54 protein-coding genes, 2 tRNA genes and 1 pseudogene (2 of these 57 only partly in view) are annotated in these 56,866 nt (G+C 51.5%); 36 read left to right on the plus strand and 21 right to left on the minus strand.

What is annotated here, in order from left to right; translation table 11 throughout:
- Positions 1–4,162: the 5' portion of a glutamate synthase large subunit gene (gene gltB / locus ACJHX3_RS02610; protein ID WP_094321975.1), read on the minus strand. It extends 299 nt beyond the left edge of the window; the window shows 4,162 of its 4,461 coding nt (coding positions 1–4,162); its start codon is at positions 4,160–4,162; its stop codon lies beyond the left edge, outside the window.
- A 674-nt stretch (positions 4,163–4,836) separates the two neighbouring features.
- Here gltB and ACJHX3_RS02615 point away from each other — a divergent pair.
- The 4 genes from ACJHX3_RS02615 to mtgA all read left to right on the plus strand — a co-directional run bounded on the left by ACJHX3_RS02615 (position 4,837) and on the right by mtgA (position 9,806).
- On the plus strand, positions 4,837–5,766 hold the full coding sequence (locus ACJHX3_RS02615; protein ID WP_001604885.1) for a TIGR01212 family radical SAM protein: 930 nt from the start codon (positions 4,837–4,839) through the stop codon (positions 5,764–5,766).
- Positions 5,767–5,861: 95 nt separating this feature from the next.
- Entirely contained in the window at positions 5,862–8,198 is a 2,337-nt protein-coding gene (arcB, locus tag ACJHX3_RS02620) for an aerobic respiration two-component sensor histidine kinase ArcB (RefSeq protein ID WP_000809774.1), read from the plus strand.
- Positions 8,199–8,427: 229 nt separating this feature from the next.
- Positions 8,428–9,081: an isoprenoid biosynthesis glyoxalase ElbB gene (gene elbB, locus ACJHX3_RS02625; RefSeq protein ID WP_001469263.1), complete on the plus strand. Its 654-nt coding sequence runs from the start codon at positions 8,428–8,430 to the stop codon at positions 9,079–9,081.
- Entirely contained in the window at positions 9,078–9,806 is a 729-nt protein-coding gene (mtgA, locus tag ACJHX3_RS02630; protein ID WP_000047061.1) for a monofunctional biosynthetic peptidoglycan transglycosylase, read from the plus strand. The genes elbB and mtgA overlap by 4 nt, the downstream gene beginning before the upstream one ends.
- Here mtgA and yrbL read toward each other — a convergent pair.
- The 12 genes from yrbL to ACJHX3_RS02690 form a co-directional block, all read right to left on the minus strand.
- Complete coding sequence (gene yrbL, locus ACJHX3_RS02635; RefSeq protein WP_000620405.1) at positions 9,803–10,435, minus strand: PhoP regulatory network protein YrbL; 633 nt, start codon at positions 10,433–10,435, stop codon at positions 9,803–9,805. The genes mtgA and yrbL overlap by 4 nt on opposite strands.
- Before the next feature lie 212 nt (positions 10,436–10,647).
- Entirely contained in the window at positions 10,648–10,920 is a 273-nt protein-coding gene (gene npr, locus ACJHX3_RS02640; RefSeq protein WP_000216791.1) for a PTS phosphocarrier protein NPr, read from the minus strand.
- On the minus strand, positions 10,917–11,771 hold the full coding sequence (gene rapZ / locus ACJHX3_RS02645; RefSeq protein ID WP_000243741.1) for an RNase adapter RapZ: 855 nt from the start codon (positions 11,769–11,771) through the stop codon (positions 10,917–10,919). Before rapZ ends, npr begins: the two co-directional genes overlap by 4 nt.
- Positions 11,772–11,816: 45 nt before the next feature.
- Positions 11,817–12,308 (minus strand): PTS IIA-like nitrogen regulatory protein PtsN, encoded by a 492-nt coding sequence (gene ptsN, locus ACJHX3_RS02650; RefSeq protein ID WP_000183676.1) that lies wholly within the window; start codon positions 12,306–12,308, stop codon positions 11,817–11,819.
- A gap of 117 nt (positions 12,309–12,425) precedes the next feature.
- Positions 12,426–12,713: a ribosome hibernation promoting factor gene (hpf, locus tag ACJHX3_RS02655; protein WP_001176599.1), complete on the minus strand. Its 288-nt coding sequence runs from the start codon at positions 12,711–12,713 to the stop codon at positions 12,426–12,428.
- A 22-nt stretch (positions 12,714–12,735) separates the two neighbouring features.
- A complete protein-coding gene (gene rpoN, locus ACJHX3_RS02660) occupies positions 12,736–14,169 on the minus strand; it encodes an RNA polymerase factor sigma-54 (RefSeq protein WP_000809051.1) in 1,434 nt (477 codons plus the stop codon).
- A gap of 47 nt (positions 14,170–14,216) precedes the next feature.
- A complete protein-coding gene (gene lptB, locus ACJHX3_RS02665; protein ID WP_000224099.1) occupies positions 14,217–14,942 on the minus strand; it encodes an LPS export ABC transporter ATP-binding protein in 726 nt (241 codons plus the stop codon).
- A gap of 6 nt (positions 14,943–14,948) precedes the next feature.
- Complete coding sequence (lptA, locus tag ACJHX3_RS02670; RefSeq protein ID WP_000669785.1) at positions 14,949–15,506, minus strand: lipopolysaccharide ABC transporter substrate-binding protein LptA; 558 nt, start codon at positions 15,504–15,506, stop codon at positions 14,949–14,951.
- A complete protein-coding gene (gene lptC / locus ACJHX3_RS02675; RefSeq protein WP_000030537.1) occupies positions 15,475–16,050 on the minus strand; it encodes an LPS export ABC transporter periplasmic protein LptC in 576 nt (191 codons plus the stop codon). The genes lptA and lptC overlap by 32 nt, the downstream gene beginning before the upstream one ends.
- On the minus strand, positions 16,047–16,613 hold the full coding sequence (gene kdsC, locus ACJHX3_RS02680; protein WP_000030005.1) for a 3-deoxy-manno-octulosonate-8-phosphatase KdsC: 567 nt from the start codon (positions 16,611–16,613) through the stop codon (positions 16,047–16,049). Before kdsC ends, lptC begins: the two co-directional genes overlap by 4 nt.
- A gap of 20 nt (positions 16,614–16,633) precedes the next feature.
- Positions 16,634–17,620, minus strand: coding sequence for an arabinose-5-phosphate isomerase KdsD (gene kdsD / locus ACJHX3_RS02685; protein WP_001295557.1), 987 nt, complete (start codon positions 17,618–17,620; stop codon positions 16,634–16,636).
- A 13-nt stretch (positions 17,621–17,633) separates the two neighbouring features.
- On the minus strand, positions 17,634–18,611 hold the full coding sequence (locus ACJHX3_RS02690) for a calcium/sodium antiporter (RefSeq protein ID WP_000922865.1): 978 nt from the start codon (positions 18,609–18,611) through the stop codon (positions 17,634–17,636).
- Between the two features lie 209 nt (positions 18,612–18,820).
- On the opposite strand from ACJHX3_RS02690, the gene mlaF reads away from it, so the two are divergent.
- The 7 genes from mlaF (at position 18,821) to murA (ending at position 23,639) form a co-directional block, all read left to right on the plus strand.
- Positions 18,821–19,630 carry a phospholipid ABC transporter ATP-binding protein MlaF gene (gene mlaF, locus ACJHX3_RS02695; protein ID WP_000438245.1) on the plus strand — a complete coding sequence of 270 codons (810 nt, stop codon included), beginning with the start codon at positions 18,821–18,823 and terminating at the stop codon, positions 19,628–19,630.
- A 7-nt stretch (positions 19,631–19,637) separates the two neighbouring features.
- Complete coding sequence (gene mlaE, locus ACJHX3_RS02700) at positions 19,638–20,420, plus strand: lipid asymmetry maintenance ABC transporter permease subunit MlaE (protein WP_000925795.1); 783 nt, start codon at positions 19,638–19,640, stop codon at positions 20,418–20,420.
- Positions 20,421–20,424: 4 nt separating this feature from the next.
- Positions 20,425–20,964, plus strand: coding sequence for an outer membrane lipid asymmetry maintenance protein MlaD (mlaD, locus tag ACJHX3_RS02705; RefSeq protein ID WP_032152520.1), 540 nt, complete (start codon positions 20,425–20,427; stop codon positions 20,962–20,964).
- A gap of 18 nt (positions 20,965–20,982) precedes the next feature.
- Complete coding sequence (gene mlaC, locus ACJHX3_RS02710; RefSeq protein WP_089527187.1) at positions 20,983–21,618, plus strand: phospholipid-binding protein MlaC; 636 nt, start codon at positions 20,983–20,985, stop codon at positions 21,616–21,618.
- Complete coding sequence (mlaB, locus tag ACJHX3_RS02715) at positions 21,618–21,911, plus strand: lipid asymmetry maintenance protein MlaB (RefSeq protein ID WP_000004488.1); 294 nt, start codon at positions 21,618–21,620, stop codon at positions 21,909–21,911. The genes mlaC and mlaB overlap by 1 nt, the downstream gene beginning before the upstream one ends.
- A gap of 159 nt (positions 21,912–22,070) precedes the next feature.
- On the plus strand, positions 22,071–22,325 hold the full coding sequence (gene ibaG / locus ACJHX3_RS02720; protein WP_000429656.1) for a BolA family iron metabolism protein IbaG: 255 nt from the start codon (positions 22,071–22,073) through the stop codon (positions 22,323–22,325).
- A gap of 54 nt (positions 22,326–22,379) precedes the next feature.
- On the plus strand, positions 22,380–23,639 hold the full coding sequence (gene murA / locus ACJHX3_RS02725; RefSeq protein WP_094308704.1) for a UDP-N-acetylglucosamine 1-carboxyvinyltransferase: 1,260 nt from the start codon (positions 22,380–22,382) through the stop codon (positions 23,637–23,639).
- Positions 23,640–23,686: 47 nt separating this feature from the next.
- On the opposite strand, the gene sfsB is transcribed toward murA, so the two are convergent.
- Positions 23,687–23,965, minus strand: a complete 279-nt coding sequence (gene sfsB, locus ACJHX3_RS02730) for a DNA-binding transcriptional regulator SfsB (protein WP_000445413.1) — start codon at positions 23,963–23,965, stop codon at positions 23,687–23,689.
- A gap of 228 nt (positions 23,966–24,193) precedes the next feature.
- Positions 24,194–25,165: an octaprenyl diphosphate synthase gene (gene ispB / locus ACJHX3_RS02735; RefSeq protein ID WP_001047336.1), complete on the minus strand. Its 972-nt coding sequence runs from the start codon at positions 25,163–25,165 to the stop codon at positions 24,194–24,196.
- Between the two features lie 258 nt (positions 25,166–25,423).
- Here ispB and rplU point away from each other — a divergent pair, with 258 nt between their 5' ends.
- The 4 genes from rplU (at position 25,424) to cgtA (ending at position 28,293) form a co-directional block, all read left to right on the plus strand.
- Positions 25,424–25,735, plus strand: coding sequence for a 50S ribosomal protein L21 (gene rplU / locus ACJHX3_RS02740; protein ID WP_000271401.1), 312 nt, complete (start codon positions 25,424–25,426; stop codon positions 25,733–25,735).
- Between the two features lie 20 nt (positions 25,736–25,755).
- Positions 25,756–26,013, plus strand: a complete 258-nt coding sequence (rpmA, locus tag ACJHX3_RS02745; RefSeq protein WP_000940595.1) for a 50S ribosomal protein L27 — start codon at positions 25,756–25,758, stop codon at positions 26,011–26,013.
- 126 nt (positions 26,014–26,139) lie between these two features.
- Complete coding sequence (locus ACJHX3_RS02750) at positions 26,140–27,105, plus strand: DMT family transporter (protein ID WP_000813037.1); 966 nt, start codon at positions 26,140–26,142, stop codon at positions 27,103–27,105.
- A gap of 15 nt (positions 27,106–27,120) precedes the next feature.
- Complete coding sequence (cgtA, locus tag ACJHX3_RS02755; protein ID WP_094321976.1) at positions 27,121–28,293, plus strand: Obg family GTPase CgtA; 1,173 nt, start codon at positions 27,121–27,123, stop codon at positions 28,291–28,293.
- Between the two features lie 39 nt (positions 28,294–28,332).
- Here the strand turns inward: cgtA and dacB are convergent, their stop codons facing one another.
- A complete protein-coding gene (gene dacB / locus ACJHX3_RS02760) occupies positions 28,333–29,766 on the minus strand; it encodes a serine-type D-Ala-D-Ala carboxypeptidase (RefSeq protein WP_001212619.1) in 1,434 nt (477 codons plus the stop codon).
- Between the two features lie 247 nt (positions 29,767–30,013).
- Here dacB and greA point away from each other — a divergent pair, with 247 nt between their 5' ends.
- On the plus strand, positions 30,014–30,490 hold the full coding sequence (gene greA / locus ACJHX3_RS02765; RefSeq protein ID WP_001148001.1) for a transcription elongation factor GreA: 477 nt from the start codon (positions 30,014–30,016) through the stop codon (positions 30,488–30,490).
- 155 nt (positions 30,491–30,645) lie between these two features.
- Here greA and yhbY read toward each other — a convergent pair whose 3' ends face one another.
- The gene (gene yhbY / locus ACJHX3_RS02770; RefSeq protein WP_001054420.1) at positions 30,646–30,939 is read right to left on the minus strand and encodes a ribosome assembly RNA-binding protein YhbY; all 294 of its coding nucleotides are present in this window, start codon (positions 30,937–30,939) and stop codon (positions 30,646–30,648) included.
- Positions 30,940–31,064: 125 nt separating this feature from the next.
- On the opposite strand from yhbY, the gene rlmE reads away from it, so the two are divergent.
- The 7 genes from rlmE (at position 31,065) to ACJHX3_RS02805 (ending at position 38,739) form a co-directional block, all read left to right on the plus strand.
- Positions 31,065–31,694, plus strand: a complete 630-nt coding sequence (gene rlmE / locus ACJHX3_RS02775; protein ID WP_000145975.1) for a 23S rRNA (uridine(2552)-2'-O)-methyltransferase RlmE — start codon at positions 31,065–31,067, stop codon at positions 31,692–31,694.
- A 99-nt stretch (positions 31,695–31,793) separates the two neighbouring features.
- Positions 31,794–33,728: an ATP-dependent zinc metalloprotease FtsH gene (gene ftsH / locus ACJHX3_RS02780; RefSeq protein ID WP_001107467.1), complete on the plus strand. Its 1,935-nt coding sequence runs from the start codon at positions 31,794–31,796 to the stop codon at positions 33,726–33,728.
- A gap of 89 nt (positions 33,729–33,817) precedes the next feature.
- Positions 33,818–34,666 (plus strand): dihydropteroate synthase, encoded by an 849-nt coding sequence (gene folP / locus ACJHX3_RS02785; protein ID WP_000764731.1) that lies wholly within the window; start codon positions 33,818–33,820, stop codon positions 34,664–34,666.
- Positions 34,659–35,996, plus strand: a complete 1,338-nt coding sequence (glmM, locus tag ACJHX3_RS02790) for a phosphoglucosamine mutase (protein ID WP_000071137.1) — start codon at positions 34,659–34,661, stop codon at positions 35,994–35,996. Before folP ends, glmM begins: the two co-directional genes overlap by 8 nt.
- A gap of 227 nt (positions 35,997–36,223) precedes the next feature.
- Positions 36,224–36,556, plus strand: a complete 333-nt coding sequence (secG, locus tag ACJHX3_RS02795) for a preprotein translocase subunit SecG (protein WP_001295556.1) — start codon at positions 36,224–36,226, stop codon at positions 36,554–36,556.
- 14 nt (positions 36,557–36,570) lie between these two features.
- Positions 36,571–36,657 (plus strand) — tRNA-Leu (locus ACJHX3_RS02800).
- A 456-nt stretch (positions 36,658–37,113) separates the two neighbouring features.
- Positions 37,114–38,739, plus strand: a complete 1,626-nt coding sequence (locus ACJHX3_RS02805) for a phosphoethanolamine transferase (protein WP_001469259.1) — start codon at positions 37,114–37,116, stop codon at positions 38,737–38,739.
- A gap of 7 nt (positions 38,740–38,746) precedes the next feature.
- Here ACJHX3_RS02805 and argG read toward each other — a convergent pair whose 3' ends face one another.
- Positions 38,747–40,090 (minus strand): argininosuccinate synthase, encoded by a 1,344-nt coding sequence (argG, locus tag ACJHX3_RS02810; RefSeq protein WP_000207680.1) that lies wholly within the window; start codon positions 40,088–40,090, stop codon positions 38,747–38,749.
- A gap of 347 nt (positions 40,091–40,437) precedes the next feature.
- On the opposite strand from argG, the gene ACJHX3_RS02815 reads away from it, so the two are divergent.
- From ACJHX3_RS02815 to mtr, 12 genes are all read left to right on the plus strand, one after another.
- Positions 40,438–40,514, plus strand: a tRNA-Met gene (locus tag ACJHX3_RS02815).
- Between the two features lie 206 nt (positions 40,515–40,720).
- On the plus strand, positions 40,721–41,173 hold the full coding sequence (rimP, locus tag ACJHX3_RS02820; RefSeq protein ID WP_001300397.1) for a ribosome maturation factor RimP: 453 nt from the start codon (positions 40,721–40,723) through the stop codon (positions 41,171–41,173).
- 27 nt (positions 41,174–41,200) lie between these two features.
- Positions 41,201–42,688 carry a transcription termination factor NusA gene (gene nusA, locus ACJHX3_RS02825; protein WP_001031055.1) on the plus strand — a complete coding sequence of 496 codons (1,488 nt, stop codon included), beginning with the start codon at positions 41,201–41,203 and terminating at the stop codon, positions 42,686–42,688.
- A gap of 24 nt (positions 42,689–42,712) precedes the next feature.
- Positions 42,713–45,385, plus strand: coding sequence for a translation initiation factor IF-2 (gene infB / locus ACJHX3_RS02830; protein ID WP_094308702.1), 2,673 nt, complete (start codon positions 42,713–42,715; stop codon positions 45,383–45,385).
- Between the two features lie 158 nt (positions 45,386–45,543).
- Positions 45,544–45,945 (plus strand): 30S ribosome-binding factor RbfA, encoded by a 402-nt coding sequence (gene rbfA / locus ACJHX3_RS02835; RefSeq protein ID WP_001040205.1) that lies wholly within the window; start codon positions 45,544–45,546, stop codon positions 45,943–45,945.
- The gene (truB, locus tag ACJHX3_RS02840; RefSeq protein WP_000089698.1) at positions 45,945–46,889 is read left to right on the plus strand and encodes a tRNA pseudouridine(55) synthase TruB; all 945 of its coding nucleotides are present in this window, start codon (positions 45,945–45,947) and stop codon (positions 46,887–46,889) included. Before rbfA ends, truB begins: the two co-directional genes overlap by 1 nt.
- A gap of 148 nt (positions 46,890–47,037) precedes the next feature.
- Positions 47,038–47,307 (plus strand): 30S ribosomal protein S15, encoded by a 270-nt coding sequence (gene rpsO, locus ACJHX3_RS02845; RefSeq protein ID WP_000059466.1) that lies wholly within the window; start codon positions 47,038–47,040, stop codon positions 47,305–47,307.
- A gap of 246 nt (positions 47,308–47,553) precedes the next feature.
- Positions 47,554–49,689 carry a polyribonucleotide nucleotidyltransferase gene (pnp, locus tag ACJHX3_RS02850; protein WP_001298330.1) on the plus strand — a complete coding sequence of 712 codons (2,136 nt, stop codon included), beginning with the start codon at positions 47,554–47,556 and terminating at the stop codon, positions 49,687–49,689.
- Between the two features lie 108 nt (positions 49,690–49,797).
- Positions 49,798–50,682: a lipoprotein NlpI gene (nlpI, locus tag ACJHX3_RS02855; RefSeq protein WP_000802080.1), complete on the plus strand. Its 885-nt coding sequence runs from the start codon at positions 49,798–49,800 to the stop codon at positions 50,680–50,682.
- Positions 50,683–50,788: 106 nt separating this feature from the next.
- Positions 50,789–50,869: a protein YrbN gene (yrbN, locus tag ACJHX3_RS02860; RefSeq protein WP_010723222.1), complete on the plus strand. Its 81-nt coding sequence runs from the start codon at positions 50,789–50,791 to the stop codon at positions 50,867–50,869.
- Positions 50,862–52,763, plus strand: a complete 1,902-nt coding sequence (gene deaD / locus ACJHX3_RS02865) for an ATP-dependent RNA helicase DeaD (protein WP_001306022.1) — start codon at positions 50,862–50,864, stop codon at positions 52,761–52,763. The genes yrbN and deaD overlap by 8 nt, the downstream gene beginning before the upstream one ends.
- Before the next feature lie 153 nt (positions 52,764–52,916).
- Positions 52,917–54,161 carry a tryptophan permease gene (mtr, locus tag ACJHX3_RS02870; RefSeq protein WP_000224345.1) on the plus strand — a complete coding sequence of 415 codons (1,245 nt, stop codon included), beginning with the start codon at positions 52,917–52,919 and terminating at the stop codon, positions 54,159–54,161.
- A 60-nt stretch (positions 54,162–54,221) separates the two neighbouring features.
- Here mtr and ACJHX3_RS02875 read toward each other — a convergent pair whose 3' ends face one another.
- Positions 54,222–54,752 (minus strand): hypothetical protein, encoded by a 531-nt coding sequence (locus tag ACJHX3_RS02875; protein ID WP_042064332.1) that lies wholly within the window; start codon positions 54,750–54,752, stop codon positions 54,222–54,224.
- Positions 54,753–54,910: 158 nt separating this feature from the next.
- On the opposite strand from ACJHX3_RS02875, the gene ACJHX3_RS02880 reads away from it, so the two are divergent.
- A complete protein-coding gene (locus ACJHX3_RS02880; RefSeq protein WP_042064331.1) occupies positions 54,911–55,630 on the plus strand; it encodes a murein L,D-transpeptidase family protein in 720 nt (239 codons plus the stop codon).
- Here ACJHX3_RS02880 and ACJHX3_RS02885 read toward each other — a convergent pair.
- Together ACJHX3_RS02885 and ACJHX3_RS02890 are read right to left on the minus strand one after the other, a co-directional pair.
- Positions 55,608–56,615, minus strand: a pseudogene (locus tag ACJHX3_RS02885) (luciferase-like monooxygenase). The gene ACJHX3_RS02880 and the pseudogene ACJHX3_RS02885 overlap by 23 nt on opposite strands.
- 80 nt (positions 56,616–56,695) lie before the next feature.
- Positions 56,696–56,866, minus strand: partial view of a U32 family peptidase gene (locus ACJHX3_RS02890; protein WP_001318059.1) — the 3' end only. 708 nt of this gene lie beyond the right edge of the window; 171 of the gene's 879 nt are visible here — the last part of the coding sequence; its start codon lies off the right edge, out of view — the gene reads right to left on this strand; it ends in the stop codon at positions 56,696–56,698.

Raw genomic sequence — 56,866 nt, forward strand, 5'->3', positions numbered from 1 at the left:
CCGCGCCGAAATTCACGCCGGTTTTACCCAGAATACAGACAATACCGCCCGTCATATATTCACAGCCATTGTCGCCAATGCCTTCTACCACGGTGATAGCACCGGAGTTCCGCACGCCGAAACGTTCACCCGCGCGGCCTGCGGCATACAGACGACCACCGGTCGCGCCATACAGGCAGGTGTTGCCGATAATACTTGCTTCATGGCTGCGGAAGGCTGAGCCAACCGGAGGGCGAATGGCGATTAAGCCGCCCGCCATGCCTTTACCGACATAGTCGTTGGCATCACCGGTCAGGTACAGTTCCACGCCGCCCGCGTTCCACACACCGAAGCTCTGGCCTGCGGTGCCGTTGAAGTACGCTTTGATCGGATCGGCTGCCAGACCCTGATCGCCGTGCGTCTGGGCGATATAGCCTGAAAGCGACGCGCCGACAGAACGGTCGGTGTTGCGAATATCGAACCAGAAGGTTTTGCTCTGACGCTCATCGACAAACGGTTTTGCCTGTTGCAGCAACTGTGCGTTCAGCAGGCCGTTATCAAACGGCGGGTTGTTTTCGGTACAGTAGAGCGCCTTACCTGGATGCGGCTCAGCGGTCTCCAGCAGTTTCGACAGCGCCAGTTTCTGCTGTTTGGCGGTGAAACCGTCCAGCTCTTTCAGCAGGTCGGTGCGACCAATCAGATCCACCAGACGCGTTACCCCCAGCTGTGCCATCAGCTCGCGGGTTTCACGGGCGATAAACTCAAAGTAATTGGTCACCTTGAACGGCAGGCCGTGATAGTGATTCTTACGCAGTTTGTCATCCTGAGTTGCTACACCCGTGGCGCAGTTGTTCAGATGGCAAATTCGCAGATATTTACAACCGAGCGCGACCATTGGGCCAGTGCCGAAGCCGAAGCTTTCTGCGCCGAGAATCGCCGCTTTGATGATATCAACGCCCGTTTTCAGGCCGCCATCAACCTGCAAACGAATTTTATGACGTAAACCGTTGGCAACCAGCGCCTGTTGGGTTTCAACAAGCCCCAGCTCCCACGGACAGCCTGCGTATTTCACCGATGAAAGCGGACTTGCGCCGGTGCCGCCGTCATAGCCTGCGATGGTGATTAAATCGGCATAAGCTTTCGCCACGCCAGTCGCGATGGTGCCTACTCCCGGTTCGGAAACCAGCTTCACGGAGATCATCGCTTTCGAGTTAACCTGCTTGAGGTCGAAAATAAGCTGCGCTAAGTCCTCGATAGAGTAGATATCATGGTGCGGCGGCGGGGAGATCAGCGTCACTCCGGGCACCGAATAGCGCAGTTTGGCGATGTAAGGCGTGACTTTATCGCCCGGTAACTGACCGCCTTCGCCCGGCTTCGCGCCCTGGGCGACTTTAATCTGAATGACGTCGGCATTGACCAGGTACGCCGGAGTAACGCCGAAGCGACCGGACGCCACCTGCTTGATGCGCGACACTTTGTTAGTGCCATAGCGCGCCGGGTCTTCGCCGCCTTCACCGGAGTTCGAGTTACCGCCGATGCTGTTCATCGCTTCAGCCAGCGCCTCGTGGGCTTCCGGGCTTAACGCGCCGATAGACATCGCAGCGGTATCGAAGCGTTTAAACAGTTCGCTTGCCGGTTCAACATCGGCAATGTTGACTGCGTTTTCACCCGGCGTAATTGCCAGCAGATCGCGTAGCGTGGTTGCCGGACGCTCATTAACCAGCTTCGCGTATTCCTGATAGTCGCTATACTCGCCGCTTTGTACCGCCTGCTGCAGTGTGCGCACCACGTCCGGGTTGTAGGCGTGGTATTCGCCGCCGTGCACATATTTCAGCAGGCCGCCCTGGCTGATGGGCTTGCGCGCCAGCCAGGCACGTTTCGACAGATTCAGCAGATCCTGCTGGAAGTCTTCAAAGCTCGCCCCGCCAATGCGGCTAACCGCGCCCTGGAAGCACAGGCCTACGACATCATCGTGCAGACCGACCGCTTCAAACAGTTTCGAGCAGCGGTAAGAGGCGATGGTGGAGATGCCCATTTTGGACATGATTTTGTACAAGCCTTTGTTGATGCCGTTACGGTAGTTGAGCATCACGGTACGATAATCTTTGGCAATCGCGTGGGTGTCTACCAGGCGGCCCAGCGTTTCATAGGCAAGGTACGGATAAATAGCCGTCGCACCGAAGCCCAGCAACACGGCGAAATGGTGCGGATCGCGGGCGCTGGCGGTTTCGACGATGATGTTGGCATCGCAACGCAGGCTTTGCTCGACCAGACGGGTCTGGATCGCGCCAACCGCCATCGGGGCTGGAACCGGCAGGCGATCTTTAGCGATATTCCTGTCGGAGAGCACCAGCAACACGGTGCCGCTACGTACCATTTTTTCAGCTTTGTCGCACAGCTCTTTGACCGTCGCTTCGAGCGTGGTTTTGGTGACGTCAAAGGTGATATCCAGTGTATCTGCGCGGTAGTGCTCCTCTTTCATCGTCGTGAGCTGTTTGAAATCGGAGTAGAGCAGAATCGGCGATTTAAAACTTAAACGGTGCGCCTGGCCCTCTGCTTCACAGAAGACGTTCATTTCACGCCCGATGCTGGTGGCGAGCGACATAACATGCGCTTCACGCAGCGGGTCGATTGGCGGGTTAGTCACTTGGGCAAATTGCTGGCGGAAGTAATCGTAAATAATGCGCGGCTGACTGGAGAGCACGGCGAATGGGGTGTCGTCGCCCATCGAACCGACCGCTTCCTGACCGTTTTCGCCCAGTACGCGAATTACGGAGTCCAGTTCTTCCGCGCTGTAGTTAAACTGTTTCTGGTAGCTGGCAAGTGTGTCGTCGTCCAGTTCGCGGCTACCCACTTCTTCATCGGGCAGATCTTCAAACGGTACCAGTCGGCGGACGTTTTTCTCCATCCACTCTTTATATGGATGGCGGCTTTTCAGATCGTCATCGGTTTCTGCCGAGTGCAGAATACGCCCACTGCGGGTGTCGATAACCATCAGTTCGCCTGGCCCGACGCGGCCTTTTTCGACCACTTCGTCAGGCTGATAATCCCAGATACCGACTTCAGAGGCGCAAGTAATGAGCTTATCTTTGGTGATGACGTAGCGCGCCGGACGCAGACCGTTACGGTCGAGGTTACAGGCGGCAAAACGACCGTCAGACATCACGATGCCTGCCGGGCCATCCCACGGCTCCATATGCATGGAGTTAAAGTCAAAGAAGGCGCGCAGTTCCGGGTCCATATCCGGGTTGTTCTGCCAGGCAGGTGGCACTAATAGACGCATGGCACGGATGATATCCATCCCGCCTGCCAGCAGGAGTTCCAGCATGTTATCCATCGAACTGGAGTCAGAACCGGTTTCGTTGACGAACGGCGCGGCGTCGTGCATGTCAGGGATCAGCGGCGTCTGGAATTTATAGGTACGTGCGCGCGCCCATTGGCGGTTACCGGTGATGGTGTTGATTTCACCGTTATGCGCCAGGTAGCGGAACGGCTGCGCCAGCGGCCAGCGCGGTACGGTGTTAGTGGAGAAGCGCTGGTGGAACAGGCAAATGGCCGATTCCAGACGCAGGTCCGCAAGATCCAGATAAAAGCGCGGCAGATCCGCCGGCATACACAGACCTTTATAAATATTGACCAGATTCGACAGGCTACAGACGTAGAAGTCTTTGTCGGCTTCGAGACGCTTTTCAATGCGGCGGCGGGCGATAAACAGACGGCGCTCCATATCGCGCGGACGCCAGCCTGCCGGGGCGTTCACAAAAATTTGCTCAATGCGTGGCAGAGAGGAGAGGGCGATTTCACCCAGCACGCCTTCGTTAGTGGGGACATCACGCCAGCCCACAATCGACAACGTTTCGCGTTGCAGCTCTTCTTCAACGATGCGGCGTGCGGCAGCGGCGAGCTCAGGATCTTTATTCAGGAAGAGCATCCCGACGGCGTAGTTTTTCGCTAAACGCCAGCCGCGCTCCTGCGCAACGATGCGAAAAAAGCGATCCGGTTTTTGTAACAGCAAGCCGCAACCGTCACCGGTTTTACCATCGGCGAGAATCGCGCCACGGTGCTGCATGCGGGCCAGTGCGTGTATTGCAGTACGCACTACCTTGTGGCTAGGTTCGCCTTCTATGTGGGCGATCAGGCCGAAACCACAGTTATCCCTCTCAAGGGATTTATCGTACAACATATCGTGAACCTCCCCCAGGCTCTGCGGGAACCCCACTTCCGAACCGCTGCGCACGGGCACAGAAAGAGCGTGGCGACGGGGGTTGCGTGTCATACGCGCGCCTCGCATTCGCCCCCTTGTTGTCCTTTTCGCATCGGTTAATACGGTGAAGAGGGGATCTCAATTACTGCATAAATATGATGAGCAGGCTGCTCATCCAGAAAGCTTCCAGCGGATTTCCAACTTATCGGGAAAGCTGATACAGGTCAAATGGCAAGCTTATTGGTACAGAAATGTGCTTTAGCGCAAAATTCTTTATTAATTAGCTGAAATTAAAATAGATTTTCTCTTTAAGGCTAAAAGGGGAGTCGTTAGAGAAACTGCCAATTCCTGACTGTCATAAAGGCGTGTTAACCCTTATCCTGCCTTGAACTGACGAGAAAACCAGCATTTTATACTGCCTTAATTGGTAATGGCATTTTATGCTACTGTTTTTGCCTAAAATCTATAAGGAGATAAAAAAATCTGACACAAGATAAGCAAAAATGATTTATGTGATCATGCATGAAATTTCGGTAATTTTGATTGATTATGCAGTTGATAAAAGCAGGCCGGGGCGATTGATCCAGGTCATCGCCGAATTGAGCTAAAAATGGCAGGCTTTGGCCTCTTTTCAAGGCGCGGTCTATCAGATTATGCAGTTACAGAAATTAGTCAATATGTTTGGTGGTGATCTCACCCGTCGTTATGGGCAAAAGGTGCATAAGCTGACGCTGCACGGCGGTTTTAGCTGCCCTAACCGTGACGGTACCATCGGGCGTGGTGGCTGCACATTCTGTAATGTTGCCTCGTTTGCCGATGAAGCGCAGCAACATCGTTCCATTGCCGAACAACTGGCGCACCAGGCGAATTTAGTTAACCGCGCTAAACGCTATCTGGCCTACTTTCAGGCGTATACCAGCACCTTTGCGGAAGTTCAGGTGCTGCGTTCTATGTATCAGCAGGCGGTGAGCCAGGCCAATATTGTCGGTTTGTGTGTTGGTACCCGCCCGGACTGCGTGCCAGATGCGGTGTTGGATCTGCTTTGCGAATATAAGGACCAGGGCTACGAAGTGTGGCTGGAGCTGGGGCTACAAACCGCGCACGACAAAACGCTGCATCGCATCAACCGCGGCCATGATTTTGCCTGTTATCAGCGTACAACCCAGCTGGCACGTCAGCGCGGGCTGAAGGTGTGTTCTCACTTAATTGTCGGCCTGCCAGGTGAAGGACACGCTGAATGTCTGCAAACCCTGGAGCGAGTGGTTGAGACCGGCGTGGACGGCATAAAGCTGCATCCGCTGCATATTGTGAAAGGCAGCATTATGGCGAAAGCCTGGGAAGCGGGGCGTTTGAACGGTATTGAACTGGAAGATTACACGCTCACTGCCGGAGAAATGATTCGCCATACGCCACCGGAAGTGATCTACCACCGCATTTCCGCCAGCGCCCGTCGCCCGACGCTGCTTGCTCCTCTGTGGTGTGAAAATCGCTGGACGGGAATGGTCGAGCTGGATCGTTATCTGAATGAACATGGCGTACAGGGATCGGCGCTGGGACGTCCGTGGCTACCTCCAACGGAGTAGTCCATTGAGGGGAATTCCGCATTTCTCACACAATTTATAACGTAACTGTCAGAATTGGGTATTATTGGGGCAGGTTGTCGTGAAGGAATTCCCTAATGAAGCAAATTCGTCTGCTGGCGCAGTATTATGTTGACCTGATGATGAAGTTAGGTCTGGTGCGCTTCTCAATGCTGCTGGCGCTGGCCCTCGTCGTTCTTGCCATTGTGGTACAAATGGCAGTGACCATGGTGCTGCATGGTCAGGTCGAAAGCATTGATGTTATTCGTTCTATCTTCTTTGGTTTGCTGATTACGCCGTGGGCGGTCTACTTTCTATCGGTGGTCGTCGAGCAACTGGAGGAGTCACGGCAACGTCTGTCACGGCTGGTGCAAAAACTGGAGGAGATGCGCGAGCGCGATTTGAGCCTCAACGTTCAGTTAAAAGATAATATTGCCCAGCTAAATCAGGAAATCGCCGTTCGTGAAAAAGCGGAAGCAGAACTGCAGGAAACCTTCGGCCAACTGAAAATTGAAATCAAAGAGCGCGAAGAGACACAAATTCAGCTCGAACAGCAATCCTCATTCTTACGTTCCTTCCTTGATGCTTCACCCGACCTGGTTTTTTATCGTAACGAAGATAAAGAGTTTTCCGGCTGTAACCGCGCGATGGAGCTGCTGACCGGAAAAAGCGAAAAACAACTGGTTCACCTGAAACCTGCTGATGTTTACTCACCGGAAGCCGCCGCAAAAGTCATTGAAACCGATGAAAAAGTGTTCCGTCATAATGTGTCACTGACCTATGAACAGTGGCTGGATTACCCGGACGGGCGCAAAGCCTGCTTTGAAATCCGTAAAGTGCCGTACTACGACCGCGTGGGTAAACGTCACGGTTTGATGGGCTTTGGTCGCGACATTACCGAGCGTAAGCGGTATCAGGATGCGCTTGAACGCGCCAGCCGCGACAAAACGACGTTTATCTCCACCATCAGTCACGAATTGCGTACACCGCTGAATGGTATCGTCGGCCTGAGCCGCATTCTGCTGGATACCGAACTCACCGCCGAGCAGGAAAAATATCTCAAAACCATCCATGTTTCGGCCGTCACGCTGGGGAATATCTTCAACGATATTATCGACATGGATAAGATGGAACGGCGTAAGGTCCAGCTTGATAATCAGCCGGTTGATTTCACCAGCTTCCTTGCCGATCTGGAAAATCTCTCCGCATTGCAGGCGCAACAAAAAGGATTGCGCTTTAATCTGGAGCCTACGCTGCCATTACCGCATCAGGTCATTACCGACGGGACGCGTTTACGGCAGATCCTGTGGAACCTCATCAGTAACGCCGTCAAATTCACCCAGCAAGGCCAGGTTACTGTGCGCGTGCGCTACGATGAAGGCGATATGCTGCATTTTGAAGTGGAAGACTCTGGTATCGGCATTCCGCAGGATGAGCTGGATAAAATCTTTGCCATGTATTACCAGGTGAAAGACAGTCATGGCGGTAAACCTGCCACCGGCACCGGTATTGGTCTGGCCGTTTCTCGTCGTCTGGCGAAAAATATGGGCGGCGATATTACGGTTACCAGCGAACAGGGCAAAGGTTCAACCTTTACGTTGACGATCCACGCACCGTCGGTGGCTGAAGAGGTCGATGATGCGTTTGATGAAGACGATATGCCTTTACCGGCGCTGAATGTGCTGCTGGTGGAAGACATTGAACTGAACGTGATTGTCGCGCGTTCTGTGCTGGAAAAATTAGGTAACAGCGTTGATGTCGCCATGACCGGCAAGGCGGCGCTGGAGATGTTTAAACCGGGCGAATACGACCTGGTATTGCTGGATATTCAGTTGCCAGATATGACCGGGCTGGATATCTCTCGTGAACTGACGAAGCGTTATCCGCGCGAGGATTTACCGCCGCTGGTGGCCTTAACCGCTAACGTGCTGAAAGACAAGCAAGAGTACCTCAATGCTGGAATGGATGATGTGCTGAGTAAGCCGCTTTCTGTTCCGGCGCTAACCGCGATGATCAAGAAATTCTGGGATACCCAGGATGATGAGGAGAGTACGGTGACGACAGAAGAGAACAGTAAATCAGAAGCATTGCTCGATATTCCCATGCTGGAACAGTATCTCGAACTTGTAGGACCGAAGCTGATCACCGACGGGTTAGCGGTGTTTGAGAAGATGATGCCGGGCTATGTCAGCGTGCTGGAGTCGAATCTGACGGCGCAGGATAAAAAAGGCATTGTTGAGGAAGGACATAAAATTAAAGGTGCGGCGGGGTCAGTGGGGTTACGCCATCTGCAACAGCTGGGTCAGCAAATTCAGTCTCCTGACCTTCCCGCCTGGGAAGATAACGTCGGTGAATGGATTGAAGAGATGAAAGAAGAGTGGCGTCACGACGTAGAAGTACTGAAAGCGTGGGTGGCAAAAGCCACTAAAAAATGACCCCGGCTAGACCGGGGTGCGCGAATACTGCGCCAACACCAGGGAAATCTTGGCTGCGCCGTAAATTATTATGATGAGTTACAAGGGCACAGCACTGTTTTTCAGGCCGCACGCAGTTAAGATAGCAAAACTTAAATGATTTGTTACATGAATCAGTTAAATGTGTGATGCGTAGCATTTTTATTAAAAAAATTAATGTGTTTCAGTCAATTGCGAAAGGATGATCACAATGAAGAAAATTGGCGTAATTCTGAGCGGATGCGGCGTCTATGACGGTTCTGAAATTCATGAAGCGGTGTTGACGTTGTTAGCTATTTCACGCAGCGGTGCGCAGGCGGTCTGCTTTGCACCGGATAAGCAGCAGGTTGATGTTATCAATCATTTAACTGGCCAAGCGATGACGGAAACGCGCAATGTGCTGATTGAAGCGGCACGAATAACGCGCGGTGAAGTCCGTCCTCTGGCTCAGGCCGATGCCGCTGAACTGGATGCGTTGATTGTGCCGGGGGGTTTTGGCGCGGCAAAGAATTTAAGCAATTTTGCCAGTCTTGGTAGCGAATGCACCGTTGACCGTGAATTAAAGGCGCTGGCACAAGCGATGCATCAGGCCGGAAAACCGCTTGGTTTTATGTGTATTGCCCCGGCGATGCTGCCGAAAATTTTCGATTTCCCGCTGCGTTTGACCATCGGTACTGATATCGATACCGCAGAAGTGCTGGAAGAGATGGGCGCGGAGCATGTGCCGTGTCCTGTCGATGATATCGTGGTTGATGAAGACAATAAGATTGTCACCACCCCGGCATATATGCTGGCGCAGAACATTGCAGAAGCGGCGAGCGGCATTGATAAGCTGGTTTCCCGCGTGCTGGTACTGGCTGAATGAGTAAAAGCCGCTTAACGGTGTTTAGTTTCATTCGCCGTTTTCTTCTGCGGTTAATGGTTGTCCTCGCCGTTTTCTGGGGCGGGGGCATCGCGTTGTTTAGCGTTGCGCCTGTTCCTTTCTCAGCGGTAATGGCCGAGCGACAAGTCAGCGCCTGGCTGCATGGCAATTTTCGTTACGTGGCACATTCTGACTGGGTCAGTATGGATCAAATTTCGCCGTGGATGGGACTGGCGGTGATTGCCGCAGAAGATCAGAAGTTTCCTGAGCACTGGGGCTTTGATGTCGCCTCCATTGAGCAAGCCCTGGCCCACAACGAGCGCAATGAAAACCGTATTCGCGGTGCGTCAACGATTTCTCAGCAGACAGCCAAAAATCTCTTTTTATGGGATGGGCGTAGCTGGGTTCGAAAAGGGCTGGAAGCTGGATTAACGCTGGGGATAGAAACTGTCTGGAGCAAAAAGCGTATCCTGACGGTTTACCTGAATATCGCCGAATTTGGCGACGGTGTGTTTGGCGTCGAAGCTGCGGCACAACGTTATTTCCACAAACCCGCGAGCAAACTTACCCGCTCGGAAGCTGCATTACTGGCAGCTGTATTACCTAATCCACTTCGTTTCAAAGTCTCCGCGCCATCGGGCTACGTGCGTGGCCGTCAGGCGTGGATTTTACGGCAGATGTATCAGTTAGGCGGTGAGTCGTTTATGCAACAGCACCAGCTGGATTAAGCTTCGCGCGAAGTGAGGGCCAGCGTTTTGCTTTCACGAGGTTGCAGATCTTTCTGCAGGGCAATAGCCAGCGCCGGTTGGGCGATAAATCGTTTCCATAACCGCTCTTGCTTACGCAGACAACACCACTTCGACCAGGTCGCCAGTGGAATCAATGTGCTTTCACCAATGTTGTCGCAGACGACGGGGATAACCTCTGACTCACTGATGCGGTGACAGAGGATATTCTGCGGCTTCAGCGACATCGTCACGATACGGTTATCCTGCAAATAACGCTTCAGCTGTTTCAGTAACTGGCGTAGTTGTGCAATGTCTTCTTCGTAACGGCATTGTTCTGCAAATTCGGTCAGCGTAATGGAAGGCTTGCCGTCGAAATCGGCAATCACATCGTAGACATAACCGGTTCCGCAATCCGTCTCAACGGTACCGTGATAGCGCGGTATTCCACTCCAGTCTTTTAACCGGCGACCAAGATGCGCGTAGTACTTTAACTCACGGCGGATCTCTTTATCGCCACCATCGCCACGATGGTAGACAATCTTGATACAGCGTTGGGCATCTTCCGGATGCGCATAACATTTCCGATGTCTTCCGGTGCCCAGGGGACTTTGTTCAGATAAGCGAATCATGCCATCTCCTGGAAATATTTTCTGACGATCTCCAGTATGGTCGATTAACTTAAACGAAACCTAAACAATGCTTCTTAAGGTTTTCTTAAGGTTCTTCTGAAAGTAAAAAGCGCACGAAATGTACAATTGACGTTGATTGAGAACGATTTCAGTACGCGCTTTTCTTATTGCCGGGGGAGCTTGAAGGGATTTGAATGTCAAAGTGATGAAGATTAATCTTCATCAAAACCAGAGTTAAAGAGGGCGATAACGGCGGCCAGTGCTTCCTCTTCCTGTGGACCGGTCGCTTCAACTTCAATCTGCCGTCCTTTGGCAGAATCCAACATCAGCAGCGCAATAACGCTGTTGGCTTCAGCCTCGGTGCCTTCGTCATTACGTAACAGCACTTCAGCGTCAAAACCTTGCATTAATTCAAACAGCTTCATTGCAGGCCGGGCATGCATGCCCAGCTTGTTTGTGATTTCAACAGTTTGCTTGACGGTCATGGTTTACGTTTTTCCAGCGTACGATGGCGTGACTGGACATTTTTACCGCGCGAGCGGAAGTAGTCTGCCAGTTGCTCTGCAATATACACCGAACGGTGCTTCCCGCCGGTACAACCAATGGCGACCGTCAAGTAGCTACGGTTGTTGGTTTCCAGCATAGGTAACCATAGCTCAAGATAGCTTCGCGTCTGGTAGATAAAATTGTGTACTTCTGTGTGGCGGTCGAGGAACGCGGCGACAGGTTTATCAAGACCTGTCATTGGACGCAGTTTCGGATCCCAGTGCGGGTTCGGCAAGAAGCGCACGTCAAAGACGTAATCTGCATCGATAGGGATACCGTGTTTGAAGCCGAAAGACTCAAAGACCATGGTCAGTTCGCGTTCACGTTTACCCAGCAGACGGGTACGCAGCATTTCAGCCAGCTCGTGAACGGACATTTCTGAGGTATCGACAATCAGATCCGCTCGCGAACGCAGAGGCTCCAGCAAATCGCTTTCTTTGTCGATAGCACTTTCCAGCGACAGGTTTTTGCTGGAAAGCGGATGCAGTCGGCGCGTGTCACTGTAACGACGAATTAAGGTATTACGGTCGGCATCCAGGAACAGTAGTTGCGGTGAGAAAGCGTCAGGCAGGTTACTCATCGCCTGTTCGAATATTTCTGGTGACTCCGGCATATTACGAACATCAATGCTGACGGCGGCAGAAATCTCGCGATCGGCCAGGGTTCGAGCCAGATCGGGTAACAACACTACGGGAAGGTTATCCACGCAGTAAAAACCCATATCTTCCAGCGCACGCAGGGCGACAGATTTACCTGAACCTGAACGTCCGCTGACGATCATCAGTACCATGTACTGTTTCTCCTCACAACGTCTAAAAGAGACATTACCGAATAACTACGCTTCATCCGGAGTACCTTCGGTATCCGTAATGATTTGATACAGCTCTTCATCGCTCTGGGCTGCGCGTAAACGGCGGCAGATGGTTTTGTCCGCCAGACGTTTCGCCACCAGCGACAGAGTATGCAGGTGCGTTTTGGTTTGGTCAGCCGGAACCAGCAACGCAAATAGTAAATCTACCGGTTGGTTGTCAATGGCATCGAAAGCTATAGGCGTTTCGAGCTGAACGAAAACGCCAACGGCGCGCAGAGTATCTTCTTCCAGTTTACCATGCGGAATGGCAATACCATTGCCGATACCGGTACTGCCCATTTTTTCCCGCGTCAGGATAGCTTCAAAAACCACCTGAGGCGGCAGGCTAAGTTGTTTCGCCGCCAGCTCGCTGATGATTTCCAGGGCGCGTTTTTTGCTCTGACAGTGGACGCGGCTTCGCGTACATTCCCTGTTAAGAACACTGCTAAGCTGTAGAGTTGTATCATTATTTGTCATAATTTCACCTAAGAACCTGCCCACTCAAACAGTGGAACAGGCTCGGAGCATTAACCGTACAAATGGCCCGTTGTGCCGCACAACAGGCCGCCATGCACATGCTAATTGCCCGGACAATTAGTGTTGTTTCAGTTTATCTTTATGTTTGGTCAACTGGCGTGCCAGCTTATCAATTAAGCCATCAATGGCAGCGTACATGTCCTGACCTTCCGCGCTGGCATGAATTTCACCACCGTTTACATGCAGTGTTGCATCTGAGGTGTGGGTGACTTTCTCCACTTTCAGAACAACATAGACCTGGTTGATTCGGTCAAAATATTGCTCAAGTTTGGCAAATTTGGCTGTAACAAATTCGCGCAGTGCCTCGGTGATCTCGACGTTATTTCCGGTAATGTTGAGCTGCATAGTGTCTTCCTTATCGGTTGGGTCAAACGAGCTGTTTACGCTGGTTTGACGGCGGAATGGATAAAGACTCTCGGTACTTCGCAACAGTGCGGCGTGCCACCATGATACCTTGTTCCGACAGCAAAGAGGTTAACTTGCTGTCGCTCAACGGTTTCGCTGGGTTTTCCGCCGCGATTAATTTCTTCACCAGCGCACGAATCGCCGTGGAGGAAGCTTCGCCGCCGCCCTCGGTATTGACGTGACTGGAAAAGAAATACTTCAGTTCAAAAATGCCTCGTGGACTATGCAGGTATTTTTGCGTGGTCACGCGAGATATCGTCGATTCATGCATTTCGACAGCCTGGGCGATATCGGCCAGTACCATCGGTTTCATATATTCTTCACCTTGCTCAAAGAAGGCTTGCTGCTGTTCAACGATACAGCGACTCACGCGCAGTAGCGTATCGTTACGGCTTTCCAGACTCTTGATCAACCATTTGGCATCCTGCAGATTGCTGCGGATAAACTGGCTATCACCATCGTTGCGCGCGTTATTGCACATCGAGGCGTAGTGCTGGTTGATTTGCAGACGCGGAATGCTGTCACTGTTGAGTTCTACCGTCCAGTGACCGTTATGCTTACGCACCAGCACATCTGGAATGACATACTCAGGTTCGCCCGTCTGGATCGACTGCCCGGGGCGCGGATCGAGCGACTGGATCAGATTGACGGCTTCTTTCAGCACATCTTCTTTCAGCCGCGTGACGCGCATTAAAGTGCGGAAGTCGTGATTGGCTAACAGATCGAGATGATCGCTAATGATCAGTCTGGCCTCTTCCAGCCATGGCGTGGTTTTATCGAATTGGGAGAGTTGGATCAGCAGACAGTCACGCAGATCTTTTGCTGCCACACCGACCGGATCAAACCGTTGGATCCGCTTAAGGACGGCTTCAACTTCGTCGATGTCAATCTCTTCATCGCCCATACTTTCGAGAATATCTTCCAGCGGGACAGTCAGATAACCGGTGTCATCAACGGCATCGACGATAGAGGTAGCAATGGCGCGGTCAGTGTCAGAAAACGGTGTCAGCTCGACCTGCCACATCAGGTAATCCTGCAAGGTCTGCGTCGTTTCGCCCTGATAGACCGGCAGCTCGTCGTCAATGTAGTCACCGCTGGTGCCGGATGGTGTACCAGCGGTGTAAATGGTGTCCCAACTGGCATCGAGCGGCAGCTCTTCCGGCATCTCTTTTTGTTCGAGCGCGTCGGCGGTGTCCAGTGTTTCACTGTCTTGCGTTTCGCGGGTGTCGATTTCTTCATGAGTGTCGATTTGCTCAAGCAGCGGATTACTCTCCAGCGCCTGCTGTAGCTCCTGCTGAAGTTCCAGCGTCGACAACTGCAACAGACGAATTGCCTGTTGGAGCTGTGGCGTCATCGCCAGTTGTTGGCTAAGCCTGAGTTGCAAACCTTGCTTCATGTTCAGAATCGTACTCTCCTGCTAAAACGTCGCAAACTTCTACCCTATCAGAGTCTGAAGTCTTCCCCAAGGTATACACGCTTAACGTGTTCGTCTTGTAAGATTTCTGTAGGCGTGCCGTGGGCGATCAAATGCCCCTGACTGACGATATAAGCGCGTTCACAAACCGCCAGTGTTTCACGCACGTTGTGGTCAGTGATCAGTACGCCCAGGCCGCTGTCGCGCAGGTGTTCAATGATGCGTTTAATGTCGATAACCGAGATCGGGTCAACCCCGGCAAACGGTTCGTCGAGCAGAATAAATTTCGGATTCGCAGCCAGTGCGCGGGCAATTTCTACACGGCGACGTTCACCCCCGGAGAGTGACTGCCCCATGCTGTCACGCAGGTGCTCAATGTGAAACTCTTCCATCAGCTCGTTCGCGCGGTCTTCACGTTGTTCAGCAGACAAGTCGTCACGAATTTGCAGTACCGCCATCAGGTTATCGTAAACGCTGAGGCGACGGAAAATGGAGGCTTCCTGTGGCAGATAGCCGATACCGCGGCGCGCGCGTGCATGCAGTGGCAGCAGACTGATATCGTCATCATCAATAATGATGTTGCCCGCATCGCGCGGCACAATGCCTACAACCATGTAGAAAGTGGTGGTCTTACCGGCACCGTTTGGCCCCAGCAGACCGACAATTTCCCCGGAGTTGACGGTCAGGCTGACGTCTTCTACCACGCGACGGCCTTTATAGGCTTTTGCAAGGTTCTTTGCAGTTAATGTTGCCATAACGAATTAATTACCCTTCTTCTGTGCCGGGGTCTGGCCTTTGTTGTTTTTGTCCTGCAGCTGCGACGGCACCAGAACGGTGGTTACGCGCTTACCTTTGTCGCTGAAAGCCTGCATTTTCTGCTCTTTCACCAGGTAAGTGATCTTATCGCCCTTAATGTTGCTATCGACCTGCTGCAGATAAGCATTACCCGTCAGAACGACAAAATCTTTTGCCAGTTCGTAGTGCATCTGGGAAGCGTGACCTTCAACGGGTTTACCATTGTCCTGCATCTGGTAGAACGTTGCCGGTTTACCGTAGCCGTCAATCACTTCTTTACCTTGTTCGCCGCCCGGACGGGTAACGACCACTTTGTCGGCATTAATTTTGATGGTGCCCTGGGTGACGATGACATTACCGGTAAAGGTAACCACGTTGCCTTGCATATCAAGAGATTGCTGGTCCGATTCAATGTGGATCGGCTGATCAGTGTCTCCGGTTACGGCAAATGCCGGAATGCTGGCGGCCAGAAGTGAGCTGGCAAGCACAAGATTAAGGCTGAGTTTGTTTGTTTTGAATTTCATAGGATGTTCTAACCTTTTCAATCAGCTCGGCGTTCTTGCTGCGTAAGTTGCCGCGCATTTTCAGACCGCTGGAGTTAAATGTTGTTCCGTATAACGTGACGAGGTCTTCAGAGGTAACATCCTGCGTCACCAGATTGATCTGCGCGTTATCCGTCGTGATTCTGCGAAGTTGAGAGTCCGGCACAAGTGCGTTGACTTCAACGTGTCCATATAAATAGAGCATCCGGTCATTGGTCAGCTTGGCTTTATCTGCTTTTACGGACCATGTCGGGATTTTATCCTTATCAAACGTGGTAAGTACCGGCTGCGTAAACCACGAAACGGCCTGATCGGAATAATATTCAACATGTTGAGCAATCAATCGATAGCTTAGTGCACCTTCTGGGTTATAGACGAGCGTGTCCGTATGCTCGCTTTTATAGGTGGGATCATTGTTGTTGACGACCACCTGGGCGGTATCGTCTTTTTCGGCCATATTAATGCCGATCATCACCAGAACCGCCAGTGATAGCACAATGATAACCCAACGTCTGGCTTTACTCATATCGATTGCCCTTTGGCTTCATCCAGTTTGCCCTGCGCCAGGAGTAATAAGTCGCAAACTTCGCGCACTGCGCCACGACCGCCAGCAATGCGCGTCACGTAATCGGCGCGCGGGATCAACAGTGGATGCGCATCGGCCACGGCGACGCTTAAACCCACTTTTTCCATTACCGGCCAGTCGATGAGATCATCGCCGACATAGGCCACATTTTCCGGGGCAATCGCCAGTTTTTCCAGCAGATCGCTAAAGGCGATCAGTTTGTTTGACTGCCCCTGATACAAGTGAGTGATCCCCAATGTGGCACAACGATCTTCTACCAGTTTAGCCTTTCGCCCGGTAATGATAGCGACTTCAATATCAGAGGTGAGCGCACAACGAATGCCATAACCGTCACGAACATTGAACGCTTTCAGCTCTTCGCCATTATTGCCCATATAAATCAGGCCATCTGACAGTACGCCATCGACATCGAGGATCAGCAGACGAATGTTCTCTGCTTTTGCTATAACGTCGGCGCTGACAGGGCCGTAACAGGTCGCAAGCGACGCACCTGCTTTGCTCATTGTTGTTTATCCTTGAATCTTTACACTACGCCTGCACGCAGTAAATCATGCATATGTAACACACCGAGTAAATGGTCGCCATCGGCAACCATCACGGAGGTGATATGGCGGGACTGCATTAAGTTCAGTGCCTCAACGGCCAGAATGCCAGGGCGCACACGTATTCCCCCCGGCGTCATCACATCGGCAATACTTAACTGACGAACATCCACGCCCATATCGAAGACACGGCGTAAATCACCGTCGGTAAAGATGCCTTCAATCATCATATTGTCATCGCAAATGACAGTCATACCAAGATTTTTGCGGGTAACTTCCAGCAATGCGTCACGCAGACTGGCCGTTTTCTTAACATGCGGGATCTCATCGCCCGTATGCATAATATCGTTTACGCGCAGCAGAAGTTTACGACCCAGTGCGCCGCCTGGGTGTGAGAGCGCAAAATCTTCAGCAGTAAAGCCGCGTGCTTTTAACAGCGCGACAGCGAGGGCATCGCCCATAACCAGCGTGGCGGTGGTGCTGCTGGTCGGTGCCAGCCCTAACGGACAGGCTTCTTTCGCTACTTTAACACACAGATGCACATCTGCGGCGCGCGCCATGCTGCTCTCCGGGCGACCGGTGATGCAGATTAACGGTACGTGAAGACGCTTAAGCACTGGAATTAAGGCCGTGATTTCGCTGGATTCACCTGAGTTAGAGATAGCAATCACCACATCCTGTGGGGTGACCATGCCTAAATCACCATGCGCGGCTTCACCAGGATGGACGAAAAATGAAGGTGTACCGGTGCTGGCAAACGTTGCGGCCATTTTGCGCCCGATGTGCCCCGATTTCCCCATCCCCATGACGACAACTTTCCCTTTACACCAGAACATCTTTTCACAGGCAAGCGTGAAATTCTGATTGATGTATTGATCAAGCTCCGCCAGGCATTCACGTTCAATCGCCAGGACTTCTTTACCTGCTTGCTGAAAGTCAAAACCCGGTTGTAACTCTACGTGCGACATAATGCGTTTCCAGTTATTCAACGAGTATTGGCGATAACCAGTACAACATCGCCAGCCATACGATAAATCCGCCAGTTAATAATACCCCTACACCACGGCCCGGTTGCGGGGAGCGCCGCCAGCACAGCAACGCAAAAATAATGCTCACCAGCAACATCACGCTGTAGTCACGACTGTACGCCAGTGGATCAATCTCTCCTGGCGTTATCAGCGCGGGTAAACCCAACACGATGACAATATTAAAAATGTTTGCGCCAATGATATTTCCGACCGCAATGTCGTTTTCACCTTTGCGAACCCCCGCTATTGCGGTTGCCAGTTCCGGCAGGCTGGTTCCGATAGCAATTGCTGTCAGACCCATCATCAACTCGCTGATGGCAAAGTAATTCGCCAGCACCGTGGCGTTATCAACCACCATCCGCGTGGCCACTGGCATGATGATAAGCGCAATGCCGAGCCATAAAAACGCGACGGGCAATCCGCCGTCACGCGGCAGCTCTGCAAGCTGCTCTCTGGTCAGGCTGTCAGTCCCCTGACGTTCAGCCTGACGTGCAAGTTTAACAATGAACAGCAGCCATAGCACAGCCAGAAAGAGGAGAAAGATACCATCGCTGCGACTAAGTTGTCCGTCATAGAGTACGGAACCGGCCACCACGCTGACCAACAACATTAAGGGTAATTCACGGCGTAGAACATCAGAATGGACGGTAAAAGGACGAACCAGCGCAGCCAGACCGAGGATCAGCAATATATTGATAATGTTTGAGCCGAGGGCTGTACCAACGGCTAAATCGCGTTGTTCGTGCAGAGACGCGGCAAGCGAGACGATGATTTCTGGTAACGATGTACCAATACTGACCACCGTCATGCCGATGATTAGCGGCGGGATGCCAAAGGTTCGGCAAAGAATAGACGCGGCAAAAACCAGGCGGTCGGCACTGTAAACGACCAAAAGTAAACCAACAATTAACAGTGCCGTAGCTAAAAGCATCTAACGTCCTTTCTTCAGGTATACTCGCCGGTCCGCTGAAGATTTTCAGAAAGCCGTAACGGATTCTTAATTTTGACTTTATGCGGCTAAAAAGTAAAACAAATGCCAGCTTTCGCTAACCACGGCGGGTAATATTCTGTAAATATGTTGGGTTCAAGGTTAAATTGAGCGCCATGCTTAGAAAATCAACGCAAGACGAAGGGTGAATTATGGAGCAGTCTGTGGCGAATTTAGTCGATATGCGCGATGTCAGTTTTACGCGTGGCAATCGCTGCATCTTCGATAATATTTCCCTGACCGTGCCGCGAGGGAAGATCACGGCGATCATGGGGCCATCGGGCATCGGTAAAACGACGCTACTCCGTCTGATTGGCGGGCAAATCGCACCAGATCATGGTGAGATTCTTTTCGATGGTGAGAATATTCCGGCGATGTCTCGTTCGCGCCTGTATACAGTGCGCAAACGGATGAGCATGTTATTTCAGTCCGGGGCGTTGTTCACTGATATGAACGTATTTGACAACGTCGCCTATCCACTGCGCGAACATACTCAACTTCCCGCGCCATTGTTGCATAGTACGGTGATGATGAAGCTGGAGGCCGTGGGGCTGCGTGGAGCGGCTAAACTAATGCCTTCTGAACTTTCCGGTGGGATGGCGCGGCGTGCAGCGCTGGCGCGTGCGATTGCGCTGGAGCCGGATCTCATCATGTTTGATGAGCCCTTTGTTGGGCAAGATCCCATCACCATGGGCGTACTGGTGAAGCTGATTTCTGAGCTGAACAGCGCGCTGGGCGTGACTTGTGTGGTGGTTTCTCACGATGTGCCGGAAGTGTTAAGTATTGCGGATCACGCCTGGATCCTGGCGGACAAAAAAATTGTCGCTCATGGCAGTGCCCAGGCGTTGCAGGCGAATCCTGATCCACGCGTACGTCAGTTTCTGGACGGGATAGCTGACGGGCCTGTTCCGTTCCGCTATCCTGCCGGAGATTATCACGCTGATCTTTTACCAGGGAGTTAAGCCACTCATGCTGTTAAATGCGCTGGCGTCGCTCGGACATAAAGGGATTAAAACCCTGAGAACGTTCGGGCGGGCCGGGTTAATGTTATTCAATGCGCTGGTCGGCAAACCGGAATTTCGCAAACATGCGCCGCTGCTGGTGCGCCAGCTCTATAATGTCGGCGTCCTGTCGATGCTGATTATTGTAGTTTCTGGCGTGTTCATCGGAATGGTGTTGGGGCTGCAAGGTTATCTGGTTCTGACCACTTATAGTGCGGAAACCAGTCTGGGTATGCTGGTGGCGTTATCGCTACTGCGTGAACTGGGGCCGGTGGTTGCCGCGTTGTTGTTTGCCGGGCGTGCGGGTTCGGCGCTAACCGCAGAAATCGGCCTGATGCGCGCTACAGAGCAACTCTCCAGTATGGAGATGATGGCGGTGGATCCGCTGCGTCGGGTTATTTCTCCCCGTTTCTGGGCTGGGGTTATTTCATTACCACTGTTGACGGTTATTTTCGTCGCCGTGGGGATCTGGGGCGGATCTCTGGTCGGCGTCAGTTGGAAAGGCATTGATAGCGGGTTCTTCTGGTCGGCAATGCAAAATGCCGTCGACTGGCGTATGGATCTGGTCAACTGTCTGATTAAGAGCGTGGTGTTTGCCATCACGGTGACGTGGATTTCGTTGTTTAACGGCTACGACGCCATCCCGACGTCTGCCGGGATTAGCCGGGCAACCACTCGCACCGTTGTCCACTCGTCTCTGGCTGTTCTGGGGCTGGATTTTGTGCTGACCGCATTGATGTTTGGGAATTGAGTTCATGCAAACGAAAAAAAATGAAATTTGGGTGGGTATCTTTTTATTAGCAGCACTACTGGCGGCGCTGTTTGTTTGCCTGAAGGCGGCGAACGTGACGTCCATACGTACTGAACCGACCTACACGCTTTATGCGACGTTCGATAACATTGGCGGCCTGAAAGCGCGCTCTCCGGTCAGCATTGGTGGTGTTGTTGTGGGCCGGGTGGCGGATATTACGCTGGACCCGAAAACATATCTGCCGCGCGTAACGCTGGAAATTGAACAACGTTATAACCACATTCCTGATACCAGTTCGCTGAGCATTCGTACTTCCGGCCTGCTGGGGGAACAATATCTGGCATTAAACGTCGGTTTTGAAGACCCGGAACTGGGGACTGCTATCCTGAAGGATGGCGATACAATTCAGGACACCAAGTCTGCGATGGTGCTGGAAGATCTTATTGGTCAGTTCCTTTACGGTAGTAAAGGCGATGACAATAAGAATAGTGGCGATGCGCCAGGTAATAATGAAACCACTGAACCTGTGGGTACAACGAAATAATTTCAGGAGAACCGACGCATGTTTAAACGTTTAATGATGGTCGCTTTGCTGGTGATTGCACCGCTGAGTGTGGCAACCGCGGCAGACCAGACCAATCCGTATAAGCTGATGGACGAGGCGGCGCAGAAAACGTTCGATCGCCTGAAGAATGAGCAACCGCAAATTCGGGCCAACCCGGATTATCTGCGTACCATTGTCGATCAGGAACTGCTGCCATACGTACAGGTGAAATACGCCGGTGCGCTGGTGCTGGGCCAGTATTACAAGAGTGCGACCCCTGCTCAACGTGATGCTTACTTTGCCGCTTTCCGTGAGTACCTGAAGCAGGCTTACGGTCAGGCGCTGGCGATGTATCACGGTCAAACCTATCAGATTGCGCCAGAACAGCCGCTGGGCGATAAAACCATTGTGCCTATTCGCGTTACCATTATTGACCCGAATGGCCGCCCGCCGGTGCGTCTGGACTTCCAGTGGCGTAAAAACTCCCAGACGGGCAACTGGCAGGCTTACGACATGATTGCTGAAGGCGTCAGTATGATCACCACCAAACAAAACGAGTGGGGAACGCTGCTGCGTACCAAAGGTATCGACGGCCTGACTGCACAACTGAAATCGATTTCTCAACAGAAAATCACTCTGGAAGAGAAAAAATAATGAGCGAGTCACTGAGCTGGATGCAGACGGGTGACACGCTGGCGCTATCCGGAGAGCTGGATCAGGACGTTCTGCTACCGCTTTGGGAAATGCGTGAGGAAGCGGTGAAGGGGATTACCTGCATCGATCTTAGCCGTGTGTCCCGCGTGGATACGGGTGGACTGGCACTGCTGCTCCATCTTATCGATCTGGCGAAAAAGCAGGGCAACAACGTGACGCTTCAGGGGGTAAACGATAAAGTGTATACCCTGGCGAAATTGTATAATTTGCCTGCTGATGTTCTGCCTCGTTAAATTTTTTCAGGCCGGATATGGCGTTAACCGCCTGTCCGGCAAACCTGCCTGCAAGTCGAGCCTTGTCTGATTTATCAGCGAGGCTTTTTGCTTATTTATGCCAGCGCAACTTTGCTCTAAGATGTTTCGCTGGTTTATTAACTGATGATTGAAGATCCCATGGAAAATAATGAAATTCAGAGCGTGTTGATGAACGCTCTCTCCCTCCAGGAAGTCCACGTTTCCGGCGATGGCAGCCACTTTCAGGTTATTGCCGTGGGTGAGTTGTTTGACGGCATGAGTCGGGTTAAAAAACAGCAGACGGTCTATGGCCCGCTGATGGAATATATTGCGGATAACCGCATTCATGCTGTGTCGATCAAAGCGTATACCCCTGCGGAGTGGGCGCGCGATCGCAAACTGAACGGCTTTTGAGCTATGGGCGATTCGCCGGTAGCGGATATGAATTGTTAACTGAGAACAAACTAAATGGATAAATTTCGTGTTCAGGGGCCAACGAAGCTCCAGGGCGAAGTCACAATTTCCGGCGCTAAAAATGCTGCTCTGCCTATCCTTTTTGCCGCACTACTGGCGGAAGAACCGGTAGAGATCCAGAACGTCCCGAAACTGAAAGACGTCGATACATCAATGAAGCTGCTAAGCCAGCTGGGTGCGAAAGTAGAACGTAATGGTTCTGTGCATATTGATGCCCGCGACGTTAATGTATTCTGCGCACCTTACGATCTGGTTAAAACCATGCGTGCTTCTATCTGGGCGCTGGGGCCGCTGGTAGCGCGCTTTGGTCAGGGGCAAGTTTCACTGCCTGGCGGTTGTACGATTGGTGCACGTCCGGTTGATCTACACATTTCTGGTCTCGAACAATTAGGCGCGACCATCAAACTGGAAGAAGGTTACGTTAAAGCTTCCGTCGATGGTCGTCTGAAAGGCGCACATATCGTGATGGATAAAGTCAGCGTTGGCGCAACGGTGACCATCATGTGTGCTGCAACCCTGGCGGAAGGCACCACGATTATTGAAAACGCAGCGCGTGAACCGGAAATCGTCGATACCGCGAACTTCCTGATTACGCTGGGTGCGAAAATTAGCGGTCAGGGCACCGATCGTATCGTCATCGAAGGTGTGGAACGTTTAGGCGGCGGTGTCTATCGCGTGCTGCCGGATCGTATCGAAACCGGTACTTTCCTGGTGGCGGCGGCGATCTCTCGCGGCAAAATTATCTGCCGTAACGCGCAGTCAGATACTCTCGACGCCGTGCTGGCGAAACTGCGTGACGCTGGAGCAGACATCGAAGTCGGCGAAGACTGGATTAGCCTGGATATGCATGGCAAACGTCCGAAGGCTGTTAACGTACGTACCGCGCCGCATCCGGCATTCCCGACCGATATGCAGGCCCAGTTCACGCTGTTGAACCTGGTGGCAGAAGGGACCGGCTTCATCACCGAAACGGTCTTTGAAAACCGCTTTATGCATGTGCCAGAGCTGAGCCGTATGGGCGCGCACGCCGAAATCGAAAGCAATACCGTTATTTGTCACGGTGTTGAAAAACTTTCTGGCGCACAGGTTATGGCAACCGATCTGCGTGCATCAGCAAGCCTGGTGCTGGCTGGCTGTATTGCGGAAGGAACGACGGTAGTTGATCGTATTTATCACATCGATCGTGGCTACGAACGCATTGAAGACAAACTGCGCGCTTTAGGTGCAAATATTGAGCGTGTGAAAGGCGAGTAATCGTCTGAGAGCTGGCAGCCCCGTTCGCGGGGCTACCGCCAGACCACTCATTTTTTCGGTTTAGTGTAGCTACGCATCAACTGCGTTCTGTCGATAAACTCATGGGTCTGCGGATCATGGTAGCGTGATGGCCAGATAACCCAGGGGTCAGTTCCCAGGGCTTTCGCAATAATCATCTCTCCTTTCGGCCATGGGCGCGATAATGCGTTCGCCAGCGTTGAGGAACTCAAACCATTTCTGCGAGATTCCGCCGCCATTGACGTTCCCTTCTTGCGCAAACCCGCAATGATGTCAGCGGGATGCCAGTCAATGAAATTACTTTCCATCTTTCCTCACTCCTTAAGTTAGTCGCTTTCATTCAGAACATTTCTTTTGTCGGGCATCACTATACTCCTGATGGCCTATTGCTCTAAAAAGTTCCTGTAAAGAGTGTGAATATTCAGAATATATAAAGATACATACACTGGTTTTTCAGGCGTTATTACGCTGAATAAGTGTTTTTATGGAACTTATTGGAATCATCCCGCGCACTGCGCGGGATGAGGGGGAGGGGATTAACGATCGCGTTGAACAGCTATGTGCGCGAGGCCGATGAGTGCTTCTCGCCACGGGGTGTCCGGGAGCACCTGTAACGCTGCGATGGCTTTGTCTGCTTCTTCCTCGGCACGCTGACGCGTCCATTCAAGAGATCCACAAGCGTTCATTGCTTCCAGAACCGGTTCCAGAAGATGGCGACCGTTACCCTGTTCGATGGCGGTACGAATCATCTGTGCCTGTTCTGGTGTGCCATGATGCATTGCATGCAGCAGCGGCAGCGTCGGTTTACCTTCGTTCAGATCGTCGCCGACGTTTTTACCTAACTGTTCGCCATCGGCATTGTAATCGAGTAAATCGTCGATCAACTGGAAAGCAGTGCCGAGATAGCGCCCATAATCCTGCAGGCCTTTCTCCTCCTCCGGCGTACAGCCAGCCAGAATCCCGGAACACTGCGCGGCAGCCTCAAACAGACGCGCGGTTTTGCTATAGATAACGCGCATGTAGTTTTCTTCAGTGATGTCCGGATCGTTAACGTTCATCAGTTGCAGAACTTCACCTTCTGCGATGACGTTTACGGCTTCTGACATGACTTCCAGCACTTTGAGCGAGCCGAGGCTGGTCATCATCTGGAACGCGCGGGTATAAATAAAATCGCCTACCAGCACGCTGGCGGCATTGCCAAATGCGGCGTTGGCGGTAGCTTTACCCCTGCGCATATCTGATTCATCCACAACGTCGTCGTGCAGCAGAGTCGCCGTGTGGATAAACTCGATCAGGGCAGCAATGGTGACATGCGCATTTCCCTCATAGCCAACAGCTCGTGCAGCCAGTACAGCAATCATCGGGCGAATACGTTTACCGCCGCCGCTGACGATGTAATAGCCTAACTGATTGATCAGTTGGACGTCGGAATTAAGCTGCTCAAGGATTGCCGCATTAACACCCGCCATATCTTGCGCGGTTAACTCATTGATTTTTTCTAAATTCATCGCAAAAGCCGGGCTTTTCGCCCCGATTACCTTACTGTGAACAAAGGCAAGTTAGGGTTTATGGTTAGGAATATAGGGTGATTGTACTGAAAAAATGGCACAGATAAACGTTACCGTACAAGTTGTGTTTTTTTTCTTCGTGTATTGACTGTAGCACTTGTCAAAGGCGTGCGTTTTGCGTAATATTCGCGCCCTATTGTGAATATTTATAGCGCACTCTGAATCATTGAAAAGGTGTGCGCGGAAGCGGAGTTTTATATGTACGCAGTTTTCCAAAGTGGTGGTAAACAACACCGAGTAAGCGAAGGTCAGACCGTTCGCCTGGAAAAGCTGGACATCGCAACTGGCGAAACTGTTGAGTTCGCTGAAGTGCTGATGATCGCAAACGGTGAAGAAGTCAAAATCGGCGTTCCTTTCGTTGATGGCGGCGTAATCAAAGCTGAAGTTGTTGCTCACGGTCGTGGCGAGAAAGTTAAAATCGTTAAGTTTCGTCGTCGTAAACACTATCGTAAGCAGCAGGGCCATCGTCAGTGGTTCACTGATGTGAAAATTACTGGCATCAGCGCCTAAGACCTGAGGAGAGATTTCAAATGGCACATAAAAAGGCTGGCGGCTCCACACGTAACGGTCGCGATTCAGAAGCTAAACGCCTGGGCGTTAAGCGTTTCGGTGGCGAATCCGTTCTGGCGGGTAGCATCATCGTTCGTCAACGTGGTACCAAATTCCACGCTGGCGCTAACGTAGGTTGCGGTCGTGACCACACTCTGTTTGCTAAAGCAGACGGTAAAGTGAAATTCGAAGTTAAAGGCCCGAAAAACCGTAAATTTATCAGCATCGAAGCTGAATAAGTTTTTCGCGTCCCGGTAACGGATGAAAGCCCCGCAACACGTTGCGGGGCTTTTTACATTCGATAACCGGTAAAAATGCGCATGGTGCGACGTTAATTCGCAAATGCGCTTTGCAGGGAATACGGTATGAAGCAGCAGGCAGGCATTGGCATTCTTTTGGCGCTCACCACAGCAATTTGCTGGGGGGCGTTGCCAATCGCAATGAAGCAGGTGCTGGAGGTGATGGAACCTCCGACAATCGTGTTTTACCGTTTCTTGATGGCGAGTATTGGCCTTGGTGCCATTCTTGCGGTGAAGAAGAGGTTGCCGCCATTACGCGTGTTTCGTAAGCCACGCTGGTTGATTTTGTTGGCAGTGGCGACCGCCGGGCTGTTTGGGAACTTCATCCTGTTCAGCTCATCCTTGCAATACCTGAGTCCGACCGCTTCGCAGGTGATTGGGCAACTCTCGCCAGTTGGCATGATGGTTGCCAGCGTATTTATCCTGAAAGAGAAAATGCGCAGCACTCAGGTTGTAGGGGCATTGATGCTCCTGAGCGGCCTGGTGATGTTTTTTAACACCAGTCTGGTCGAGATATTTACAAAGCTCACCGATTACACCTGGGGAGTTATCTTTGGGGTCGGTGCTGCGACGGTTTGGGTGAGTTATGGCGTGGCGCAAAAGGTTTTATTGCGTCGGCTGGCCTCACCGCAGATTCTGTTTTTACTGTACACTTTATGTACAATTGCGCTCTTCCCTCTGGCAAAGCCTGGAGTGATAGCGCAGCTTAGCCACTGGCAGCTCGCATGTTTAATTTTTTGCGGACTGAATACATTGGTAGGATATGGCGCCCTGGCGGAAGCGATGGCTCGCTGGCAGGCAGCGCAGGTGAGCGCGATCATTACGCTCACCCCACTGTTTACGCTGTTTTTTTCAGATCTTTTATCACTGGCCTGGCCCGATTTCTTCGCCAGACCGATGTTAAACCTTTTAGGTTATCTCGGTGCGTTTGTCGTGGTTGCGGGCGCGATGTATTCCGCCATTGGTCATCGTATTTGGGGCGGATTACGTAAGCATACAACGGTGGTATCGCAACCCCGCGCAGGCGAATGATTTACGGAGAATAAAATGAAGTTTGTTGATGAAGCATCGATTCTGGTCGTTGCAGGTGATGGCGGTAATGGTTGCGTGAGCTTCCGCCGCGAAAAGTATATTCCGAAAGGCGGCCCGGATGGCGGCGACGGCGGTGACGGCGGTGACGTATGGATGGAAGCCGACGAGAACCTGAACACGCTTATCGATTATCGTTTTGAAAAATCTTTCCGCGCAGAGCGTGGTCAGAATGGCGCAAGCCGCGACTGTACCGGTAAGCGCGGTAAAGACGTGACGATTAAAGTGCCGGTAGGTACGCGTGTTATCGACCAGGGTACCGGTGAAACCATGGGCGATATGACCAAACACGGTCAGCGTCTGCTGGTTGCTAAGGGCGGCTGGCACGGTCTGGGCAATACCCGTTTCAAATCGTCAGTTAACCGTACACCACGGCAGAAAACTAACGGTACGCCGGGCGATAAGCGTGAGCTGCTGCTGGAGCTGATGCTGCTGGCTGACGTCGGTATGTTGGGGATGCCAAACGCGGGTAAATCGACCTTTATTCGTGCGGTATCGGCGGCTAAACCGAAAGTGGCGGATTATCCGTTTACCACTCTGGTGCCAAGTCTTGGTGTGGTACGAATGGACAACGAAAAGAGCTTCGTTGTTGCCGATATTCCAGGACTGATTGAAGGCGCTGCAGAAGGCGCAGGTCTGGGCATTCGCTTCCTGAAGCACCTGGAACGTTGCCGCGTCCTGTTGCACCTCATCGATATCGATCCGATTGACGGCACCGATCCGGTTGAAAACGCGCGTATTATTATCAGCGAGCTGGAAAAATACAGCCAGGATCTGGCGGCGAAACCGCGTTGGTTAGTCTTCAACAAGATCGACCTGCTGGATAAGGCAGAAGCCGAAGGGAAAGCGAAAGCGATCGCTGAGGCGCTGGGTTGGGAAGATAAATATTATCTGATCTCTGCGGCGAGCGGACTGGGCGTGAAAGATCTCTGCTGGGATGTGATGACCTTTATCATTGAAAACCCGGTCGTGCAGGCTGAAGAAGCGAAACAGCCAGAGAAAGTTGAATTCATGTGGGATGATTATCACCGTCAGCAGCTTGAAGAGATTGCTGAAGAGGATGATGAAGACTGGGATGACGACTGGGACGAAGACGACGAAGAAGGCGTTGAGTTCATTTACAAGCGTTAATCAGCAAAACCCCGGCCATGCGCCGGGGTTTCTTTTTGACTAATTGTTCTGATAAATATCTTTGTACAAACGGCTTTCAAAACGCACTAACGGAATACGGCGATTACGCTGATCCGCGGGTTCTACTGCATAGCCGGAAAGATATTGCACAAACGCCATTCGTTGCCCGCTCGCCGTGGTAATGAATCCCGCCAGGTTATATACCCCCTGCAACGAGCCGGTTTTCGCTGAGACTTTGCCATCCACGCCCGCCTGATGCAGACCTGCACGGTACTGCAAAGAGCCGTCATAGCCCGCCAGCGGCAGCATAGAGATAAAGTTAAGTTCATTGTCGTGTTGGGCTATGTATTGCAGCACCTGCATCATGGTGGCGGGGGCAATCAGGTTATGCCGCGAAAGCCCTGAACCATCGGCAATAATGGTGTTACCAATATCGACACCGGCTTGCTGGCGCAGGATCTGACGCACGGCGTCCGACCCGGCCCGCCATGTTCCAGGCACATTGAAGCGCGCATGGCCTATCATGCGGAAAACCGTATCGGCAATCATGTTGTCCGACTTTTTCAGCATAATCTTAAGCAGATCGTGCAGCGGGGCCGACTGTTTACTGGCAACTACCGTTCCAGGTTCGTTAACCTGCGTCTGACGCAGCAGTGTTCCGCTCCAGGTGATACCTGCCTGTTTTAACTCATCTTTCAGAATTGCTCCGGCATAGCTGGCTCCATCCTGCACGGCAAAAGCCAACGGGAGCGGCTCAGAACGTTGTGGCAGGCATCCGGTCAGCGTAAAGCGGTTCAGGTCGCCTGGCACCACATCCAGCTCGCAATATTGCGCTTCGGCAGAACCACGGGGGAGGGTGCGTACCTGGCTGAACATCGTAACGGGGTAATAAGATGCCACGCGTATAAAAGCCATATCACCAGGTTTTGGGGCACTGTAGAGCGAGACGGAGAAACAGTTGCGGTCAACTATGGCGGCAGCAGGCGGAGCGCTAAAGCATTGTGTCATGTCATTCCATGGCCAGCCGGGGGCTTTATCGTGGCTGGCGAAAATGGAGGTATCTATCAACACATTGCCATCGATTTGGTTGACGCCAGATTTTTTCAAAGTCGCGACCATATTGCGAATATCCTGACGTTTTAACGTCGGATCGGCACCAAATCGCGCCACTAAGTCACCCTTAAGTACGCCGTTTTCCACATTACCTTTGGTTTCAAGCGTCGTGGTAAAACGAAAATCGGGGCCGAGTTGAATCAACGCCGCCAGTGCAGTAATCACTTTCTGCGTACTGGCGGGCAGCGCCATCTGCTGACTGTGGTAATCAATAGCGGGGGCCGACGCGCCGACTTTTTGCACCATCAGGGCAAGGTTGGCACCAGCGGGGAGTTGAGTAATGTACTCATCAACATTTGCGGCCTGAACACTGAACGCTATACAGCTGGTCAATCCGATGATAAATCTGGAAAATCGCATAATCTCGCGCTAACAACCTGGAATCGAGCCGTCATACTACGGCGCAACGCCCTATAAAGTAAACGATGACCCTTCGGGAACTTCAGGGTAAAATGACTATCAAAATGTGAATTGTAGCTGACCTGGGACTTGTACCCGGGTCGGTATTTTTTTGCTTCTGGTCCCGGTGAGGAGTTATGCCGGGCAGGCCGAACAGCCGGGGTGGGTGAAGACTTGCCCCATCAGGAATATTCAAGAGGTATAACAAATGCAAGCTATTCCGATGACCTTACGCGGCGCTGAAAAATTACGCGAAGAGCTGGATTTTCTGAAATCTGTGCGCCGTCCTGAAATCATTGCTGCTATCGCGGAAGCGCGTGAGCATGGCGACCTGAAAGAAAACGCCGAATACCACGCAGCTCGTGAACAGCAGGGCTTCTGCGAAGGCCGTATCAAAGACATCGAAGCCAAGCTGTCGAACGCGCAGGTGATTGATGTCACCAAAATGCCCAACAATGGGCGCGTTATTTTTGGTGCTACCGTAACGGTGCTGAATCTCGATTCTGACGAAGAACAGACTTATCGCATCGTTGGCGATGACGAAGCTGACTTTAAACAAAACCTGATTTCTGTAAACTCACCTATTGCTCGTGGCCTGATCGGCAAAGAAGAAGATGATGTTGTGGTCATCAAAACGCCGGGCGGCGAAGTAGAATTTGAAGTAATTAAGGTGGAATACCTGTAAGAATTACCCAATACTCAAGATGTTGATGTATTGTAAAGAAAGGAAAAAGGCCGCTATGCGGCCTTTTATCAACGAACAGAGCGTGGCATTTTGCTCTCCTGCCTGCGGAAAACCCCTCGTTTTACACAGCAAATGTGTGTAACTTTAGGATAATCTTAGCGTGGCAGCGAGATTTTACGTTCTTTAGTTGGGCGATAAAGCACCAGCGTTTTACCGATGACCTGTACATTACAGGCGCCGGTTTCGCGCACGATAGCTTCCACGATCAAGGTTTTAGTTTCGCGATCTTCGGTGGCGATTTTCACCTTGATGAGTTCATGGTGCTCTAACGCTTGTTCAATCTCGGCCAGCACCCCTTCGGTCAAACCATTACTGCCAAGCAGAACAACTGGCTTGAGCGGATGTGCCAGACCTTTCAGGTGCTGTTTTTGTTTAGTACTCAGATTCATCGTATTTTTTGCTTACGTTGGGATTGAAAACGGGTCATTCTACCGCCATCTCCCATATATAACCAAATAGGCGCGTAAAAATTTACGCAATTGGTTACGATGAGTTATCCCAATGGGAAAGTTAAATGACAGGTAAGAAGCGTTCTGCCAGCTCCAGCCGCTGGCTTCAGGAACACTTTAGCGATAAATATGTTCAACAGGCACAGAAAAAGGGGTTACGTTCCCGTGCCTGGTTTAAACTTGATGAAATACAGCAAAGTGACAAACTCTTTAAACCGGGAATGACGGTTGTCGACCTTGGTGCTGCGCCGGGTGGTTGGTCACAATATGTGGTCACCCAAATTGGCGGCAAAGGCCGTATCATCGCTTGCGATCTTTTACCTATGGATCCTATCGTTGGTGTGGACTTTCTTCAGGGCGATTTTCGTGATGAACTGGTGATGAAAGCACTGCTGGAGCGCGTTGGCGACAGCAAAGTCCAGGTTGTCATGTCCGATATGGCACCAAACATGAGCGGAACACCGGCGGTGGATATCCCCCGTGCCATGTATCTGGTGGAACTGGCGCTAGAAATGTGTCGTGATGTATTAGCGCCAGGTGGCAGTTTTGTAGTGAAGGTGTTCCAGGGCGAAGGTTTCGATGAGTATCTAAGGGAAATTCGCTCCCTGTTTACGAAGGTCAAAGTTCGTAAGCCGGACTCTTCTCGCGCACGTTCGCGGGAAGTGTATATTGTAGCGACCGGGCGTAAACCCTAACCGGGAGATTTCAGACGAAAGTTTGAAAGATGCTGGATATAGAGTATCCTGACGCTGTTTTTAACACAGTTGTAATAAGAGGTTAATCCCTTGAGTGACATGGCGAAAAACCTAATACTCTGGCTGGTCATTGCCGTTGTGCTGATGTCAGTATTCCAGAGCTTTGGGCCCAGCGAGTCTAATGGCCGTAAGGTGGATTACTCTACCTTCCTACAAGAGGTCAATAACGACCAGGTTCGTGAAGCGCGTATCAACGGACGTGAAATCAACGTTACCAAGAAAGATAGTAACCGTTATACCACTTACATTCCGGTTCAGGATCCGAAATTACTGGATAACCTGTTGACCAAGAACGTCAAGGTTGTCGGTGAACCGCCTGAAGAACCAAGCCTGCTGGCTTCTATCTTCATCTCCTGGTTCCCGATGCTGTTGCTGATTGGTGTCTGGATCTTCTTCATGCGTCAAATGCAGGGCGGCGGTGGCAAAGGTGCCATGTCGTTTGGTAAGAGCAAAGCGCGCATGCTGACGGAAGATCAGATCAAAACGACCTTTGCTGACGTTGCGGGCTGCGACGAAGCAAAAGAAGAAGTTGCTGAACTGGTTGAGTATCTGCGCGAGCCGAGCCGCTTCCAGAAACTCGGCGGTAAGATCCCGAAAGGCGTCCTGATGGTCGGTCCTCCGGGTACCGGTAAAACGCTGCTGGCGAAAGCGATTGCAGGCGAAGCGAAAGTTCCGTTCTTTACTATCTCCGGTTCTGACTTCGTCGAAATGTTCGTCGGTGTGGGTGCATCCCGTGTTCGTGACATGTTCGAACAGGCGAAGAAAGCGGCACCGTGTATCATCTTTATCGATGAAATCGACGCCGTAGGCCGCCAGCGTGGCGCAGGCCTGGGCGGTGGTCACGATGAACGTGAACAGACTCTGAACCAGATGCTGGTTGAGATGGATGGCTTCGAAGGTAACGAAGGTATCATCGTTATCGCCGCGACTAACCGTCCGGACGTTCTTGACCCGGCGCTGCTGCGTCCTGGCCGTTTCGACCGTCAGGTTGTGGTTGGCTTGCCAGATGTTCGCGGTCGTGAGCAGATCCTGAAAGTTCACATGCGTCGCGTACCATTGGCACCCGATATCGACGCGGCAATCATTGCCCGTGGTACTCCTGGTTTCTCCGGTGCTGACCTGGCGAACCTGGTGAACGAAGCGGCACTGTTCGCTGCTCGTGGCAACAAACGCGTTGTGTCGATGGTTGAGTTCGAGAAAGCGAAAGACAAAATCATGATGGGTGCGGAACGTCGCTCCATGGTGATGACGGAAGCGCAGAAAGAATCGACGGCTTACCACGAAGCGGGTCACGCGATTATCGGTCGCCTGGTGCCGGAACACGATCCGGTGCACAAAGTGACGATTATCCCACGCGGTCGTGCGCTGGGTGTAACTTTCTTCTTGCCTGAGGGCGACGCAATCAGCGCCAGCCGTCAGAAACTGGAAAGCCAGATTTCTACGCTGTACGGTGGTCGTCTGGCAGAAGAGATCATCTACGGGCCGGAACATGTTTCTACCGGTGCGTCCAACGATATTAAAGTTGCGACCAACCTGGCACGTAACATGGTGACTCAGTGGGGCTTCTCTGAGAAATTGGGTCCACTGCTGTACGCGGAAGAAGAAGGTGAAGTGTTCCTCGGCCGTAGCGTAGCGAAAGCGAAACATATGTCTGATGAAACTGCACGTATCATCGACCAGGAAGTGAAAGCACTGATTGAGCGTAACTATAATCGTGCGCGTCAGCTTCTGACCGACAATATGGATATTCTGCATGCGATGAAAGATGCTCTCATGAAATATGAGACTATCGACGCACCGCAGATTGATGACCTGATGGCACGTCGCGATGTACGTCCGCCAGCGGGCTGGGAAGAACCAGGCGCTTCTAACAATTCTGGCGACAATGGTAGTCCAAAGGCTCCTCGTCCGGTTGATGAACCGCGTACGCCGAACCCGGGTAACACCATGTCAGAGCAGTTAGGCGACAAGTAAGTTCCCGCATCAGATGACTGTATTTGTACCAAAAACCCCGGGGCGTGCTCCGGGGTTTTTTCTTATCAATTCATACCAGGGATAACATTATGAAACTCTTTGCCCAGGGTACTTCACTGGACCTTAGCCATCCTCACGTAATGGGGATCCTCAACGTCACGCCTGATTCCTTTTCGGATGGTGGCACGCATAACTCGCTGATAGATGCGGTGAAACATGCGAATCTGATGATCAACGCTGGCGCGACGATCATTGACGTTGGTGGCGAGTCCACACGTCCAGGGGCGGCGGAAGTTAGCGTTGAAGAAGAGTTACAACGTGTTATTCCTGTGGTTGAGGCAATTGCTCAACGCTTCGAAGTCTGGATCTCGGTAGATACATCCAAACCAGAAGTCATCCGTGAGTCAGCGAAAGTTGGCGCTCACATTATTAACGATATCCGCTCCCTTTCCGAACCTGGCGCTCTGGAGGCGGCTGCAGAAACCGGTTTACCGGTTTGTCTGATGCATATGCAGGGAAATCCAAAAACTATGCAGGAAGCCCCGAAGTATGACGATGTCTTTGCAGAAGTGAATCGCTACTTTATTGAGCAAATAGCACGTTGCGAGCAGGCGGGTATCGCAAAAGAGAAATTGTTGCTCGACCCCGGATTCGGTTTCGGTAAAAATCTCTCCCATAACTATTCATTACTGGCGCGCCTGGCTGAATTTCACCATTTCAACCTGCCGCTGTTGGTGGGTATGTCACGAAAATCGATGATTGGGCAGCTGCTGAACGTGGGGCCGTCCGAGCGCCTGAGCGGTAGTCTGGCCTGTGCGGTCATTGCCGCAATGCAAGGCGCGCACATCATTCGTGTTCATGACGTCAAAGAAACCGTAGAAGCGATGCGGGTGGTGGAAGCCACTCTGTCTGCAAAGGAAAACAAACGCTATGAGTAATCGTAAATATTTCGGTACCGATGGGATTCGTGGTCGTGTAGGGGATGCGCCGATCACACCTGATTTTGTGCTTAAGCTGGGTTGGGCCGCGGGTAAAGTGTTGGCGCGCCACGGCTCCCGTAAGATCATTATTGGTAAAGACACGCGTATTTCTGGCTATATGCTGGAGTCAGCACTGGAAGCGGGTCTGGCGGCTGCCGGTCTTTCCGCGCTCTTCACTGGCCCGATGCCAACACCGGCCGTGGCTTATCTGACGCGGACTTTCCGCGCAGAGGCTGGGATTGTGATATCTGCATCGCATAACCCGTTCTACGATAATGGCATTAAATTTTTCTCTATCGACGGCACCAAACTGCCGGATGCAGTTGAAGAGGCCATCGAAGCGGAAATGGAAAAAGAGATCAGCTGCGTTGATTCGGCAGAACTGGGTAAAGCCAGCCGTATCGTTGATGCTGCGGGTCGCTATATCGAGTTTTGCAAAGCCACGTTCCCGAACGAACTTAGCCTCAGTGAACTGAAGATTGTGGTGGATTGTGCAAACGGTGCGACTTATCACATCGCGCCGAACGTGCTGCGTGAACTGGGGGCGAACGTTATCGCTATCGGTTGTGAGCCGAACGGTGTAAACATCAATGCCGAAGTGGGGGCTACCGACGTTCGCGCGCTCCAGGCTCGTGTGCTGGCTGAAAAAGCGGATCTCGGTATTGCCTTTGACGGCGACGGCGATCGCGTGATTATGGTTGACCATGAAGGCAATAAAGTCGATGGCGATCAGATCATGTATATCATCGCGCGTGAAGGTCTTCGTCAGGGCCAGCTGCGTGGTGGCGCTGTGGGTACATTGATGAGCAACATGGGGCTTGAACTGGCGCTGAAACAGTTAGGAATTCCATTTGCGCGCGCGAAAGTGGGTGACCGCTACGTACTGGAAAAAATGCAGGAGAAAGGCTGGCGTATCGGTGCAGAGAATTCCGGTCATGTGATCCTGCTGGATAAAACCACTACCGGTGACGGTATCGTTGCTGGCTTGCAGGTGCTGGCGGCGATGGCGCGTAACCATATGAGCCTGCACGATCTTTGCAGCGGCATGAAAATGTTCCCGCAGATTCTGGTTAACGTGCGTTACACCGCAGGTAGCGGCGATCCGCTGGAGCATGAATCAGTCAAAGCTGTGACCGCAGAAGTTGAAGCGGCGCTGGGTAGCCGTGGACGTGTGCTGTTGCGTAAATCCGGCACCGAACCGTTAATTCGCGTGATGGTGGAAGGCGAAGACGAAGCGCAGGTGACTGAATTTGCACACCGCATCGCCGATGCAGTAAAAGCCGTTTAAAACGATAAATGGCTGGCTAAAAAGGCGGCGATTGTCGCCTTTTTTCTCAGCGAACACATCGGTTTTGCTGTTTTTTTCCGCAGTTGATACAATGCGATAAAATTGCCCTTGCGAAGGTCATTCGCTTTGGTTAGTATTCACACCCGCTTCAGTGGGAAAGATTAAAAACTCCCGCTTTATTGGTTGAAGCATTGGTACGCGGCAACTCCGCAAGGAACAGGTTGATTATGTACGAAGCTCTTTTAGTAGTTTTCCTTATTGTGGCAATTGGCCTTGTTGGTCTGATCATGCTGCAGCAAGGTAAAGGCGCTGATATGGGAGCCTCCTTCGGAGCAGGCGCTTCCGCTACGCTGTTTGGTTCAAGTGGTTCTGGTAACTTCATGACCCGCATGACGGCGCTGCTGGCAACGTTATTCTTCATCATCAGTCTGGTGCTGGGTAACATCAATAGCAATAAAACCAATAAAGGTAGCGAATGGGAAAACCTGAGTGCGCCGGCGAAAACCGAACAAACTCAGCCAGCTGCTCCGGCTAAGCCGACCAGCGATATCCCGAACTAAAAAGTAGTATCCGTGCCGAGGTGGTGGAATTGGTAGACACGCTACCTTGAGGTGGTAGTGCCCAATAGGGCTTACGGGTTCAAGTCCCGTCCTCGGTACCAAATTCCAGAAAAGAGACGCTGAAAAGCGTCTTTTTTCGTTTTGGTCCTGGTCTGAGGAATGGTTGTCAGGTATCTGTATCTCGTCCAGTTGCTTTACTCGTAGCTGGTACTTTGAAACGATGGTATCGGTACGCCTTAGTTATAAACTTTTCCCTTCTGCTGACATAATTGGCACTTTATTGTGTCAACTCCAGTTCCGGTACGAATACGGATATGTTTACTTCTCGATAAACCATCCTGCTCCTGTCAGTATAACTACTGATGGCTACGTTCTGCGTAATGTTTAGAGACGCATTGATAATGTTATTTAATTACTGAGAACAATGGCCGCATCATTTAAAAAGAAAAAACTAACAGTGTTTCGGTCTGATATGGATCAGAGTTGAAAAACATGTCTGATATAAAATTGAACATTGTTGATAATTGTTTATATTGGTTGTGAACTTGGATTTCTGGATGACAGTATTCAACAAATTTGTTAGAAGTTTTAAATCTCATTGGTTGTTGTATCTTTGTGTTATTGTTTTTGGTATTACGAACTTAGTCGCCTCTTCCGGAGCGCATATGGTTCAGCGATTGCTGTTCTTCGTTCTGACCATCCTGGTTGTTAAACGTATATCATCCCTTCCGCTTCGCCTGCTTGTTGCCGCACCATTTGTGTTACTGACAGCGGCAGACATGAGTATTAGCCTCTATTCATGGTGTACCTTTGGTACAACTTTCAATGATGGATTTGCGATTAGTGTGCTGCAGAGTGATCCGGATGAAGTTGTCAAAATGCTGGGGATGTATATCCCTTATCTATGTGCTTTTGCCTTTTTATCCCTTCTTTTTTTGGCAGTAATAATAAAATATGATGTTTCCTTGCCGACGAAAAAAGTGACAGGAATATTATTGCTGATTGTCATTTCGGGCAGTTTATTTTCCGCTTGTCAATTTGCTTATAAAGATGCAAAAAATAAAAAAGCGTTCAGTCCATATATACTAGCGTCGCGATTTGCTACCTATACACCGTTTTTCAATCTCAATTATTTTGCTTTAGCAGCGAAAGAGCATCAAAGATTACTCTCAATTGCAAACACGGTGCCGTATTTTCAATTATCAGTCAGGGATACAGGTATTGATACCTACGTGTTGATTGTGGGGGAGTCTGTACGCGTCGACAATATGTCTTTGTATGGATATACACGCTCTACGACACCGCAAGTCGAAGCACAAAGAAAACAGATCAAACTGTTTAATCAAGCAATAAGCGGTGCACCTTACACTGCGCTGTCGGTTCCCCTTTCTTTAACTGCTGATTCCGTTTTGAGTCATGACATTCATAATTACCCCGACAACATTATTAATATGGCTAATCAAGCAGGATTTCAGACTTTCTGGCTAAGCTCGCAATCCGCTTTTCGGCAGAATGGTACAGCAGTTACCAGTATCGCCATGCGCGCCATGGAAACAGTCTATGTCAGAGGATTTGATGAATTGTTGTTGCCGCATTTATCGCAAGCGTTACAGCAAAAGACGCAGCAAAAGAAATTGATTGTTCTTCATTTAAATGGAAGCCATGAACCGGCTTGTAGCGCCTATCCGCAATCCAGCGCCGTGTTTCAACCGCAGGACGATCAGGATGCCTGCTATGACAACTCCATTCATTACACAGATAGTTTGCTAGGTCAGGTTTTTGAATTATTAAAAGATCGCCGCGCCTCGGTCATGTATTTTGCCGATCACGGCTTGGAACGCGACCCTACGAAGAAGAACGTCTATTTTCATGGAGGCAGGGAGGCCAGCCAGCAGGCATATCATGTCCCGATGTTTATCTGGTATAGCCCCGTTCTTGGGGATGGCGTTGATCGTACAACGGAAAACGATATCTTTTCCACTGCGTACAATAATTACCTTATTAATGCGTGGATGGGGGTAACAAAGCCGGAACAGCCGCAAACGCTGGAGGAAGTGATTGCACACTATAAAGGAGACTCACGGGTTGTAGATGCAAACCATGATGTTTTCGATTTTGTGATGCTAAGAAAGGAGTTTACTGAGGATAAGCAAGGTAACCCCACCCCTGAAGGGCAGGGTTGATGTCGAATTACTGGCCTTTATTTTCCAGATTCTCCACCTGCGGCACGCCCGAAGCGGCAGAGGAGGAGAGCAGGCCAGTTTTGGCATAACCGAAAAGTTTCTCGCGGGTATCGGTGATATCCAGGTTACGCATGGTCAATTGACCAATACGATCATCTGGTGAGAACACCGAGTCGCCTTTTTCCATCGTCAGACGCTCTGGCTTGTAGGTCAGGTTCTCTGAGACGGTATTCAGGATTGAATAATCGTTCCCACGGCGCAGCTCCAGGGTAACTTCACCAGTGATTTGGCTGGCAACCCAGCGTTGCAGAGAGTCACGCAGCATCAGCGCCTGGGAGTCAAACCAACGCCCCTGGTACAGCAGACGGCCCAATTGACGTCCATGCGCATGATACTGCTCAATGGTGTCTTCGTTGTGAATACCGGTCAACAGACGTTCATACGCAATGTGCAGCAGTGCCATCCCCGGAGCCTCGTAAATACCACGGCTTTTCGCTTCGATGATACGGTTTTCAATCTGGTCGCTCATGCCCAGGCCGTGACGACCGCCGATGCGGTTAGCTTCCAGCATCATTTCTACGTCGTCGCTAAAGGTTTTACCGTTCAGCGCCACCGGATGACCTTGCTCAAAGCGTACTGTGACTTCTTCTGCCGGGATCTTCACGCTCTCATCCCAGAACTTCACGCCCATAATCGGGTTGACGATTTTGACGCTGGAGTTGAGGTATTCCAGATCCTTTGCTTCATGCGTTGCACCAAGCATGTTGGAGTCCGTGGAGTAGGCTTTTTCGACAGACATTTTGTAGTCGAAACCGCAGGCAATCATAAATTCAGACATTTCATGACGACCGCCCAGTTCATCAATAAAGTCAGTATCAAGCCACGGTTTGTAAATCTGCAGTTCAGCATTGGTCAGCAGACCGTAACGATAGAAACGTTCGATATCGTTTCCTTTATAGGTGCTGCCGTCACCCCAGATATTCACGCCATCTTCTTTCATGGCAGCAACCAGCATGGTGCCAGTCACGGCGCGGCCCAGCGGCGTCGTGTTGAAATAGGTCAGGCCGCCAGTGGTGTTATGAAATGCGCCACACTGAATAGCGGCAATACCTTCGGCCACCAGTTGTTTGCGGCAGTCGATCAGACGTGCGTTCTCCGCGCCGTATTCCATGGCACGACGAGGGATCGCATCATAATCCTCTTCGTCTGGCTGGCCCAGATTTGCAGTATATGCATAAGGAACCGCTCCCTTTTGTCGCATCCACAGCAGTGCGGCACTGGTGTCCAGACCGCCGGAAAAAGCGATACCAATACGTTGACCTACCGGGAGATGCTTGAGAATCGTCGTCATAAAATAACACCCTGCTTAATTAACTGATGATGAGCCTGGAATTCCGCTCTCACTGAATTTTTATGCAAAATAAATGAGTTTTCATTTAATCATCTTTTATCGGAGACAGGAAGAGTTTAGTGTGTTTTTTGTAAAATAATGCGCTTAAGGGAGAGCAGGAGAAGGCAAAAGTATTCAACAAATGAAAGTGAACTGGATATTCATTCACGTGATTAGCAATAAACGTTGACAAAATGTGGCATGGATCACTATAATGCTTACAGATTTTACGTCCCGTCTCGGTACACCAAATCCCAGCAGTATTTGCATTTTTTACCCAAAACGAGTAGAATTTGCCACGTTTCAGGCGCGGGGTGGAGCAGCCTGGTAGCTCGTCGGGCTCATAACCCGAAGGTCGTCGGTTCAAATCCGGCCCCCGCAACCACTTTCCCTTAGAGTCCTTTTTCAAATATACTGTGAAGACTTCGGCCTTCGTAGTGGGATTTGAAAAAATCCTTCTGGAAAGTGCTCCAGACCGCAGTTGCGGTTATAGGGTTCAGTTATATAAAGCCCCGATTTATCGGGGTTTTTTGTTATCTGACTACAGAATAACTGGGCTTTAGGCCCTTTTTTTATGTCTTGGGGGTGGGCTTGTCCACATTAGAGCAAAAATTAACAGAGATGATTACTGCGCCAGTTGAGGCCCTGGGTTTTGAACTGGTTGGCATCGAATTTATTCGCGGTCGCACATCCACACTGCGCATCTATATTGATAGTGAAGATGGCATCAATGTTGATGATTGTGCTGATGTGAGCCACCAGGTAAGTGCTGTGCTGGATGTTGAAGATCCCATCACCGTTGCTTATAACCTGGAAGTCTCCTCACCGGGTCTCGATCGCCCACTGTTCACGGCTGAACACTACGCCCGTTTCGTCGGAGAAGAGGTGACTCTGGTTCTCCGCATGGCGGTACAAAACCGTCGTAAATGGCAGGGCGTTATCAAAGCGGTAGACGGTGAAATGATCACAGTTACCGTCGAAGGTAAAGATGAAGTGTTCGCGCTGAGTAATATCCAGAAGGCGAACCTGGTTCCCCACTTTTAATAGTCTGGATGAGGTGAAAAGCCCGCGATGAACAAAGAAATTTTGGCTGTAGTTGAAGCCGTATCCAATGAAAAGGCGCTACCTCGCGAGAAGATTTTCGAAGCATTGGAAAGCGCGCTGGCGACAGCAACAAAGAAAAAATATGAACAAGAGATCGACGTCCGCGTACAGATCGATCGCAAAAGCGGTGATTTTGACACCTTCCGTCGCTGGTTAGTTGTTGATGAAGTCACCCAGCCGACCAAGGAAATCACCCTTGAAGCCGCACGTTATGAAGATGAAAGCCTGAACCTGGGCGATTACGTTGAAGATCAGATTGAGTCTGTTACCTTTGACCGTATCACCACCCAGACGGCAAAACAGGTTATCGTGCAGAAAGTGCGTGAAGCCGAACGTGCTATGGTGGTTGATCAGTTCCGTGAACACGAAGGTGAAATCATCACCGGCGTGGTGAAAAAAGTAAACCGCGACAACATCTCTCTGGATCTGGGCAACAACGCTGAAGCCGTGATCCTGCGCGAAGATATGCTGCCGCGTGAAAACTTCCGCCCTGGCGACCGTGTTCGTGGCGTGCTCTATTCCGTTCGCCCGGAAGCGCGTGGTGCGCAACTGTTCGTCACTCGTTCCAAGCCGGAAATGCTGATCGAACTGTTCCGTATTGAAGTGCCGGAAATCGGCGAAGAAGTGATTGAAATTAAAGCAGCGGCTCGCGATCCGGGTTCTCGTGCGAAAATCGCGGTGAAAACCAACGATAAACGTATCGATCCGGTAGGTGCTTGCGTAGGTATGCGTGGCGCGCGTGTTCAGGCGGTTTCTACTGAACTGGGCGGCGAGCGTATCGATATCGTCCTGTGGGATGATAACCCGGCGCAGTTCGTGATTAACGCAATGGCACCGGCAGACGTTGCTTCTATCGTGGTGGATGAAGATAAACACACCATGGATATCGCCGTTGAAGCCGGTAACCTGGCGCAGGCGATTGGCCGTAACGGTCAGAACGTGCGTCTGGCTTCGCAGCTGAGCGGTTGGGAACTCAACGTGATGACCGTTGACGACCTGCAGGCTAAGCATCAGGCGGAAGCGCACGCAGCGATCGACACCTTCACCAAATATCTCGACATCGACGAAGACTTTGCGACTGTTCTGGTAGAAGAAGGCTTCTCGACGCTGGAAGAACTGGCCTATGTGCCGATGAAAGAGCTGTTGGAAATCGAAGGCCTTGATGAGCCGACCGTTGAAGCACTGCGCGAGCGTGCTAAAAATGCACTGGCCACCATTGCACAGGCCCAGGAAGAAAGCCTCGGTGATAACAAACCGGCTGACGATCTGCTGAACCTTGAAGGGATAGATCGTGATTTGGCATTCAAACTGGCCGCCCGTGGCGTTTGTACGCTGGAAGATCTCGCCGAACAGGGCATTGATGATCTGGCTGATATCGAAGGGTTGACCGACGAAAAAGCCGGAGCACTGATTATGGCTGCCCGTAATATTTGCTGGTTCGGTGACGAAGCGTAATAAACTGTAGCAGGAAGGAACAGCATGACAGATGTAACGATTAAAACGCTGGCCGCAGAGCGACAGACCTCCGTGGAACGCCTGGTACAGCAATTTGCTGATGCAGGTATCCGGAAGTCTGCTGACGACTCTGTGTCCGCACAAGAGAAACAGACTTTGATTGACCACCTGAATCAGAAAAATTCAGGCCCGGACAAATTGACGCTGCAACGTAAAACACGCAGCACCCTTAACATTCCTGGTACCGGTGGAAAAAGCAAATCGGTACAAATCGAAGTCCGCAAGAAACGCACCTTTGTGAAACGCGATCCGCAAGAGGCTGAACGCCTTGCTGCGGAAGAGCAAGCGCAGCGTGAAGCGGAAGAGCAAGCCCGTCGTGAGGCAGAAGAATCGGCCAAACGTGAGGCGCAACAAAAAGCTGAACGTGAGGCCGCAGAACAAGCTAAGCGTGAAGCTGCTGAACAAGCGAAACGTGAAGCTGCGGAAAAAGACAAAGTGAGCAATCAACAAGACGATATGACTAAAAACGCCCAGGCTGAAAAAGCCCGCCGTGAGCAGGAAGCTGCAGAGCTCAAGCGTAAAGCCGAAGAAGAAGCGCGTCGTAAACTCGAAGAAGAAGCACGTCGCGTTGCTGAAGAAGCACGTCGTATGGCGGAAGAAAACAAATGGACTGATAACGCGGAACCGACTGAAGATTCCAGCGATTATCACGTCACTACTTCTCAACATGCTCGCCAGGCAGAAGACGAAAGCGATCGTGAAGTCGAAGGCGGCCGTGGCCGTGGTCGTAACGCGAAAGCTGCGCGTCCGAAGAAAGGCAACAAACACGCTGAATCAAAAGCTGATCGTGAAGAAGCACGCGCAGCAGTACGTGGCGGTAAAGGCGGAAAACGTAAAGGTTCTTCGCTGCAGCAAGGCTTCCAGAAGCCTGCTCAGGCCGTTAACCGTGACGTTGTGATCGGCGAAACTATCACCGTTGGCGAACTGGCGAACAAGATGGCGGTTAAAGGCTCTCAGGTCATCAAAGCGATGATGAAACTGGGCGCAATGGCAACCATCAACCAGGTTATCGATCAGGAAACCGCACAGCTGGTTGCTGAAGAGATGGGCCACAAAGTTATCCTGCGTCGTGAAAACGAGCTGGAAGAAGCGGTAATGAGCGACCGTGACACGGGTGCAGCGGCTGAACCGCGCGCGCCGGTTGTGACCATCATGGGTCACGTTGACCACGGTAAAACCTCTCTACTGGACTACATTCGTTCAACGAAAGTGGCCTCTGGCGAAGCGGGCGGCATTACCCAGCACATTGGTGCATACCACGTTGAAACTGAAAACGGCATGATCACCTTCCTGGACACCCCGGGGCACGCCGCGTTTACTTCAATGCGTGCTCGTGGTGCGCAGGCAACGGACATCGTAGTCCTGGTTGTTGCTGCCGACGACGGCGTAATGCCGCAGACCATCGAAGCAATCCAGCACGCGAAAGCGGCGCAGGTTCCGGTGGTGGTTGCAGTGAACAAGATCGATAAACCAGAAGCCGATCCGGATCGCGTTAAGAACGAACTCTCCCAGTACGGCATCCTGCCGGAAGAGTGGGGCGGTGAAAGCCAGTTCGTACATGTGTCTGCGAAAGCGGGTACTGGTATCGATGAACTGCTGGACGCTATCCTGCTGCAGGCGGAAGTTCTGGAACTGAAAGCGGTACGTAAAGGTATGGCGAGCGGTGCGGTTATCGAATCCTTCCTCGATAAAGGTCGTGGTCCGGTTGCTACCGTTCTGATACGTGAAGGTACTCTGCACAAGGGCGATATCGTTCTGTGTGGCTTCGAATACGGTCGTGTTCGTGCGATGCGCAACGAACTGGGTCAGGAAGTGCTGGAAGCGGGTCCGTCCATTCCGGTGGAAATCCTCGGCCTGTCCGGCGTTCCGGCTGCGGGTGATGAAGTTACCGTTGTACGTGACGAGAAGAAAGCGCGTGAAGTTGCACTCTATCGTCAGGGTAAATTCCGCGAAGTTAAACTGGCGCGTCAGCAGAAATCTAAACTCGAGAACATGTTCGCCAACATGACCGAAGGCGAAGTTCACGAAGTGAATATCGTCCTGAAGGCAGACGTACAGGGTTCTGTGGAAGCTATCTCCGACTCCTTGCTGAAACTGTCTACTGACGAAGTTAAAGTGAAGATCATCGGTTCTGGCGTAGGTGGTATCACCGAAACCGACGCTACCCTGGCTGCGGCGTCCAACGCCATCCTGGTTGGCTTCAACGTACGTGCTGATGCCTCTGCACGTAAAGTAATTGAAGCGGAAAGCCTGGATCTGCGTTACTACTCCGTCATCTATAACCTGATCGACGAAGTGAAAGCGGCAATGAGCGGTATGCTGTCTCCGGAACTGAAACAACAGATTATCGGTCTGGCGGAAGTTCGTGACGTATTCAAATCACCGAAATTTGGTGCCATCGCAGGTTGTATGGTTACCGAAGGTGTGGTTAAACGTCACAACCCGATCCGCGTTCTGCGCGACAACGTGGTTATCTACGAAGGCGAGCTGGAGTCCCTGCGCCGCTTCAAAGATGACGTTAACGAAGTCCGTAATGGTATGGAATGTGGTATCGGCGTTAAGAACTACAACGATGTCCGCACTGGCGATGTGATCGAAGTATTCGAGATCATCGAAATCCAACGTACCATCGCTTAAGGTTGTCTGGGTTGTAGGCCGGATAAGGCTTTTACGCCGCATCCGGCAGCCGTTGCCTGATGCGACGCTCGCGCGTCTTATCAGGCCTACACAGCCCTTTCCACCTGAGATTAATTTTAAAAGGGGCTATGGCCCCTTTTTTGTCAGGAGAATTTATTATGGCGAAAGAATTTGGTCGCCCGCAGCGCGTAGCGCAGGAAATGCAAAAAGAGATCGCTCTCATCCTGCAGCGTGAAATTAAAGATCCTCGTCTGGGCATGATGACCACCGTTTCCGGTGTCGAAATGTCTCGCGACCTGGCGTATGCCAAAGTATATGTAACGTTCCTCAACGACAAAGATGAAGACGCGGTTAAAGCGGGCATCAAAGCGCTGCAGGAAGCTTCTGGTTTCATCCGCAGCCTGCTGGGGAAAGCGATGCGCTTGCGTATCGTGCCGGAACTGACCTTCTTCTACGACAACTCGCTGGTTGAAGGGATGCGCATGTCAAACCTGGTGACCAGCGTGGTCAAACATGACGAAGAACGTCGTGTTAACCCGGACGACAGCAAGGAGGACTAATGAGTCGTCCTCGTCGTCGCGGTCGCGACATTAACGGCGTGTTGTTGCTGGATAAACCGCAGGGTATGTCCAGCAACGATGCGCTGCAAAAAGTGAAACGGATTTATAACGCCAACCGTGCTGGGCATACCGGTGCGCTGGACCCGCTGGCAACTGGCATGTTGCCAATTTGCCTCGGGGAAGCGACGAAGTTTTCCCAGTATCTGCTGGACTCCGACAAACGCTATCGGGTGATTGCGCGTCTTGGACAGCGTACCGATACGTCTGACGCCGATGGACAAATCGTTGAAGAACGTCCGGTAACCTTTAGCGCAGAGCAACTGGCGGCGGCACTGGATACTTTCCGTGGCGATATCGAACAGATCCCATCGATGTATTCAGCACTGAAATACCAGGGCAAAAAACTGTACGAATATGCGCGTCAGGGCATTGAAGTTCCGCGTGAAGCGCGCCCGATTACCGTTTATGAATTGCTGTTTATTCGCCACGAAGGCAATGAGCTGGAGCTGGAAATTCACTGCTCAAAAGGCACTTATATCCGCACCATCATTGATGACCTGGGTGAAAAACTCGGTTGTGGCGCGCATGTTATTTACCTGCGTCGTCTGGCGGTAAGTAAATATCCGGTTGAACGGATGGTGACCCTGGAACATCTGCGTGAACTGGTTGAACAAGCCGAACAGCAGGATATTCCAGCCGCGGAGTTACTTGATCCATTACTGATGCCAATGGACAGTCCAGCTTCGGACTACCCGGTGGTGAATCTTCCGTTAACGTCTTCTGTTTACTTCAAAAATGGTAACCCGGTTCGTACATCCGGTGCGCCGCTGGAAGGACTGGTTCGCGTTACTGAAGGTGAGAACGGCAAGTTTATCGGTATGGGCGAAATTGACGATGAAGGCCGCGTCGCGCCTCGTCGCCTGGTGGTTGAATACCCGGCGTAATGTTAACCGTCTTGCGATAACAGGTCGCTACGAGTAGAATACTGCCGCTTAACGTCGCGTAAATTGTTTAACACTTTGCGTAACGTACACTGGGATCGCTGAATTAGAGATCGGCGTCCTTTCATTCTATATACTTTGGAGTTTTAAAATGTCTCTAAGTACTGAAGCAACAGCTAAAATCGTTTCTGAGTTTGGTCGTGACGCAAACGACACCGGTTCTACCGAAGTTCAGGTAGCACTGCTGACTGCACAGATCAACCACCTGCAGGGCCACTTTGCAGAGCACAAAAAAGATCACCACAGCCGTCGTGGTCTGCTGCGCATGGTTTCTCAGCGTCGTAAACTGCTCGACTACCTGAAACGTAAAGACGTAGCACGTTACACCCAGCTCATCGAGCGCCTGGGTCTGCGTCGCTAATTCTTGCGAGTTTCAGAAAAGGGGGCCTGAGTGGCCCCTTTTTTCAAGCTGACGGCAGCAATTCACTGGAAACTAATGTATTGTTGCTATGAATGATCTTCCGTTGCAGAGGTTCGCGCGGCTAATGAGAGGCTTTACCCACATTGGGCTGGGTTAGGGTTGTCATTAGTCGCGAGGATGCGCAGAAGATCGGGTATTAACACCAGTGCCGTAAGGTACTGTCTAAGAAAGAGAAAGGATATTACATTGCTTAATCCGATCGTTCGTAAATTCCAGTACGGCCAACACACCGTGACTCTGGAAACCGGCATGATGGCTCGTCAGGCTACTGCCGCTGTTATGGTTAGCATGGATGACACCGCGGTATTCGTTACCGTTGTTGGCCAGAAAAAAGCCAAACCAGGTCAGGACTTCTTCCCACTGACCGTTAACTATCAGGAGCGTACCTACGCTGCTGGTCGTATCCCGGGTAGCTTCTTCCGTCGTGAAGGCCGCCCAAGCGAAGGCGAAACCCTGATCGCGCGTCTGATTGACCGCCCGATTCGCCCGCTGTTCCCGGAAGGCTTCGTCAACGAAGTTCAGGTTATCGCCACCGTGGTTTCTGTTAACCCGCAGGTTAACCCGGATATCGTCGCGATGATTGGTGCTTCCGCAGCACTGTCTCTGTCTGGTATTCCGTTCAATGGTCCGATTGGTGCTGCCCGCGTAGGTTACATCAATGACCAGTACGTACTGAACCCGACTCAGGACGAACTGAAAGAGAGCAAACTGGATCTGGTTGTTGCGGGTACTGAAGCCGCTGTACTGATGGTTGAATCTGAAGCTGAACTGCTGAGCGAAGACCAGATGCTGGGCGCAGTAGTGTTCGGTCATGAACAACAGCAGGTTGTTATTCAGAACATCAATGAACTGGTGAAAGAAGCCGGTAAACCGCGTTGGGATTGGCAGCCGGAGCCGGTAAACGAAGCGCTGAACGCGCGCGTTGCTGCACTGGCTGAAGCTCGTCTGAGCGATGCTTACCGCATCACCGACAAACAAGAGCGTTATGCGCAGGTTGATGTCATCAAATCTGAAACCATCGCGACGCTGCTTGCTGAAGATGAAACCCTGGACGAAAACGAACTGGGTGAAATTCTGCACGCTATCGAGAAAAACGTTGTTCGTAGCCGCGTACTGGCAGGCGAACCGCGTATCGACGGTCGTGAAAAAGATATGATTCGTGGTCTGGATGTGCGTACTGGCGTGCTGCCGCGTACTCACGGTTCTGCGCTGTTCACCCGTGGTGAAACTCAGGCGCTGGTTACTGCAACGCTGGGTACCGCTCGTGACGCACAGGTTCTTGATGAACTGATGGGCGAACGTACCGACACCTTCCTGTTCCACTACAACTTCCCTCCGTACTCCGTAGGCGAAACCGGCATGGTCGGTTCTCCGAAGCGTCGTGAAATTGGTCACGGTCGTCTGGCGAAGCGCGGCGTGCTGGCAGTAATGCCGGATATGGACAAATTCCCGTATACCGTACGTGTGGTGTCTGAAATCACTGAATCCAACGGTTCTTCTTCTATGGCTTCCGTGTGCGGCGCGTCTCTGGCGCTGATGGACGCAGGTGTGCCAATCAAAGCTGCCGTTGCGGGTATCGCAATGGGTCTGGTGAAAGAAGGCGACAACTACGTTGTACTGTCTGACATTTTGGGCGACGAAGATCACCTGGGCGATATGGACTTCAAAGTTGCGGGTTCCCGCGACGGTATCTCTGCATTGCAGATGGATATCAAAATTGAAGGTATCACCAAAGAGATCATGCAGGTTGCACTGAACCAGGCTAAAGGTGCGCGTCTGCATATCCTGGGCGTAATGGAACAGGCGATCAACGCGCCGCGCGGCGATATCTCTGAGTTCGCTCCGCGTATCCATACCATCAAGATCAACCCGGACAAGATCAAAGACGTTATCGGTAAAGGCGGTTCTGTTATCCGTGCTCTGACCGAAGAAACTGGCACCACCATCGAAATCGAAGATGACGGTACTGTGAAAATCGCAGCGACCGACGGCGAGAAAGCGAAACATGCTATTCGTCGTATCGAAGAGATCACTGCAGAAATCGAAGTGGGCCGCGTCTACAATGGTAAAGTGACCCGTATCGTTGACTTTGGCGCATTTGTTGCCATCGGCGGCGGTAAAGAAGGTCTGGTACACATCTCTCAGATCGCTGACAAACGCGTTGAGAAAGTGACCGATTACCTGCAGATGGGTCAGGAAGTACCGGTGAAAGTTCTGGAAGTTGATCGCCAGGGCCGTATCCGTCTGAGCATTAAAGAAGCGACTGAGCAGTCTCAACCTGCTGCAGCACCGGAAGCTCCGGCTGCTGAACAGGGCGAGTAAGGTTGCCATTTGCCCTCCGCTGCGGCGGGGGGCTTTTAACCGGGCAGGACGCCTTGTTAGCAACCGGGAACAGGACGTTCATTCAACCGTGGTCTTCGGGAGTGGGAAATGAAGCCTTTTTTGCGCTGGTGTTTCGTTGCGACAGCACTTACGCTTGCAGGATGCAGTAATACTTCCTGGCGTAAAAGTGAAGTCCTCGCGGTACCATTGCAACCGACTTTACAGCAGGAAGTGATTCTGGCACGTATGGAACAAATCCTTGCCAGTCGGGCTTTAACCGATGACGAACGCGCACAGCTTTTATATGAGCGCGGAGTGTTGTATGATAGTCTCGGTCTGAGGGCATTAGCGCGTAACGATTTTTCGCAGGCGCTGGCAATCCGACCGGATATGCCTGAAGTATTCAATTACTTAGGCATATATTTAACGCAGGCAGGCAATTTTGATGCTGCCTATGAAGCGTTTGATTCTGTACTTGAGCTTGATCCAACTTACAACTACGCGCACTTGAATCGCGGGATCGCATTATATTACGGTGGTCGTGACAAGTTAGCGCAAGATGATCTGCTGGCGTTTTATCAAGACGATCCCAATGATCCTTTCCGTAGTCTGTGGCTTTATCTCGCCGAGCAGAAGCTCGATGAGAAGCAGGCTAAAGAAGTGTTGAAACAGCACTTCGAAAAATCGGATAAGGAACAGTGGGGATGGAACATTGTCGAGTTCTACCTGGGCAACATTAGCGAACAAACGTTAATGGAAAGGCTCAAGGCGGACGCAACGGATAACACCTCGCTCGCTGAGCATCTCAGTGAAACCAACTTCTATTTAGGTAAGTACTACCTAAGTCTGGGGGATTTGGACAGCGCCACGGCACTGTTCAAACTGGCGGTTGCCAACAACGTTCATAACTTTGTTGAGCACCGATACGCATTGTTGGAATTATCGCTCCTGGGCCAGGACCAAGATGACCTGGCAGAATCGGACCAGCAATAGCTGACGTACACATCAGCCCGTAATCTTTTTTGATTGCCATCACCTTAACGGGTGAGGGCGTTGTTGTTCGTTAATACACCTACTTTGAGCCGGTTCACACTTTTCAATGAAAATTGCTGATCAATTTCATGATGAGTTATGTAGACTGGCCGCCATTAATTTTGAGGCACACGTACTACATGGCTGAATTCGAAACCACTTTTGCAGATCTGGGCCTGAAGGCTCCTATCCTTGAAGCCCTTAACGATCTGGGTTACGAAAAACCATCTCCAATTCAGGCAGAGTGTATTCCACATCTGCTGAATGGCCGCGACGTTCTGGGTATGGCCCAGACGGGGAGCGGAAAAACTGCAGCATTCTCTTTACCTCTGCTGCAGAATCTTGATCCTGAGCTGAAAGCACCACAGATTCTGGTGTTGGCACCGACCCGCGAACTGGCGGTACAGGTTGCTGAGGCAATGACGGATTTCTCTAAACACATGCGCGGCGTAAACGTGGTTGCCCTGTACGGCGGCCAGCGTTATGACGTGCAATTACGCGCCCTGCGTCAGGGGCCGCAGATCGTTGTCGGTACTCCGGGCCGTCTGCTGGATCACCTGAAACGTGGCACTCTGGACCTTTCTAAACTGAGCGGTCTGGTTCTGGATGAAGCTGACGAAATGCTGCGCATGGGCTTCATCGAAGACGTTGAAACCATTATGGCGCAGATCCCGGAAGGTCATCAGACCGCTCTGTTCTCTGCAACCATGCCGGAAGCGATTCGTCGCATTACCCGCCGCTTTATGAAAGAGCCGCAGGAAGTGCGCATTCAGTCCAGCGTGACTACCCGTCCTGACATCAGCCAGAGCTACTGGACCGTCTGGGGTATGCGTAAAAACGAAGCACTGGTACGTTTCCTGGAAGCGGAAGATTTTGATGCGGCGATTATCTTCGTTCGTACCAAAAACGCGACTCTGGAAGTGGCAGAAGCTCTTGAGCGTAACGGCTACAATAGCGCCGCGCTGAACGGTGACATGAACCAGGCGCTGCGTGAGCAGACACTGGAACGACTGAAAGATGGTCGTCTGGACATTCTGATTGCGACCGACGTTGCGGCCCGTGGCCTGGACGTTGAGCGTATCAGCCTGGTAGTTAACTACGATATCCCGATGGATTCTGAGTCTTACGTTCACCGTATCGGTCGTACCGGTCGTGCGGGCCGTGCTGGCCGTGCGCTGCTGTTCGTTGAGAACCGTGAGCGTCGTCTGCTGCGTAACATTGAACGCACCATGAAGCTGACCATTCCGGAAGTTGAACTGCCGAACGCAGAACTGCTGGGCAAACGTCGTCTGGAAAAATTCGCCGCTAAAGTACAGCAGCAGCTGGAAAGCAGCGATCTGGATCAATACCGTGCACTGCTGAGCAAAATTCAGCCGACTGCCGAAGGCGAAGAGCTGGATCTCGAAACTCTGGCCGCCGCACTGCTGAAAATGGCACAGGGTGAACGTACTCTGATTGTTCCGCCAGATGCGCCGATGCGTCCGAAACGTGAATTCCGTGACCGTGATGACCGTGGTCCGCGCGATCGTAACGACCGTGGCCCGCGTGGTGACCGTGAAGATCGTCCGCGTCGTGAACGTCGTGATGTTGGCGATATGCAGCTGTACCGCATTGAAGTGGGCCGCGATGATGGTGTTGAAGTTCGTCATATCGTTGGCGCGATTGCTAACGAAGGCGACATCAGCAGCCGTTACATCGGTAACATCAAGCTGTTTGCTTCTCACTCCACCATCGAACTGCCGAAAGGTATGCCGGGTGAAGTGCTGCAACACTTTACGCGTACTCGCATTCTCAACAAGCCGATGAACATGCAGTTACTGGGCGATGCACAGCCGCATACTGGCGGTGAGCGTCGTGGCGGTGGTCGTGGTTTCGGTGGCGAACGTCGTGAAGGTGGTCGTGAAGGCGGTCGTAACTTCAGCGGTGAACGCCGTGAAGGTGGTCGTGGTGATGGTCGTCGTTTTAGCGGCGAACGTCGTGAAGGCCGCGCTCCGCGTCGTGATGACTCTACCGGTCGTCGTCGTTTCGGTGGTGATGCGTAATCATCGCTGAACAGCGAACACAATCTGTAAAATAATATATACAGCCCCGATTTGTACCATCGGGGCTTTTTTTCTGTCTTTTGTACTCGTGTACTGGTACAGTGCAATGCATAACAACGCAGTCGCACTATTTTTCACTGGAGAGAAGCCCTCATGGCAACACTAACCACCACCCAAACGTCACCGTCGCTGCTTGGCGGCGTGGTGATTATCGGCGGCACCATTATTGGCGCAGGGATGTTTTCTCTGCCTGTGGTCATGTCCGGGGCGTGGTTCTTTTGGTCAATGGCGGCGCTGATCTTTACCTGGTTCTGTATGCTGCATTCCGGCTTGATGATTCTGGAAGCTAACCTGAATTATCGAATCGGTTCTAGTTTTGACACCATCACCAAAGATTTGCTGGGCAAAGGCTGGAATGTAGTCAACGGCATTTCCATTGCCTTTGTGCTCTATATCCTGACTTACGCCTATATTTCTGCCAGCGGTTCGATTCTGCATCACACCTTCGCGGAGATGTCGCTAAACGTCCCTGCACGGGCAGCTGGATTTGGTTTTGCACTGCTGGTAGCGTTCGTGGTGTGGTTGAGTACGAAAGCTGTCAGCCGGATGACAGCAATTGTGCTGGGGGCGAAAGTCATTACTTTCTTCCTCACCTTCGGCAGCCTGCTGGGGCATGTACAGCCTGCGACATTGTTCAACGTCGCCGAAAGCAATGCGTCTTATGCGCCGTATCTGCTGATGACACTGCCATTCTGTCTGGCATCGTTTGGTTATCACGGTAACGTGCCGAGTCTGATGAAGTATTACGGCAAAGATCCGAAAACCATCGTGAAATGCCTGGTGTACGGTACGCTGATGGCGCTGGCGCTGTATACCATCTGGTTGCTGGCGACGATGGGCAACATCCCTCGTCCGGAGTTTATCGGCATCGCCGAGAAGGGCGGTAACATTGATGTGCTGGTACAGGCATTAAGCGGCGTGCTGAACAGCCGTAGCCTGGATCTGCTGCTGGTCGTGTTCTCAAACTTTGCGGTAGCAAGTTCGTTCCTTGGCGTAACGCTGGGTTTGTTTGACTATCTGGCAGATCTGTTTGGTTTCGATGACTCGGCTATGGGCCGCTTGAAAACAGCATTGTTGACCTTTGCACCGCCTGTTGTGGGTGGTCTGCTGTTCCCGAATGGATTCCTGTACGCCATTGGCTATGCTGGCTTAGCAGCTACCATCTGGGCGGCAATTGTACCGGCGCTGTTGGCCCGCGCATCGCGTAAACGCTTTGGCAGCCCGAAATTCCGCGTCTGGGGCGGTAAGCCGATGATTGCGCTGATTCTGGTGTTTGGCGTCGGCAACGCACTGGTGCATATTTTATCGAGCTTTAATTTGCTGCCGGTGTATCAGTAATTGAACGAGCCGGATGAGCAGTTTTCATCCGGCAATAATTCACAAGTACACGAGATGGTATCAAATAAACCCCTGTTTATTATAAAGTTCTTCAGCGAGAGTTTCCCCGTGCTCATCGAAAAAAGCATCGGCGATAGTTAAATTTTCTGCCTTAGGATTTGCCGTTATTTTGCTACCATTGGCATCAAATTCGAGCGCGATAGCGGTCTCCGAACCCCACCAGTAATAATAAATTAGCGCAAAATTATTTTCCCCTGGCGTAATAAACTTCTCGATTCCCCGCACACAGGCCATGAGTGGCATGAAGATTTCATAGCTCTCTGAGAGAAATATGTGATCCATCGTGACTATCTGTGTTTCTTTATTAAAGTTGATATGTTCGGCATAAATATTCTTTTCACTTTCACCAGAATTACAAGCTGCAAGATTGTTAAGCATTTTTGCAGGATCGCCGTACAACCGCTGCTTCTCGATAAACCATGGTAACCAGTCGTCATAGTCTTTGATATTTGTTGCTGGTGAATGGAAAAACTTCTCGAGGTTACTCTCGGTAATATGTGCATGAAGAAAAAAGGAAGCCGGTTCACTCATGATGATTTTCTCTGGTAATAAGTCGATTTGTTCATTTCTCTGTTTGGTGATGATAAAACGATGACTATTTTATAAAAGTACAGAACTGGACCTTTCATCTATTTCATATCATAAGAAAATATATACAAGAACTGGCTCAGAATAAGCGGAATACGAAAATGGGGCGTAAAGGACTACTTGCTATTGTATTGTTGAGCCTGTTTATCGCCATGATTTTTCAATTTTTCTGGCCTGCCCCACACGATGAGCACGTTTTCCTGCTGGTTGAAAAACCTGTCGTACCGTCTTTAAAAATCATTCACGCCGGCGACCAGTTATTTATCCGCATTCTGAAAGCGGAAGATAAGCTGGAACTGTGGGCAAGCACCAACAACAAGCCTTACGAACTCTATAAAACCTGGACTATATGCGCGTGGTCTGGTGGCTTAGGGCCAAAGCACAAACAGGGGGATGGTAAAAGCCCGGAAGGTTTTTATGCCACCAACAAAGGGTTACTTAACCCAAACAGTCGCTATCATCTGGCATTTAATATTGGTTACCCGAATGCTTACGATCGGGCAAACGGCTACACCGGTGATTTCATTATGGTTCACGGAAACTGCCTTTCGGCGGGCTGCTATGCCATGACCGATGCTGGTATTGAAGAGATTTATCAACTGGTGGCGCAGGCGCTGAATAGCGGGCAGAAGAGCGTGCCGGTGCATATCTTCCCGTTTGCGATGAACGAAGAAAATATGCGCCAGGCGCAGGTATGGCCGGAATATAATTTCTGGCGTATGTTGAAGCCCGGCTATGATTACTTTGAAAAAAATCGCCGATTGCCAACCATCACCATTGAAAACCGGCGTTATAAAATCAGCCCAACAACTCTTCCTTAACATCCATCGCCAGTTCAAACGAATGCAGGCGTGCCTGGTGATCGAAAATCTGCCCGTTAACCATAATCTCATCGGCGTCGGTTTCGCGCAGGATCGACTGCAAGCCATGACGCACTTTCGCTTTATCACCTACCAACGACATACTCAGCGCCTGCTGCACGCCATACTGCTCAGACGGTGACCAGAACTGATCCATATTTTGAATCGGTGGCGGTAGTTGTCCGGTTTCGCCACGGCGTAGTTTCACAAAGGCTTGCTGCATTGAGGTAAACAGAAATTCAGCGTCGCGGTTGCTGTCGGCGGCGATAATATTGATGCACACCATCGCATACGGTTTTTCCAGCCGTGCCGACGGTTTGAAGTTGCTGCGATAAAGATGCAGCGCCTGGAACAACATATCCGGCGCGAAGTGTGAGGCAAACGCAAACGGCAGACCAAGCTGCGCCGCCAGTTGCGCGCTGTAAAGGCTGGAGCCTAACAACCACACGGGGATTTTCTCGCCATAGCCTGGTACCGGGCGCACATGCGGATTGGGATCGCGGGCGTCAAACCAGTCCACCAGCTCCGCGACATCGCGGGGGAAATTATCAATATCGCCGCTCATATGACGACGTAGAGCCATCATGGTTCGCTGGTCACTACCCGGAGCACGACCCAGCCCCAAATCGATTCGCCCCGGATAGAGCGTATTAAGCGTGCCGAACTGTTCGGCAATGACCAACGGTGAGTGGTTAGGCAACATCACGCCGCCAGACCCCAGATGCAGCGTAGTGGTATTCGCCGCCAGATAGCCAATCAAAACTGATGTTGCAGCACTGGCAATGCCGGTCATATTGTGGTGTTCCGCCAGCCAGTAGCGATGATAGCCGCGCTTTTCAGCCAGACGGGCGAGGTCGAGAGAGTGGGAGAACGCTTATCGCGCTGAAGAACCTTCGGGAATAGGGGCCAGATCGAGTAGCGAAAACGCAATGGTTTTATCAGTCATAACAGCTCACTTTGTTACCGATTAATCTTTAATACTGCATTAAAGAGTAGTTAAAGTTGTTAACAAAGTGAGCTATATACTTACGCTTGCAGCTCCAGCCCGGCCAGCCGCCGCCAGTAGCCGTTACAATCGCTGTTTGCCGTCAACGGCAGTGGTGCAGCGCCATTTTCATTGGCGCGGAAGGCGTCGAGTATCGCGAAAGTGTCAGTACCCTGCGGTGACAGGCGGACCACATCGACCAGCCCCTGCAT

This window comes from Escherichia sp. WS1265 (assembly GCF_046487585.1).
Taxonomy (GTDB): Bacteria; Pseudomonadota; Gammaproteobacteria; order Enterobacterales; family Enterobacteriaceae; genus Escherichia; species Escherichia coli.

Excerpts from the sequence above, each read along its gene's own strand:
- secG (WP_001295556.1), top strand. The coding sequence starts at position 36,224 with ATGTACGAAGCTCTTTTAGTAGTTTTCCTTATTGTGGCAATTGGCCTT.
- rapZ (WP_000243741.1), bottom strand. The coding sequence starts at position 11,771 with ATGGTACTGATGATCGTCAGCGGACGTTCAGGTTCAGGTAAATCTGTC.
- lptC (WP_000030537.1), bottom strand. The coding sequence starts at position 16,050 with ATGAGTAAAGCCAGACGTTGGGTTATCATTGTGCTATCACTGGCGGTT.
- arcB (WP_000809774.1), top strand. The coding sequence starts at position 5,862 with ATGAAGCAAATTCGTCTGCTGGCGCAGTATTATGTTGACCTGATGATG.
- lptB (WP_000224099.1), bottom strand. The coding sequence starts at position 14,942 with ATGGCAACATTAACTGCAAAGAACCTTGCAAAAGCCTATAAAGGCCGT.
- sfsB (WP_000445413.1), bottom strand. The coding sequence starts at position 23,965 with ATGGAAAGTAATTTCATTGACTGGCATCCCGCTGACATCATTGCGGGT.
- nusA (WP_001031055.1), top strand. The coding sequence starts at position 41,201 with ATGAACAAAGAAATTTTGGCTGTAGTTGAAGCCGTATCCAATGAAAAG.
- kdsC (WP_000030005.1), bottom strand. The coding sequence starts at position 16,613 with ATGAGCAAAGCAGGTGCGTCGCTTGCGACCTGTTACGGCCCTGTCAGC.
- elbB (WP_001469263.1), top strand. The coding sequence starts at position 8,428 with ATGAAGAAAATTGGCGTAATTCTGAGCGGATGCGGCGTCTATGACGGT.
- mtr (WP_000224345.1), top strand. The coding sequence starts at position 52,917 with ATGGCAACACTAACCACCACCCAAACGTCACCGTCGCTGCTTGGCGGC.
- mlaF (WP_000438245.1), top strand. The coding sequence starts at position 18,821 with ATGGAGCAGTCTGTGGCGAATTTAGTCGATATGCGCGATGTCAGTTTT.
- argG (WP_000207680.1), bottom strand. The coding sequence starts at position 40,090 with ATGACGACGATTCTCAAGCATCTCCCGGTAGGTCAACGTATTGGTATC.
- rpoN (WP_000809051.1), bottom strand. The coding sequence starts at position 14,169 with ATGAAGCAAGGTTTGCAACTCAGGCTTAGCCAACAACTGGCGATGACG.
- nlpI (WP_000802080.1), top strand. The coding sequence starts at position 49,798 with ATGAAGCCTTTTTTGCGCTGGTGTTTCGTTGCGACAGCACTTACGCTT.
- mtgA (WP_000047061.1), top strand. The coding sequence starts at position 9,078 with ATGAGTAAAAGCCGCTTAACGGTGTTTAGTTTCATTCGCCGTTTTCTT.
- truB (WP_000089698.1), top strand. The coding sequence starts at position 45,945 with ATGAGTCGTCCTCGTCGTCGCGGTCGCGACATTAACGGCGTGTTGTTG.
- rlmE (WP_000145975.1), top strand. The coding sequence starts at position 31,065 with ATGACAGGTAAGAAGCGTTCTGCCAGCTCCAGCCGCTGGCTTCAGGAA.
- deaD (WP_001306022.1), top strand. The coding sequence starts at position 50,862 with ATGGCTGAATTCGAAACCACTTTTGCAGATCTGGGCCTGAAGGCTCCT.
- ACJHX3_RS02805 (WP_001469259.1), top strand. The coding sequence starts at position 37,114 with ATGACAGTATTCAACAAATTTGTTAGAAGTTTTAAATCTCATTGGTTG.
- cgtA (WP_094321976.1), top strand. The coding sequence starts at position 27,121 with ATGAAGTTTGTTGATGAAGCATCGATTCTGGTCGTTGCAGGTGATGGC.
- ACJHX3_RS02875 (WP_042064332.1), bottom strand. The coding sequence starts at position 54,752 with ATGAGTGAACCGGCTTCCTTTTTTCTTCATGCACATATTACCGAGAGT.
- lptA (WP_000669785.1), bottom strand. The coding sequence starts at position 15,506 with ATGAAATTCAAAACAAACAAACTCAGCCTTAATCTTGTGCTTGCCAGC.
- glmM (WP_000071137.1), top strand. The coding sequence starts at position 34,659 with ATGAGTAATCGTAAATATTTCGGTACCGATGGGATTCGTGGTCGTGTA.
- ACJHX3_RS02615 (WP_001604885.1), top strand. The coding sequence starts at position 4,837 with ATGCAGTTACAGAAATTAGTCAATATGTTTGGTGGTGATCTCACCCGT.
- mlaD (WP_032152520.1), top strand. The coding sequence starts at position 20,425 with ATGCAAACGAAAAAAAATGAAATTTGGGTGGGTATCTTTTTATTAGCA.
- ftsH (WP_001107467.1), top strand. The coding sequence starts at position 31,794 with ATGGCGAAAAACCTAATACTCTGGCTGGTCATTGCCGTTGTGCTGATG.
- murA (WP_094308704.1), top strand. The coding sequence starts at position 22,380 with ATGGATAAATTTCGTGTTCAGGGGCCAACGAAGCTCCAGGGCGAAGTC.
- rplU (WP_000271401.1), top strand. The coding sequence starts at position 25,424 with ATGTACGCAGTTTTCCAAAGTGGTGGTAAACAACACCGAGTAAGCGAA.
- yhbY (WP_001054420.1), bottom strand. The coding sequence starts at position 30,939 with ATGAATCTGAGTACTAAACAAAAACAGCACCTGAAAGGTCTGGCACAT.
- dacB (WP_001212619.1), bottom strand. The coding sequence starts at position 29,766 with ATGCGATTTTCCAGATTTATCATCGGATTGACCAGCTGTATAGCGTTC.
- greA (WP_001148001.1), top strand. The coding sequence starts at position 30,014 with ATGCAAGCTATTCCGATGACCTTACGCGGCGCTGAAAAATTACGCGAA.
- rbfA (WP_001040205.1), top strand. The coding sequence starts at position 45,544 with ATGGCGAAAGAATTTGGTCGCCCGCAGCGCGTAGCGCAGGAAATGCAA.
- rpsO (WP_000059466.1), top strand. The coding sequence starts at position 47,038 with ATGTCTCTAAGTACTGAAGCAACAGCTAAAATCGTTTCTGAGTTTGGT.
- ACJHX3_RS02750 (WP_000813037.1), top strand. The coding sequence starts at position 26,140 with ATGAAGCAGCAGGCAGGCATTGGCATTCTTTTGGCGCTCACCACAGCA.
- mlaC (WP_089527187.1), top strand. The coding sequence starts at position 20,983 with ATGTTTAAACGTTTAATGATGGTCGCTTTGCTGGTGATTGCACCGCTG.
- folP (WP_000764731.1), top strand. The coding sequence starts at position 33,818 with ATGAAACTCTTTGCCCAGGGTACTTCACTGGACCTTAGCCATCCTCAC.
- ibaG (WP_000429656.1), top strand. The coding sequence starts at position 22,071 with ATGGAAAATAATGAAATTCAGAGCGTGTTGATGAACGCTCTCTCCCTC.
- yrbN (WP_010723222.1), top strand. The coding sequence starts at position 50,789 with ATGAAAATTGCTGATCAATTTCATGATGAGTTATGTAGACTGGCCGCC.
- mlaB (WP_000004488.1), top strand. The coding sequence starts at position 21,618 with ATGAGCGAGTCACTGAGCTGGATGCAGACGGGTGACACGCTGGCGCTA.
- infB (WP_094308702.1), top strand. The coding sequence starts at position 42,713 with ATGACAGATGTAACGATTAAAACGCTGGCCGCAGAGCGACAGACCTCC.
- npr (WP_000216791.1), bottom strand. The coding sequence starts at position 10,920 with ATGACCGTCAAGCAAACTGTTGAAATCACAAACAAGCTGGGCATGCAT.
- mlaE (WP_000925795.1), top strand. The coding sequence starts at position 19,638 with ATGCTGTTAAATGCGCTGGCGTCGCTCGGACATAAAGGGATTAAAACC.
- ispB (WP_001047336.1), bottom strand. The coding sequence starts at position 25,165 with ATGAATTTAGAAAAAATCAATGAGTTAACCGCGCAAGATATGGCGGGT.
- hpf (WP_001176599.1), bottom strand. The coding sequence starts at position 12,713 with ATGCAGCTCAACATTACCGGAAATAACGTCGAGATCACCGAGGCACTG.
- ACJHX3_RS02880 (WP_042064331.1), top strand. The coding sequence starts at position 54,911 with ATGGGGCGTAAAGGACTACTTGCTATTGTATTGTTGAGCCTGTTTATC.
- yrbL (WP_000620405.1), bottom strand. The coding sequence starts at position 10,435 with ATGATTCGCTTATCTGAACAAAGTCCCCTGGGCACCGGAAGACATCGG.
- ptsN (WP_000183676.1), bottom strand. The coding sequence starts at position 12,308 with ATGACAAATAATGATACAACTCTACAGCTTAGCAGTGTTCTTAACAGG.
- ACJHX3_RS02690 (WP_000922865.1), bottom strand. The coding sequence starts at position 18,611 with ATGCTTTTAGCTACGGCACTGTTAATTGTTGGTTTACTTTTGGTCGTT.
- rpmA (WP_000940595.1), top strand. The coding sequence starts at position 25,756 with ATGGCACATAAAAAGGCTGGCGGCTCCACACGTAACGGTCGCGATTCA.
- kdsD (WP_001295557.1), bottom strand. The coding sequence starts at position 17,620 with ATGTCGCACGTAGAGTTACAACCGGGTTTTGACTTTCAGCAAGCAGGT.